This window comes from Leifsonia shinshuensis (assembly GCF_031456835.1).
GTDB lineage: Bacteria > Actinomycetota > Actinomycetes > Actinomycetales > Microbacteriaceae > Leifsonia > Leifsonia shinshuensis_C.
Genome location: NZ_JAVDVK010000001.1, coordinates 1,517,419 through 1,574,286, shown reverse-complemented (window position 1 = coordinate 1,574,286; position 56,868 = coordinate 1,517,419). Strand labels below are relative to the sequence as shown.

The 56,868-nt window shown below is 72.3% G+C and carries 47 protein-coding genes and 1 tRNA gene (2 of these 48 cut by a window edge); 22 read left to right on the top strand and 26 right to left on the bottom strand.

Annotated elements, in window-relative coordinates; genetic code table 11:
- Together J2W45_RS07645 and J2W45_RS07640 are read left to right on the top strand one after the other, a co-directional pair.
- Positions 1–418, top strand: the 3' portion of a protein-coding gene (locus J2W45_RS07645) for an amino acid ABC transporter ATP-binding protein (RefSeq protein ID WP_018191676.1). Its footprint begins 356 nt before the window's first position; only the last 418 of its 774 coding nucleotides appear in the window; the start codon falls outside the window, past its left edge; it ends in the stop codon at positions 416–418.
- 46 nt (positions 419–464) lie between these two features.
- On the top strand, positions 465–1,256 hold the full coding sequence (locus J2W45_RS07640; protein ID WP_310130439.1) for an SDR family oxidoreductase: 792 nt from the start codon (positions 465–467) through the stop codon (positions 1,254–1,256).
- 63 nt (positions 1,257–1,319) lie between these two features.
- On the opposite strand, the gene hrpA is transcribed toward J2W45_RS07640, so the two are convergent.
- A complete protein-coding gene (gene hrpA, locus J2W45_RS07635) occupies positions 1,320–5,201 on the bottom strand; it encodes an ATP-dependent RNA helicase HrpA (protein ID WP_310130437.1) in 3,882 nt (1,293 codons plus the stop codon).
- Positions 5,202–5,320: 119 nt separating this feature from the next.
- Here hrpA and J2W45_RS07630 point away from each other — a divergent pair, with 119 nt between their 5' ends.
- From J2W45_RS07630 to J2W45_RS07615, 4 genes are all read left to right on the top strand, one after another.
- Entirely contained in the window at positions 5,321–6,895 is a 1,575-nt protein-coding gene (locus J2W45_RS07630) for a long-chain-fatty-acid--CoA ligase (protein ID WP_310130434.1), read from the top strand.
- A gap of 28 nt (positions 6,896–6,923) precedes the next feature.
- Positions 6,924–7,757: an aldo/keto reductase gene (locus tag J2W45_RS07625; protein ID WP_310130431.1), complete on the top strand. Its 834-nt coding sequence runs from the start codon at positions 6,924–6,926 to the stop codon at positions 7,755–7,757.
- Positions 7,758–7,830: 73 nt separating this feature from the next.
- Complete coding sequence (locus tag J2W45_RS07620) at positions 7,831–8,241, top strand: hypothetical protein (protein ID WP_310130429.1); 411 nt, start codon at positions 7,831–7,833, stop codon at positions 8,239–8,241.
- Positions 8,242–8,282: 41 nt separating this feature from the next.
- The gene (locus J2W45_RS07615; RefSeq protein ID WP_310130427.1) at positions 8,283–10,202 is read left to right on the top strand and encodes a thioredoxin domain-containing protein; all 1,920 of its coding nucleotides are present in this window, start codon (positions 8,283–8,285) and stop codon (positions 10,200–10,202) included.
- Here J2W45_RS07615 and J2W45_RS07610 read toward each other — a convergent pair.
- The 4 genes from J2W45_RS07610 to J2W45_RS07595 all read right to left on the bottom strand — a co-directional run bounded on the left by J2W45_RS07610 (position 10,180) and on the right by J2W45_RS07595 (position 12,704).
- Positions 10,180–10,791, bottom strand: coding sequence for a dihydrofolate reductase family protein (locus J2W45_RS07610; protein ID WP_310130424.1), 612 nt, complete (start codon positions 10,789–10,791; stop codon positions 10,180–10,182). The genes J2W45_RS07615 and J2W45_RS07610 overlap by 23 nt on opposite strands.
- Positions 10,792–10,804: 13 nt before the next feature.
- A complete protein-coding gene (locus J2W45_RS07605) occupies positions 10,805–11,140 on the bottom strand; it encodes a hypothetical protein (protein ID WP_310130423.1) in 336 nt (111 codons plus the stop codon).
- Between the two features lie 168 nt (positions 11,141–11,308).
- Entirely contained in the window at positions 11,309–12,208 is a 900-nt protein-coding gene (locus J2W45_RS07600; protein WP_310130421.1) for an aminodeoxychorismate lyase, read from the bottom strand.
- A 220-nt stretch (positions 12,209–12,428) separates the two neighbouring features.
- A complete protein-coding gene (locus J2W45_RS07595) occupies positions 12,429–12,704 on the bottom strand; it encodes an acylphosphatase (RefSeq protein WP_310130419.1) in 276 nt (91 codons plus the stop codon).
- 179 nt (positions 12,705–12,883) lie between these two features.
- Here J2W45_RS07595 and J2W45_RS07590 point away from each other — a divergent pair, with 179 nt between their 5' ends.
- The gene (locus J2W45_RS07590; protein WP_310130416.1) at positions 12,884–14,419 is read left to right on the top strand and encodes a DUF7059 domain-containing protein; all 1,536 of its coding nucleotides are present in this window, start codon (positions 12,884–12,886) and stop codon (positions 14,417–14,419) included.
- Between the two features lie 146 nt (positions 14,420–14,565).
- On the opposite strand, the gene J2W45_RS07585 is transcribed toward J2W45_RS07590, so the two are convergent.
- Entirely contained in the window at positions 14,566–15,066 is a 501-nt protein-coding gene (locus J2W45_RS07585) for a metallophosphoesterase family protein (RefSeq protein WP_310130415.1), read from the bottom strand.
- 47 nt (positions 15,067–15,113) lie between these two features.
- Here J2W45_RS07585 and J2W45_RS07580 point away from each other — a divergent pair, with 47 nt between their 5' ends.
- On the top strand, positions 15,114–16,145 hold the full coding sequence (locus tag J2W45_RS07580; protein WP_310130413.1) for an aldo/keto reductase: 1,032 nt from the start codon (positions 15,114–15,116) through the stop codon (positions 16,143–16,145).
- 12 nt (positions 16,146–16,157) lie between these two features.
- Here the strand turns inward: J2W45_RS07580 and J2W45_RS07575 are convergent, their stop codons facing one another.
- Together J2W45_RS07575 and J2W45_RS07570 are read right to left on the bottom strand one after the other, a co-directional pair.
- Positions 16,158–16,613, bottom strand: a complete 456-nt coding sequence (locus J2W45_RS07575) for a WapI family immunity protein (protein WP_310130411.1) — start codon at positions 16,611–16,613, stop codon at positions 16,158–16,160.
- Positions 16,610–17,212 carry an NADPH-dependent FMN reductase gene (locus tag J2W45_RS07570; protein ID WP_310130408.1) on the bottom strand — a complete coding sequence of 201 codons (603 nt, stop codon included), beginning with the start codon at positions 17,210–17,212 and terminating at the stop codon, positions 16,610–16,612. The genes J2W45_RS07575 and J2W45_RS07570 overlap by 4 nt, the downstream gene beginning before the upstream one ends.
- 168 nt (positions 17,213–17,380) lie before the next feature.
- Here J2W45_RS07570 and J2W45_RS07565 point away from each other — a divergent pair, with 168 nt between their 5' ends.
- Together J2W45_RS07565 and J2W45_RS07560 are read left to right on the top strand one after the other, a co-directional pair.
- The gene (locus J2W45_RS07565) at positions 17,381–17,599 is read left to right on the top strand and encodes a hypothetical protein (RefSeq protein WP_310130406.1); all 219 of its coding nucleotides are present in this window, start codon (positions 17,381–17,383) and stop codon (positions 17,597–17,599) included.
- Between the two features lie 94 nt (positions 17,600–17,693).
- Entirely contained in the window at positions 17,694–20,630 is a 2,937-nt protein-coding gene (locus J2W45_RS07560) for a helix-turn-helix transcriptional regulator (protein WP_310130400.1), read from the top strand.
- A 43-nt stretch (positions 20,631–20,673) separates the two neighbouring features.
- On the opposite strand, the gene J2W45_RS07555 is transcribed toward J2W45_RS07560, so the two are convergent.
- Entirely contained in the window at positions 20,674–21,090 is a 417-nt protein-coding gene (locus tag J2W45_RS07555) for a TraR/DksA family transcriptional regulator (RefSeq protein WP_310130397.1), read from the bottom strand.
- A 99-nt stretch (positions 21,091–21,189) separates the two neighbouring features.
- Between J2W45_RS07555 and J2W45_RS07550 the strand changes: the two genes are divergently transcribed.
- The gene (locus tag J2W45_RS07550) at positions 21,190–21,480 is read left to right on the top strand and encodes a hypothetical protein (RefSeq protein WP_310130395.1); all 291 of its coding nucleotides are present in this window, start codon (positions 21,190–21,192) and stop codon (positions 21,478–21,480) included.
- A 30-nt stretch (positions 21,481–21,510) separates the two neighbouring features.
- Here the strand turns inward: J2W45_RS07550 and J2W45_RS07545 are convergent, their stop codons facing one another.
- The 7 genes from J2W45_RS07545 to J2W45_RS07515 all read right to left on the bottom strand — a co-directional run bounded on the left by J2W45_RS07545 (position 21,511) and on the right by J2W45_RS07515 (position 30,223).
- The gene (locus J2W45_RS07545; RefSeq protein WP_310130394.1) at positions 21,511–21,999 is read right to left on the bottom strand and encodes a glutathione peroxidase; all 489 of its coding nucleotides are present in this window, start codon (positions 21,997–21,999) and stop codon (positions 21,511–21,513) included.
- A gap of 71 nt (positions 22,000–22,070) precedes the next feature.
- On the bottom strand, positions 22,071–23,456 hold the full coding sequence (locus J2W45_RS07540) for an L-serine ammonia-lyase (protein ID WP_310130391.1): 1,386 nt from the start codon (positions 23,454–23,456) through the stop codon (positions 22,071–22,073).
- Positions 23,457–23,943: 487 nt separating this feature from the next.
- Positions 23,944–24,762, bottom strand: coding sequence for an ABC transporter permease (locus tag J2W45_RS07535; RefSeq protein WP_310130388.1), 819 nt, complete (start codon positions 24,760–24,762; stop codon positions 23,944–23,946).
- Positions 24,759–25,775: an ATP-binding cassette domain-containing protein gene (locus tag J2W45_RS07530; RefSeq protein WP_310130385.1), complete on the bottom strand. Its 1,017-nt coding sequence runs from the start codon at positions 25,773–25,775 to the stop codon at positions 24,759–24,761. Before J2W45_RS07530 ends, J2W45_RS07535 begins: the two co-directional genes overlap by 4 nt.
- A gap of 116 nt (positions 25,776–25,891) precedes the next feature.
- Positions 25,892–26,398 carry a Clp protease N-terminal domain-containing protein gene (locus J2W45_RS07525; protein ID WP_310130383.1) on the bottom strand — a complete coding sequence of 169 codons (507 nt, stop codon included), beginning with the start codon at positions 26,396–26,398 and terminating at the stop codon, positions 25,892–25,894.
- Positions 26,391–26,633: a helix-turn-helix domain-containing protein gene (locus tag J2W45_RS07520; protein ID WP_310130380.1), complete on the bottom strand. Its 243-nt coding sequence runs from the start codon at positions 26,631–26,633 to the stop codon at positions 26,391–26,393. The genes J2W45_RS07525 and J2W45_RS07520 overlap by 8 nt, the downstream gene beginning before the upstream one ends.
- Before the next feature lie 170 nt (positions 26,634–26,803).
- Positions 26,804–30,223: an AfsR/SARP family transcriptional regulator gene (locus J2W45_RS07515; protein WP_310130377.1), complete on the bottom strand. Its 3,420-nt coding sequence runs from the start codon at positions 30,221–30,223 to the stop codon at positions 26,804–26,806.
- A 51-nt stretch (positions 30,224–30,274) separates the two neighbouring features.
- On the opposite strand from J2W45_RS07515, the gene J2W45_RS07510 reads away from it, so the two are divergent.
- On the top strand, positions 30,275–30,856 hold the full coding sequence (locus J2W45_RS07510) for a class I SAM-dependent methyltransferase (protein ID WP_310130374.1): 582 nt from the start codon (positions 30,275–30,277) through the stop codon (positions 30,854–30,856).
- A 31-nt stretch (positions 30,857–30,887) separates the two neighbouring features.
- On the opposite strand, the gene J2W45_RS07505 is transcribed toward J2W45_RS07510, so the two are convergent.
- The 3 genes from J2W45_RS07505 to J2W45_RS07495 all read right to left on the bottom strand — a co-directional run bounded on the left by J2W45_RS07505 (position 30,888) and on the right by J2W45_RS07495 (position 35,264).
- The gene (locus tag J2W45_RS07505; RefSeq protein ID WP_310130371.1) at positions 30,888–31,913 is read right to left on the bottom strand and encodes a YeiH family protein; all 1,026 of its coding nucleotides are present in this window, start codon (positions 31,911–31,913) and stop codon (positions 30,888–30,890) included.
- A 91-nt stretch (positions 31,914–32,004) separates the two neighbouring features.
- Positions 32,005–33,597, bottom strand: a complete 1,593-nt coding sequence (locus J2W45_RS07500; protein ID WP_310130367.1) for a S53 family peptidase — start codon at positions 33,595–33,597, stop codon at positions 32,005–32,007.
- A 53-nt stretch (positions 33,598–33,650) separates the two neighbouring features.
- Positions 33,651–35,264: a dolichyl-phosphate-mannose--protein mannosyltransferase gene (locus J2W45_RS07495; RefSeq protein ID WP_310130364.1), complete on the bottom strand. Its 1,614-nt coding sequence runs from the start codon at positions 35,262–35,264 to the stop codon at positions 33,651–33,653.
- Positions 35,265–35,321: 57 nt separating this feature from the next.
- On the opposite strand from J2W45_RS07495, the gene rsmI reads away from it, so the two are divergent.
- Genes rsmI through J2W45_RS07470 form a run of 5 tightly spaced genes read left to right on the top strand, consistent with a single transcriptional unit; the run spans position 35,322 to position 40,557 of the window.
- Positions 35,322–36,152 (top strand): 16S rRNA (cytidine(1402)-2'-O)-methyltransferase, encoded by an 831-nt coding sequence (rsmI, locus tag J2W45_RS07490; RefSeq protein WP_310130362.1) that lies wholly within the window; start codon positions 35,322–35,324, stop codon positions 36,150–36,152.
- 41 nt (positions 36,153–36,193) lie between these two features.
- Positions 36,194–37,783 (top strand): methionine--tRNA ligase, encoded by a 1,590-nt coding sequence (metG, locus tag J2W45_RS07485; RefSeq protein WP_310130358.1) that lies wholly within the window; start codon positions 36,194–36,196, stop codon positions 37,781–37,783.
- Entirely contained in the window at positions 37,780–38,709 is a 930-nt protein-coding gene (locus J2W45_RS07480) for a TatD family hydrolase (RefSeq protein ID WP_310130354.1), read from the top strand. The genes metG and J2W45_RS07480 overlap by 4 nt, the downstream gene beginning before the upstream one ends.
- Positions 38,706–39,569, top strand: a complete 864-nt coding sequence (gene rsmA, locus J2W45_RS07475; protein WP_310130351.1) for a 16S rRNA (adenine(1518)-N(6)/adenine(1519)-N(6))-dimethyltransferase RsmA — start codon at positions 38,706–38,708, stop codon at positions 39,567–39,569. The genes J2W45_RS07480 and rsmA overlap by 4 nt, the downstream gene beginning before the upstream one ends.
- A 52-nt stretch (positions 39,570–39,621) precedes the next feature.
- Complete coding sequence (locus J2W45_RS07470) at positions 39,622–40,557, top strand: 4-(cytidine 5'-diphospho)-2-C-methyl-D-erythritol kinase (RefSeq protein ID WP_310130349.1); 936 nt, start codon at positions 39,622–39,624, stop codon at positions 40,555–40,557.
- 480 nt (positions 40,558–41,037) lie between these two features.
- On the opposite strand, the gene J2W45_RS07465 is transcribed toward J2W45_RS07470, so the two are convergent.
- A complete protein-coding gene (locus J2W45_RS07465) occupies positions 41,038–43,863 on the bottom strand; it encodes a helix-turn-helix transcriptional regulator (protein ID WP_310130347.1) in 2,826 nt (941 codons plus the stop codon).
- A gap of 137 nt (positions 43,864–44,000) precedes the next feature.
- Entirely contained in the window at positions 44,001–45,800 is a 1,800-nt protein-coding gene (locus tag J2W45_RS07460; protein ID WP_310130345.1) for an ABC-F family ATP-binding cassette domain-containing protein, read from the bottom strand.
- 195 nt (positions 45,801–45,995) lie between these two features.
- On the opposite strand from J2W45_RS07460, the gene J2W45_RS07455 reads away from it, so the two are divergent.
- The gene (locus J2W45_RS07455; protein WP_310130343.1) at positions 45,996–46,856 is read left to right on the top strand and encodes an Abi family protein; all 861 of its coding nucleotides are present in this window, start codon (positions 45,996–45,998) and stop codon (positions 46,854–46,856) included.
- Between the two features lie 40 nt (positions 46,857–46,896).
- Positions 46,897–48,543, top strand: coding sequence for an acyl-CoA dehydrogenase family protein (locus J2W45_RS07450; protein ID WP_310130341.1), 1,647 nt, complete (start codon positions 46,897–46,899; stop codon positions 48,541–48,543).
- Positions 48,544–48,644: 101 nt separating this feature from the next.
- Here the strand turns inward: J2W45_RS07450 and J2W45_RS07445 are convergent, their stop codons facing one another.
- Together J2W45_RS07445 and J2W45_RS07440 are read right to left on the bottom strand one after the other, a co-directional pair.
- Positions 48,645–51,134: a glycosyltransferase gene (locus tag J2W45_RS07445; RefSeq protein WP_310130338.1), complete on the bottom strand. Its 2,490-nt coding sequence runs from the start codon at positions 51,132–51,134 to the stop codon at positions 48,645–48,647.
- A 71-nt stretch (positions 51,135–51,205) separates the two neighbouring features.
- A complete protein-coding gene (locus tag J2W45_RS07440) occupies positions 51,206–51,709 on the bottom strand; it encodes a MarR family winged helix-turn-helix transcriptional regulator (RefSeq protein ID WP_310130335.1) in 504 nt (167 codons plus the stop codon).
- A gap of 66 nt (positions 51,710–51,775) precedes the next feature.
- Between J2W45_RS07440 and J2W45_RS07435 the strand changes: the two genes are divergently transcribed.
- The 3 genes from J2W45_RS07435 to J2W45_RS07425 all read left to right on the top strand — a co-directional run bounded on the left by J2W45_RS07435 (position 51,776) and on the right by J2W45_RS07425 (position 54,297).
- A tRNA-Gln gene (locus J2W45_RS07435) sits at positions 51,776–51,847 on the top strand.
- A gap of 29 nt (positions 51,848–51,876) precedes the next feature.
- A complete protein-coding gene (glmU, locus tag J2W45_RS07430) occupies positions 51,877–53,319 on the top strand; it encodes a bifunctional UDP-N-acetylglucosamine diphosphorylase/glucosamine-1-phosphate N-acetyltransferase GlmU (RefSeq protein WP_310130333.1) in 1,443 nt (480 codons plus the stop codon).
- Positions 53,320–54,297, top strand: a complete 978-nt coding sequence (locus J2W45_RS07425; RefSeq protein ID WP_310130330.1) for a ribose-phosphate diphosphokinase — start codon at positions 53,320–53,322, stop codon at positions 54,295–54,297.
- Positions 54,298–54,302: 5 nt separating this feature from the next.
- On the opposite strand, the gene J2W45_RS07420 is transcribed toward J2W45_RS07425, so the two are convergent.
- The 3 genes from J2W45_RS07420 to uxaC all read right to left on the bottom strand — a co-directional run.
- Positions 54,303–54,653: a hypothetical protein gene (locus tag J2W45_RS07420; protein ID WP_310130329.1), complete on the bottom strand. Its 351-nt coding sequence runs from the start codon at positions 54,651–54,653 to the stop codon at positions 54,303–54,305.
- A 108-nt stretch (positions 54,654–54,761) separates the two neighbouring features.
- Positions 54,762–56,171, bottom strand: a complete 1,410-nt coding sequence (gene gndA, locus J2W45_RS07415) for an NADP-dependent phosphogluconate dehydrogenase (protein ID WP_396427112.1) — start codon at positions 56,169–56,171, stop codon at positions 54,762–54,764.
- Between the two features lie 172 nt (positions 56,172–56,343).
- Positions 56,344–56,868: the 3' portion of a glucuronate isomerase gene (uxaC, locus tag J2W45_RS07410; RefSeq protein WP_310130323.1), read on the bottom strand. Its footprint extends 891 nt past the window's final position; the window shows 525 of its 1,416 coding nt (coding positions 892–1,416); its start codon lies beyond the right edge, outside the window; the stop codon is at positions 56,344–56,346.

Genomic DNA, 56,868 nt, shown 5'->3' with positions numbered 1-56,868 from the left:
CATCCGCGTGAAGGGGCTGTCGAAGGCGAAGGCCGTCGAGCGCGCGACCGAGCTGCTCGCCCGCGTTGGACTCTCGGACAAGGGCGACCACTACCCGTCGCAGCTGTCGGGCGGCCAGCAGCAGCGCGTCGCGATCGCCCGGGCGCTCGCGATGGACCCGAAGCTGATGCTGTTCGACGAGCCCACATCGGCGCTCGACCCGGAGCTCGTCGGCGAAGTGCTGGACGTGATGAAGGGCCTCGCTGCCAGCGGCATGACGATGGTCGTCGTCACCCACGAGATGGGCTTCGCCCGCGAGGTCGCGGACGAGCTGGTCTTCATGGACGGCGGCGTGGTCGTGGAGTCGGGCGACCCGCGCGAGGTGCTCAGCAACCCGCAGCACCAGCGGACGCAGGCGTTCCTCTCGAAGGTGCTCTAGCCGAATCGGACCGGAGCGGGCGTCGGCCGTCTGACAGAATCGTCGGATGGACAACGACGCCCGCTCCGCACGTCCGGTGGTGTTCGTGACGGGAGCCAGCCGTCCCGAGTCGATCGGTGCCGCTATCGCCCGCAACCAGGCAACCCTCGGCTGGGATGTCGCCTTCGCGTTCTGGGACGACTACGACGCCGGGATGCCGTGGGGAGCCCGCGAGCGCGCGCACGAGGTGCTGGCGGATGAGCTGCGCGCTCTGGGAGCGCGGGCGCTGCCCGTCGCGGTCGACCTGTCGCATCCGGAGTCTCCGGCACGCGCCGTGGAGCGGGTCCGCGCCGGCCTCGGGCCGATCCAGGCCCTGATCGCCAGCCACGCGCACTCGGTCGACAGCGGCCTGCTCGACACCAGCGTCGAGGCGTTCGACCAGCACTTCGCCGTGAACACGCGCGGAACCTGGCTGCTCATCAAGGCGTTCGCCGAGCAGTTCGCCGCGCACATCCCGGCCGACGCCGGACTCGGCCGCATCGTCGCGCTGACCAGCGACCACACCGCCCACAATCTGCCGTACGGCGCCAGCAAGGGCGCGCTCGACCGGATCGTGCAGGCCGCGGCCGTGGAGCTCGCGCACCTCGGCATCACGGCGAACCTCATCAACCCCGGCCCGATCGACACCGGCTGGATGACGCCCGAGCTCGCCGAGCAGCTCACATCGGAGACCGCTCTCGGCCGTCTCGGCACGCCCGCCGACACCGCCGACCTGGTCGCGTTCCTGCTCTCGCCTGCCGGCGGCTGGATCACCGGCCAGCTCCTCCACTCCAACGGCGGCTTCCACCTCCCCGTCTAGCAATCTGTTCCTCAGTTAATCCGCGTGAGAGCGCTCAAATCGCGGATTAAGTGAGGAACAGATTCAGGGGGAGGTGAGGACCTTGCGGATGCGGGGGAGGGAGACGGTTTCGGCGGTGCCGAGGGACTGGGCGAAGAGGGACACGCGGAACTCCTCGAGCATCCAGCGGGCGTGCACGATCGGGGGCGGCGAACCGGGCGCGAGGGGGATGCGGCCGCCGGCGTCCGTGTAGAGGGCGACCGCGGTCTCCACCTGCGTCTGCCAGGCGCGGTCGCGCCCGGGGTTGGTCGGCAGGGCCTGCATCCGCTGGGAGATCCCGGCGAGGTAGCGCGGCAGGTGCCGCAGCTGCTCCAGGCCGGTCGCCGAGACGAAACCCGGCCCTTTCGGATCGGCCCAGACGAGCCCGGCGAGCTGGCCCTTCGCGTCGTTGAGCGCCGGCAGGTAGGTGAGCGCCGTCACGCTCGAGATCGCCTTCTCGGCGGCCCGGGCGGCGGTGAGGATGCGCGTGACGAGCGCGACCGTCTCGAACATCGCATCCATCACGATGCCGGACACGCGGTCGCGCACCGCCTCGAACTCGGCGCGCATGAACACCTGGCCGTCGGGCTTCATCCGGTACAGCACCGAGTCCACCACGGCCAGGAGGCAGTCGTCGAAGAGCGCCTTGGTGTTCGGGTACGGGCTGGCCGCGAGGGTCAGCTTCTCGTTGGAGGTGAGGTGCTGCTGCACGTAGGCGACCGGTGAGGGGACGCTGGCGAGCAGCAGCCGCCGGACGCCTCCCGGCATGGCGCGCGCCTGCTCGGCCGGGGTGCCCATCAGTCGGATCGACACCGACGCGCCGTCGTCGACGAGCGCCGGGTAGGCGCGGATGACGTTCTTCGTGCCGCCCGGGCCGGTGTGGGTGGAGTCGACGAAGCGCGGGAGCTCATCGAAGTCCCAGGTGGTGAGGCCGGAGCGCTCGATGGCGTTGGGCGTCCGGGCCTCGGCGACGGCGGCGACCGAGTCGCGAGCGCGGGTGCGCAGGCGGTCCTGCAGCGCGGTCAGGTCCTTGCCGCTCGCGAGCGGGCGGCCGCGTTCCCCGATCACCTGGAACGTGGGGCGCAGGTGCGGCGGCAGCCGGTCGAGGTCGAAGTCCGTGCCGCTGACGCGCGACCCGGTCAGGCGGGAGATCGTCGCCGCGAGCGTGTCCACGAGGGATGCCGCGGGCCGCTCGCCCTCGTGCGCGCGCATCCCCGCGGTGCCGCTGAGCTCGCCGAGCAGGCGCTGGGCCCAGTCGGCGGCCGGCACCACCTGGCGCCGGATCGCCTTCGGCAGCGACTTGATGAGCGCGGTGACCAGCTCGTGCCGCAGGCCCGGCACCTGCCAGTCGAAGCCGTCCGGCAGCAGGCCGGCGAGCAGCGGCAGCGGCACCTGGACGGTCACGCCGTCGTCCTCGGCGCCCGGCTCGAACCGGTACCGCAGGGTGAGCCGCTGGTCGCCCTGCCGCCATACCGGCGGGAACGCCTCCTCGTCGACCTCGGCGGCCTCGTCGTCGAGCAGCGCCTCCGGGGTCATCGTCAGCAGGTCCGGCGTCTCCTGCCGCGCCTTCTTCCACCAGCCCTCGAAGGAGCGGGTGGAGACGACATCCGCCGGGATGCGCGCGTCGTAGAACTCGAACACCGCTTCGTCGTCGTTCAGGATGTCGCGCCGCCGGGTGCGCTCCTCCAGCTCGCGCAGCTCGGCGCGCAGCTTGCGGTTGGCGCGGTCGAACGCCTGGTGCGAGTCCCACTCGCCGTCGACGAGGGCGTGCCGGATGAACAGCTCGCGGGAGAGCGGTGCATCGATCCGCGCGTACTGCACCCGACGGCGCGGGATGATCGGCACGCCGAACAGGGTCACACGCTCGTAGGCGACGACCGCGCCCTGGTTCTTCTCCCAGTGCGGCTCGCTGTACTGCCGCTTGCACAGGTCGCCGGCGATCGGCTCGGCCCAGGCGGGGTCGATGGATGCGTTCATCCGCGCGAACAGCCGGGACGTCTCCACGAGTTCGGCGCTCATCAGGGCGTTCGGCTGCTTCTTGGCGAGCGTCGAGCCGGGGAAGATCACGAACCGCGTCTGGCGGGCGCCGAGGTACTCCGCCTGGCGGGGACCGCGAGCGCCGCCTTTCGCGCCGGAACCCGACTCCCGCACATCCTTCAGCCCGATGTGCGACAGCAGCCCGGCGAGCAGGGAGCGGTGGATGCCGTCCGGGTTCACCGACGGCTCGCCGATCGTCAGCCCGAGCGGCTTGGCGAGCTGGCGCAGCTGACGGTAGACGTCCTGCCACTCGCGCACCCGCAGGAAGTTGAGGTACTCGGCCTTGCACAGGCGCCGGAAGGCGCTCGACGAGAGCTCGCGCTGCTGCTCCTCCAGGTAGTTCCAGAGGTTGAGCAGGGTGAGGAAGTCGCTGGTCGGGTCGGCGAAGCGGGCGTGCTTCTCGTCGGCGCTGCCGCGCTTCTCGACGGGACGCTCGCGCGGGTCCTGGATGGTGAGTCCCGCCACGATCGCCATCACCTCGCGCGAGGTGCCGTGGCGCTTCGACTCGACCACCATGCGGGCGAACCGCGGGTCGATCGGGAGCTGTGCGAGCTGGCGGCCGACGGCGGTGAGCTTCGTGCCCTCCTTGGCGGGGGCGATGGCGCCGAGCTCGGTGAGCAGGTCGAGGCCGTCCTTGATGCCGCGCGAGTCGGGCGGCGTGAGGAACGGGAAGGCCGCGATGTCGCCGAGGCCGAGCGAGATCATCTGCAGGATGACGGCGGCGAGGTTGGTGCGGAGGATCTCCGGCTCGGTGAACTCCGGGCGCTTCTCGAAGTCCTCCTCCGAGTAGAGGCGGATGGCGATGCCGTCGCTCGTGCGCCCGGACCGGCCGGAGCGCTGGTTGGCGCTCGCCTGCGAGATCGCCTCGATCGGCAGGCGCTGCACCTTCGCGCGCGTGCTGTACCGGCTGATGCGCGCCGTTCCCGCATCCACCACGTACTTGATGCCGGGCACGGTGAGGCTCGTCTCGGCGACGTTCGTCGCGAGCACCACGCGGCGGCGCACGCCGGGCTGCGAGGACGGCTGGAAGACGCGGTGCTGCTCGGCGGCGGAGAGCCGGCCGTAGAGCGGGAGCACCTCGGTGCCGGGGAGGTTGCGGCCGCGGATCGCGTCGGCCGCATCGCGGATCTCGTTCTCGCCGGAGAGGAAGACCAGCACGTCCCCGCGGTCTTCGCGGGCCAGCTCGTCGAGCGCGTCGTTGATGCCCTGCAGGTAGTCGCGGTCGGCGGCGGGGATGGGGTCCGGATCGTCGTCGTCCTCCTCCATCGCCTCGGCGACGAGTGGACGGTAGCGGATCTCGACCGGGTAGGTGCGGCCGGAGACCTCGACGATCGGGGCGGGCGTGCCGTCGGCGGACGCGAAGTGCGCGGCGAAGCTCTCCGGGTCGATGGTCGCCGACGTGATGATCAGTTTGAGATCGGGCCGTTGGGGGAGCAGCTGCTTGAGGTAGCCGAGCAGGAAGTCGATGTTGAGGCTGCGCTCGTGCGCCTCGTCGATGATGATCGTGTCGTAGGCGCGGAGCAGCCGGTCGCGGCGCAGCTCGTTGAGCAGGATGCCGTCGGTCATCAGCTTGATGCGGGTCGCCTTCGACACCCGGTCGGTGAACCGCACCTGGTAGCCGACCAGCTCGCCGACGGACTGGCCGAGCTCCTCGGCGATGCGCTCGGCGATCGTGCGCGCGGCGATCCGGCGCGGCTGGGTGTGCCCGATGCTGGTGCGGCCCAGCTCCAGGGCGATCTTCGGGAGCTGCGTGGTCTTGCCGGAGCCGGTCGCGCCCGCGACGATCACGACCTGGTTGTCACGGATGGCGCGCGCGATGTCCTCCCGCTTGCGGCTGACGGGCAGCTCGGGCGGGAAGACGATGCGGGGGAGGGTCGCGGTCGAAGACATGAGCCCTCCAGTCTAGCCGCGTGACGCGCCCCGGGCGGGGGCGTTGCCCCGCGGCCCCGGGTGACGTAGGTTCGCCTCAACCCGATCGGGTCCTGTGTCGATGAGGACGAGGAGAACCCATGAGTCACGGCTATGCGACCATGTCCGTCGCGAGCATCCTGGCTGAGACGGCGCACCGGCTGCCGGACAACGTCGCGCTGATCTTCGCCGGGCAGGAGATCCGGTACCGCGAGCTGTGGGAGCAGACGCGCGCCTATGCGGGCGCCCTGCGCGATCTCGGCGTCGGGCCGGGCGACAAGGTCGCCCTGATGCTGCCCAACGTGCCCGACTTCCCGCGGTCGTACTACGCGGTGCTGGCCCTCGGCGCGGTCGTCGTGCCGATCCACGCGCTGCTCAAGGCCGAGGAGATCTCCTACGTGCTGCGCGACTCCGGGGCGTCGCTGCTCATCTGCGCGGCCCCGCTGCTCGGTGAGGGCGCGCGCGGTGCCGGGCTCGCGGGCATCCCGACGATCTCGGTGCTCGTGCCCGACGAGACGTACGAGCAGGCGCCGTTCCCGCGGCTGGAGGAGCTCGCCGCGGAGACCGAGCCGATCGACACCTACGTGCCGCGCGAACCGCTCGACACGGCGACGATCCTCTACACGAGCGGAACGACCGGCAAGCCGAAGGGCGCCGAGGGATGCCACTTCTCGCTCATCGAGCAGGTGAACGTGCTGCTCGCCGGCACCCTCGACCTCACGCCGGAGGACCGCATCCTGGGCTGCCTGCCGCTGTTCCACACGTTCGGCCAGACCTGCGTCATGAACATGGGCTTCCGCGCGGGCTCGGCGGTCGTGCTGGTGCCGAAGTTCGACGGGGCCACGGCGCTGCAGCTGCTGAACCAGCACGCGTGCACGATCATGACCGGTGTCCCGACGATGTACATCGCGCTGCTGGAGGCCGCCAAGGCCAACCCGGACCGTCCGCCGCTGCGCTACGGCATGAGCGGCGGCGCGGCCATCCCGGTCGCCGTGATCGAGCGGATGAAGGAGGTCTACGGGATCGACGTGCACGAAGGATACGGCCTCACCGAGACCTCGCCGGTCGCCTCCTTCAACCACCGCGGACGCCCGACGCGCGTCGGCACCGTCGGCACGCCGATCTGGGGCGTGGATGTGGAGATCGCCGACGCGGAGGTCGACGACCGGATCGAGCTGCTGCCGCGCGGCGAGCTCGGCGAGATCGTGGTGCGCGGCCACAACCTGATGAAGGGGTACCTGAACCTCCCGGAGGCGAACGCCGAGGCGGTCGTCGACGGCTGGTTCCGCACGGGCGACCTGGGCACCAAGAGCGACGACGACTACATCACGATCGTGGACCGGAAGAAGGACATGATCGTGCGCAACGGCTACAACGTGTACCCGCGCGAGGTCGAGGAGGTGCTGTCCACGCATCCCGCCGTCGCCATGGTGGCCGTCTTCGGTGTCGCCCACGAGACGCACGGCCAGGAGATCATGGCGGCGGTGACGCTGATGCCCGGAGGAGAGGCGGACCCGGACGAGCTGGTCGCCTTCGCCCAGGACAAGGTCGCCGCCTACAAGTACCCGCGGCGCGTCGAGATCCTCGAGGTGCTGCCGCTCGGCCCGAGCGGGAAGGTGCTCAAGCGGGAGCTCGTGGCGCGGTTCGAACAGGAGGGTGCGCACCCGGTCGGCTGACCGCATGCGGGCTGGTACCGTGGCGGATATGGTTGCACACGCAAATACTCCGCTTCTGACCCTGAACAACGGGACGACCATCCCGCAGCTCGGCTTCGGCGTCTTCAAGGTCGACCCGGCCGAGACGACCCGGATCGTCACGGACGCCCTCGAGGTCGGCTACCGCCACATCGACACCGCCGCCATCTACGGCAACGAGGAGGGCGTCGGCCAGGCCATCGCGTCCTCCGGCATCCCGCGCGACGAGCTGTTCGTCACCACCAAGCTGTGGAACGACCGCCAGACGGACGCTGAGAACGCCTTCGAGGAGTCGCTCGGCAAGCTGGGCCTCGACTACGTGGACCTGTACCTCATCCACTGGCCCACCCCGCAGAAGGACACCTTCGTGCAGGCCTGGAAGTCGCTCGAGAAGATCTACGCGTCCGGCCGCGCCAAGGCGATCGGCGTCTCGAACTTCCTCGTGCCGCACCTGCAGAAGCTGCTCGCCGAGACGGACATCGTCCCCGCGGTGAACCAGATCGAGCTGCACCCGGCGCACCAGCAGCCCGAGGTGACGGCGTTCTCGCACGAGAACGGCATCGAGATCGAGGCATGGGGTCCGCTCGGCCAGGGCAAGTACCCGCTCTTCGAGACCCCGGAGGTCGCTTCCGCCGCCGAGGCGCACGGCAAGACCCCGGCACAGGTCGTCATCCGCTGGCACCTGCAGACCGGCAACATCGTGTTCCCGAAGTCGAACTCGCGCAGCCGCATGGCCGAGAACTTCGACGTGTTCGGCTTCGAGCTGACCGCCGACGAGGTCGCCGCCATCAGCTCGCTGGAGCGCGAGGGCCGCGTCAGCGCACACCCGGACGAGGTCAACTGACCGGATCCGGACGGGAGGGCCCGGGGATGCGCGGCGCGGACGCGGTGTCGCATCCTCGGGCTAGGCTCGAAGGGTGAGGATCACGTCGGTCGCGGGGAAGATCAGCTACATCGTCGGCGCTTTCGCGCTCATCCTCGTCCTCAACGTGTTCCTCATCGCACGGCTGGTGAATCCGACCTTCGACGTGCTGATCGTCGCCGTGCTCAACGTCGCGTACGTCATCGTGGGCGTCCGCACCTTCCGGGGCGCCGGCGAGAACAAGACGGATCCGCGTCCGTGGTGGCGAGCGACCGCCCGCCCGGCTGCCGGGTTCTGGATCGGCGCGCTGCTGGTTGTGCTGGCCTTCATCTCCGGCGTCGGCGCGTTCGCGAGCGACCCCGAGGATGCGTTCATCCCGGCGCTCGCCTGCCTGACGTACGCGGTGCTCGCCGCCTTCTACCTCAACTCGTCGGTGCGGCTGCAGGGGATGGACACCGCCAGCTGACCGGGGCTTCCGTTCGCGTGCCGCGGTCGTAGGGTGAGCCCATGGCCAACCGACTCGCCGATGCGATCAGCCCCTACCTGCGTGCGCACGCGGACAATCCGGTGGACTGGTTCCCGTGGGGCGCCGACGCGTTCGCGGAGGCTCGCAGGCGGGACGTCCCCGTCATGGTCTCCATCGGCTACGCGACCTGTCACTGGTGCCACGTCATGGCGCGGGAGAGCTTCAGCGACCCGGCCGCCGCGGAGGAGCTGAACTCCCGGTTCGTGGCGATCAAGGTCGACCGGGAGGAGCATCCCGACGTCGACGCCGCCTACCTGTCCGCGGCCAGCGCGTTCACCGGCAACCTCGGCTGGCCCCTGACGGTGTTCGCGACGCCCGACGGCAAGGCGTTCTTCGCCGGAACCTACTTCCCGCCGCAGCCGGTCGCCGGGCGCGCGTCGTTCCGGCAGGTGCTGGACGCCGTCTGGGACGCCTGGACGGAGCGCCGCGCCCAGGTCGAGTCCGACGCGGGCACGGTCGTGACGGCGCTCGCCGCGGCGGCGGACGCCGCGACCGCCGTCGCGGACCTCCCCGACGACCGGCAGCTGGATGCGGCGGTCGCCCAGCTGGCGGAGGCGGAGGACCCGGAGTTCGGCGGCTTCGGCACGGCACCGAAGTTCCCCGTCGCGCCGGTGCTCGACTTCCTGCTGACACAGCCGTCCGGCCACGAGCTGGCGGCGCGCACCCTCGCTCGGATGGCGGCCTCGCCCCTGCGCGACCCGGTCGACGGCGGGTTCTTCCGCTACGCCACCCGGCGCGACTGGAGCGAGCCGCACTACGAGCGGATGCTCTACGACAACGCCCTGCTGCTCGACGCCTACGCGCGGGTATGGCGGCAGACCGGTGAGGAGTGGGCGGAGCGGACCGCCGACGGGGTGGCGGCCTTCCTGCTCGGCGTGCTGCGGCGTCCCTCCGGCGGCTTCGCCTCGGCGCAGGACTCCGAGAGCACGATCGACGGAGCCCGCGTCGAGGGCGCGTACTACACGGTGCCGCCGGAGGAACGGGCCCGGCTCGACCCGCCGCCGATCGACGCCAAGGTGCTGACCGGCTGGAACGGGTTCGCGATCGGTGCGCTCGCGCGGGCGGGGCGCATCCTGAACCGTCCGGCCTGGGTGGTGGCCGCGCGGGAGGCCGCGGACGCCGTGCTCGGCCGGCACCGCCGCGAGGACGGGACGCTGCTGCGCGCCTCCCTCGACGACCGGCGGAGCGAGGCGGGAGCGACCCTCGAGGACTACGGCGGACTCGCCGCGGGCCTGCTGGAGCTCGCGCTCGCGGCCGGGGACGCCTCGGCTGCCGTCGCCGCCCGCGACCTCGTCGACCTGTGCCTGGATGCTGCGGAGGGCGCGCCCGGTTCGGGCGACTGCCCGTTCGGCACGCCGGGGGGCGGCGACCCCGTGCTGCAGGCGACAGGGCTCGCGGTCAACGTCGACCCGTCCGAGGGGGCGTACCCGTCCGGGCTCGCCTCTCTGGCGCAGGCGTCGCACACGCTGTACCTCACGACCGGGGAGCGCCGGTACGAGCGGGCCGCCCGCGAGGGGATGCGGATGGTCGCCGCGCAGGCGGTGCGGGTGCCGAGCGCGTTCGGGACGTCGCTGGCCCTCATGTCGCGGCTGGCGGGGGAGGTGGAGCAGTTGGTCGTCGTGGTGCCGGATGCGGCGGGCGCCTCGGCGGCGGGGGCGCCGGGGGCTGGGGCGCCGGGCGTGGGCTCGGGCGATCTGCTCGCCGCGAGCCGGCGGCATCCCGCCCCGCTCGTCGCCGTGGCCACCGAGGCGCAGTCGGAGGAGCTCGCCGCCGACGGCTTCGAGCTGTTCGCGGCGCGCACCACGCGCGACGGACTGCCGACCGCCTACCTGTGCCGCGACTACGTCTGCCGGCTGCCGGTGACGGATGCGGCCGGGCTCAGCGCCGCACGCGATAGGTGAGGTGCGCGACCTCCGGCGTGACCCGCGACCGCACCAGCTCGAGGTCGAGTGCCGGGACCCGGTCGAACACCCGCTCGCCCGCGCCCAGGGTCACCGGGGTGACGTGCAGCCGCAGCTCGTCCACGATCCCGGCCCACAGCGCCTGGTTGAGCGTCTCGGCGCCGCCCGCGATCGCGACGTCGGCGTCGCCCGCCAGCTCGCGCGCCCGGTCCACCGCGGCGTGGATGCCGTCGGTCACGAACGTGAACGTGGTGCCGGTCAGCTCCAGCGGCTCGCGCTCGTAGTGCGTGAGGACGAAGACCGGCGCGTGATACGGCGGCTCGTCGCCCCACCAGCCGATCCAGTCGCCCAGCGGCTCATCCGGAGCGGGCCACTCGTGCCGGATCGGGCCGAACATGTTCCGGCCCATGACGTACGCGCCCGCTGCGGTGATGGCGTCGATCTCGGCCGCATGGGCGTCGCCGTACTCGAACATCCACGCGTGCAGCCGATTCTCGGCCCCCTCGCCCAGCGGCTGCTCCAGCGACTGGTTCGGGCCGGCCGCGAAGCCGTCGAGCGAGATGGCGATGTCAGCGGTGACGATACCCATGCGGGCAGCGTAGTCAGGCGCGCTCGACCTTGTCGAGCATCCCCCAGACGGCTTCGCTCAGCTCGGGATGCTCCAGGGCGATGCGACGGAGGACCGAGTACTCGAAGCGGGTGAACATCTCGCGGCCGGCCGCGGGATGATGCGCCCGGGACTGCTCCTCGGCGAGGTCGAACGCCTCGATGGCGCCCGCCCGGAGGGAGATGACGACCTGCTCGTCCACGCTGGGGAGCTCGGGGATGAACTGCCACGGGTCCTCGCCCGCACGGCAGCGGTGCTCGATGATCGCGGACAGCTCGTCGCGCGCCTGCTGGCGCAGCAGCTCGATGCTTCGGGGCACCTGCTCGCTCATCTCGCACCTCCCTTCCCCGGGGTCGTGGACGCTTCAGCGGCCGCCGCGCGGTCGCCGTCGGCCGCGCAGTGGCATCAGCCTAGGCGCTGCCGCCGACGCTCGCGAATCGGAGTGACACGGTGTGTCTACCGGGCACTCCGTCGGTCACTCCGTGCGTCACTCGGTCTGTCACTCCGTCCGTGCGAGGAGGTACGCGTTGAGCTCGGCGGTGAGCGCCGCATCCACCGGGTACTCGCGCCCGTCGAGGTGTGTGACGGGCGCTGCCTGCCGGACGCTGGAGACCAGCCAGATCGCGTCGGCCGAGACGACCTCGTCGAGGGTGAGCGGCGCGAACTCGGTGCGGAGGCCGCGGCTCTCGAAGAAGTCGAAGACGGCCGCCTGGGTCGTTCCGGCGAGGATGCCCTGGTCGGTGTTCGGGGTGCGGACGACGCCGTCGGTGAGCGTCACGACGTTCGAGGTGGGTCCCTCGAGCGCGTAGCCGTCGCTGCTCACGAACAGCACGTCGTCGGCGCCGCGGCGCGCGGCCTCGCGCTGGGCGGCGCGGTTCACCGCATACGACAGGGTCTTCGCCCCGGCGAGCAGCCACGGGGAGGTCTCGGCGACGTCGTGCCGGAGGCCGCGGTCGAGCACGACGACCTTGATGCCGAGCCGGGCCTGTCGGAAGTCCTCGCCGAGGTCGACGAACAGCCAGCCGCTCGGGGCGCCCGCGCCCTCCACGCCGCGCGTGTAGATGAGCTTCGCGAACAGCTCGTCCTCGGCGGGTCCGGCGCCGTTCCGGGTCAGGTAGTCGGCCACTCCGGCGCGGACGGCCTCCCGCCACACGTCCAGCGCGGGCTTCGGCAGGTCGAGCAGCTCGGCGGAGTGCGCGAGGCGCGCCAGGTGCGGCTCCAGCGCCTGCGGGTGCCCATTGATGACCGCAATGGTCTCGAACACGCCGTCGCCCCGGGTCACCGCGAGGTCGGTGATGCGCACCTGCGGCGCGTCGAAGTCGGCGACGACGAATCCCGGATCACCCGCCTCGGGCGTCCCGGTCGGCGAGGTGATGGTCAGCAGTGTGGCGCGCGTCATGCCCCCATTCTGCCCGCGCGCTGCCGCCGCGTCGCGTCCTGCGTGCGTCCCGGGTCCGTCCCGCGTCCGTGCCGGGTCCGTCCCGCGCTCTGGGCGCTCCGTCTGTCCCGCGGTCCGTCCCTCCGTCGAGTACACGAAAAGTGCACGTTTCGGCGGCGTGTCGCGTGCACTTTTCGTGTACTCGACGGAGGGGCGGCGGGGGCGCGGCGGGGCGCGGCGCTCAGGAGGTGGTGCGGATACGGAAGGCGTCGTCGTCCTGGGGCGGGACGTCGGTTACGGTGACGGAGTCGACGGAGGCGCCGGGCGGCCCGGTGCGCAGCCAGTCCAGCATCCGGTCGACCTGGTCCTGGTCGCCCTGCACCTCCGCCTCCACGGTGCCGTCGAGGCGGTTGCGCGCCCAGCCGGTCACCCCGATGCGCTGCGCGGCCTCCCGCGCGCTCCAGCGGAACCCGACGCCCTGGACGCCCCCGGTCACGATCGCTCGCCTGCGGATCATGGCCCCATTGTGCCCCCGGACCCGTTGCGGCGGTCGGGGCCGCGCCGCGCCGCGCCGCGCCGGGTGCGACTGCCACCGTTTGGAACGTGCGCGGCGGCGCGACGGGGCGCAGTCGTTCCCGGAGGGCGCAGTCGCGGCCAAGCGCCGCCGCGGCGCCGCGCATGGGTTTCAATGGAGGGATGACCGACTCCGCTCTTCCGGCCGCCGACCGCATCCCGGACCTCCGCTCCGACCTGCTCGCTGCGGGCCTCTCCGTCGACGCGTTGACGCGGCTGTGGGGCGAGGAGGCGGCCGAGGCGCTGCACCGGGGGCAGCGCGTCCCGGCCGAGCGGGCGCTGGCCCGCCGCGAGCCGTCCGCCCTCGCGACGCTGGCCCGCCTGTTCGTGCTCGGCCTGCCGGTCGCCGCCGACGCGGCCGCCGCCGCACTGCCGGCGTTCGGCGTCGACGGAGCGGTCGCGCTGGGGCTCGTCACCTCGGACGATGCGTCCGGCACGATCTCCGCAGCCGTCGACCTGCGCCCGTACGGCTTCGTGGATGCGGCCGGTCCCGCCGAGTGGTGGATCGTCTCCGACCTGGGCGAGCTGGCCCTCGGCCACGCCCTGCCCGAGGACCACGTGCTCGGCGTCGGCGGCGCCTCCCTGACCCTGAGCGGCCTCATGCTGCAGGCGCCGGTTGAGAGCGCACTCGACCTCGGCACGGGATGCGGCATCCAGGCGATGCACGCCGCCCGCCACGCCCGCCGGGTGGTCGCCACCGACATCTCGCCGCGGGCGCTCCGGATCGCCGCGCTCAACCTGGCGCTGAACGAGATCGGCGGGGTGGAGCTGCGCCTCGGCAGCATGTTCGAGCCGGTCGCGGGGGAGCGGTTCGACCACATCGTGTCCAACCCGCCGTTCGTCATCACGCCGCGAAGCGACGGCGTTCCCGCCTACGAGTACCGCGACGGCGGGATGGTCGGCGACGGGCTTGTGGCGTCGTTCGTGAGTGGATGCGCGGAGCACCTGACCCGCGGCGGAGTCGCGCAGCTGCTGGGCAACTGGGAGTACCGCGGAACGGGGGACGGGCTGCTGCGCGTCCGCGACTGGGTGGACGCGTCGCCGGAGCCGCTCGACGCGTGGGTGATCGAGCGCGACGTGGAGGATGCGGTGCGCTACGCCGAGACGTGGATCCGCGACGGCGGCACGCGTCCGGGATCGCCGGAGTTCGAGCGGCTGCTCGCCGCGTGGCTGGACGACTTCGACAGCCGGGACGTGCGGTCGGTCGGCTTCGGCTACCTGCTGCTGCGCCGGGTGGAGGGCACGCCGACGCTGCGCCGGTTCGAGCGGCTGCACGGGTCGCTCGGCGCCAACGAGGCCGGTCTCGGCGTGCACCTCGGGGAGGCGCTGGCCGCGCACGACCTGCAGGCGGCGCTCACGGACGACGAACTGCTGCGGCTGCGCCCGGTGGTCTCGGGCGACGTGACGGAGGAGCGTCACCTGTGGCCGGGCGCCGACGCGCCCACCGCGATCCTGCTGCGGCAGGGCGGCGGCTTCGGCCGCGCGGTCGCGGCCGACACGGGCCTGGCGGCCCTGGTCGGTGCGTCCGACGGTGAGCTGAGCGTCGGCGCGATCGTCGCCGCGCTGGCGCAGCTGCTCGAGGTGGACGAGGACGCCCTGCGCGCCGACCTCCTCCCCGCCGTGCGCGGCATGCTGGTCGACGGCTTCCTGCGCGCCTGAGCCGCGCATCCAGCCCGCAGCCCCCCGGCCGCGCTGCGCGCATCCGCCCCCACCACGTCCGCCCAGGCAACGAGGCGTCGCAACGCGCCGTTATCCCGGGCACATAACGGCGTGTTGCGACCCCTTCATGGCGCGCGCGGTCGCCGTCAGGCGCGCGGGACGGGCACGAGCGTGACGTCGCCGAGCCGGCCGTCGGTGAGCTCGACGGTCAGGTACGTGCCGACCGGCTGCCGGCGCCGGTCGGTCGGCGAGCCGGGGTTGAGCAGCCGCATCCCGCGCGGCGTCACGGTGTCCCAGGGGATGTGCGAGTGCCCGAACACGAGGACGTCCGTGTCCGGGAAGTCCCGGTCGCACCGCGCCTCGCGCCCCGTCGCCGGCCCCGTCTCGTGTACGACGGAGAAGCGGAGGCCGCCCAGCGACACATGCGCGACCTCCGGCAGCCGCCGCCGGAGCTCCGGTCCGTCGTTGTTGCCGTAGACGCCGACCAGCCGCTTCGACCGCTGCTCCAGCAGGTCGAGCGTGGCCGCATCCACCCAGTCGCCGGCGTGCACGACGACGTCCGCCGCATCCACCGCGGCCAGCACCTGGTCGGGCAGCGAGCGCGCGCGCTTCGGGATGTGCGTGTCGGAGATCAGGAGGAGCCTCACGAACGCACACAGTATGCGAAGCACGGATACGGGGCTAGGTTCGCGTCATGCAGCTACGGAATCTCGGAAACAGCGGAACGATCGTGTCGGAGTTCGCCCTCGGCACCATGACCTTCGGCGCGGAGGCCGACGAGCAGACCTCGCACGCCATCCTGGAGCGCTACCTGGACGGCGGGGGCAACTTCCTCGACACGGCCGACGTCTACACCGCCGGTGCGTCCGAGTCGATCATCGGACGCTGGCTGTCGCGCAACCCCGGCCGCCGCGACGGCGTCGTGATCGCGACCAAGGGCCGATTCCCGATGGGCGGCGGACCCAACGACCTCGGCCTCTCGCGGGCGCACCTGCGCACCGCGCTGGACGCGTCCCTCCGTCGTCTCGGTGTCGAGCACATCGACCTCTACCAGATGCACGCGTGGGATGCGCTCACGCCGATCGAGGAGACGCTGCGGTTCCTCGACGACGCGATCAGCGCGGGCAAGATCTCGTACTACGGCTTCTCGAACTACCTCGGCTGGCAGCTCACGAAGGCCGTGCACGTGGCCCGCGCCCACGGCTGGGCGCCGCCGGTGACGCTGCAGCCGCAGTACAGTCTGATCGTGCGCGGCATCGAGCACGAGGTGGTGCCGGCGGCGCTGGATGCGGGGATCGGCCTGCTGCCCTGGTCGCCGCTCGCGGGCGGCTGGCTGAGCGGCAAGTACCGCCGGGATGAGCCGCCGACGGGCGCGACCCGCCTGGGCGAGAACCCGACCCGGGGCATGGAGGCGTGGGAGGCGCGCAACGCCGACCCGCGCACGTGGGAGATCATCGACGCCGTCAACGCGGTCGCGGAGGAGACCGGCGCCTCGGCGTCGCAGGTGTCGCTGGCGTGGCTGAGCGGGCGTCCCGCCGTGACGTCCGTCATCCTGGGCGCCCGCACGGTCGAGCAGCTCGAGGACAACCTGGGAGCCGCCGACGTCCACCTGTCGGACGAGCAACGCGCCCGCCTCGACGACGCCAGCACGCCGCGGACCGACATCTACCCGTACGGGGAGCAGGCGGTGCAGCAGCGGCACCGCAAGCGGGAGGGCGGCCGGTAACCCGCCCGTTTCTCACACCTCCGCGCGCCGCTCCGCGAGCGCATCCACCTCGGCGATGAGCTCGCGGGCGGCCGCGATCACCGCCTCCTCGGACGTGCGCAGCCCGACGACGACGTCCGTCGTGCCGGTCCCTTCCGAGAGCATCCGCAGCACCGCGATGCGCAGGTCGACCGTGCCGCCCGGGATGCGGTGACCGCTCATCGAGACGGCGTTCGACGCGAAGGCGATGGCGGTCCACTCGTCGGCGTCGGCGGTGGTGTCCTCGGCGAGGCCGGCCAGCCAGGCGGCGAGGTCGCGCGCCTCCGCGGTGGTCAGGCAGGCTTCGGAGAGCGTCCAGCGGCGGGCGTCGTCGTGCACGACGGCGTCGACCACGATGCGGCGGCCATCGTCGTGCTCGCCACCGCCATCCTCCCGGGCCGCCGGGCGCAGCTCCACCGAGCGCGTGCCCCCCTCGTCCTGAAGCTTCACGATGCCGGCGGCACCACCGTCAGCACGCGCTCGATGTACTCGAAGAAGGCGTTCATGTAGCCGCGCAGGAACTCCTCGGTGCCCGGGTCGGTGACGGTGCCGTCCTCCTCGATGAGGCCGGGGCGCATCCAGATGTAGGCCTCCGGCGCGTTCATCTGCGGCGCCTGGAGGAAGCTCAGGATGCTGCGCAGGTGCTGCTGCCCGACCGCGGTGCCGATCTGTCCGGGCGAGGCTCCGATCACGGCGGTCGCCTTGCGGGCGATGACGTTCTCGCCGTACGGGCGGCTGGCCCAGTCGATCGCGTTCTTCAGGGCGCCCGGGATGGAGCGGTTGTACTCCGGCGTGATGAAGAGCAGCGCATCCTGCCGGGCGATCAGGGCCTTGAAGTCGCGCGCCTCGGGCGGGAAGTCCCCGTCGAGGTCGCGGTTGTATAGCGGCAGCCCGCCGATCGGGATCTCGGTGAAGGTGAGCTCGGAGGGCGCGAGCCGGAGGAGGGCGCGGGAGAGCGTCCGGTTGACCGACTGCGTGGACAGGCTGCCCACGAAGTAGCCGACCGCGTACGGGGGCTGGAGTTCGTTGATCGTCGCCATGGGCACCATGCTGCCCCCGCGCTCGCGGCCCGTGAAGCCCCTTAAGCGTCCTCGCGTCTTAGGTGCCCGGCGGGCGGCCGGAATAGGGCATCCTCCCGATGTCCGGGGGATGCCTTAGCGAGCAGTCTGAAGTCATCGCCGGGCAGAGTGCGCGGCGGATGCAGGAGGGGAGCGATCATGCTGCTGGAGGAGTTCGTGGACATGCGGGTGCGGGCCGGCGAGACGGCGCGCACCGAGACCGAACGGGGACGGCGTGCGCGCGCTGCGGAGCAGGCCGGGGGACGGGACGGCGCGCGGGTCCACCACCTGTGGGAGCGTGTGCGCCGGGCTCGTGTCGCGGCCGCGGACGCGTCGGCGGCCGCCCCGCAGAGGGAGCTCGCCCACGCCTCCCGCTGACCCGTCGCAGCCGGCCCGGTCCGGCCCGTCTGCCCCGAGCGAAGCGGGGCGCGGGGCTGGTCCGGATGTCGGTGGCTCGTGGCACGATGAAGCCATGCGAGCAGCGACGTCGAGCCTCACCCTGATCGGGCGCGAACCCGATCTGGAGGCTCTGCGCGCCGAGGCGGCGGCGGCCGCGGCGGGGGAGCCGCGCGCCGTCGTCATCGGCGGGGAGGCGGGCATCGGCAAGTCGCGCCTGCTCGAGGATTTCCTCGCCGGCCAGGAGTCCACCGCCACCGTGCTGCTCGGCCGGTGCGTCGACCTGGGCGCCGACGGAGCGCCGTACGCTCCGTTCGCGGCGGTGCTGCGGAGACTCGTCCAGGTGGCCGGGCTCGACCGCGTCCTCGAGATCGCCGGCTCCAGTGCGGGCGTCCTGCCCGCGCTGCTGCCCGAGCTGGCCGACGAGTCGGCGGTCCCGCCGCGCACCGGGGCCGAGCGGCTCTATGAGCTCGTGACCGAACTGCTGGAGAAACTGTCCGCCGAGCGCCTTGTCATCCTGGCGATCGAAGACCTCCAGTGGGCCGACCGGTCCACGCTCGAACTGCTGCGGTTCATCATCCGCATGGGCGAACGCGGTCGCCTCCTGGTCGTGCTGACCTATCGGAGCGAGGAGGTGCCGCGCGGGCACGTCCTCCGTTCGTGGCTTCCCGAGCTCGAACGCACCCGGCGGGTGACGCGCTGGGAACTGCCCCGTCTGGGCAGGGAGCAGGTCGCTCAGCTGGTCGAACAGCTGCTCGGCCGAACGCCCGACGACGGCTCGCTGGAGCGCGTGACCGAGCTGAGCGAGGGAGTGCCCTTCTTCGTGGAAGAGCTGGTGGGCATCGACGGCCTGCGCTCCGGAGACGACCTGCCTGAGACGCTGCGGGAGCTGGTGCTCGCGCGGTTCGAGCGCCTGAGCGAGCCTGCGCAGCGGCTGCTGCGGGTGCTCGCCGCAGGCGGCGTCTGCGTCACGCACGACCTGCTCGCCGCGGTGTTCGAGGGCACGCCCGAGCAGCTGGATGCCGCCGCACGCGAGGCGGTCACCGCGAACATCCTGGCGGCCGACTCCACCGAGTACTCCTTCCGTCACGCACTGGTGCGGGAGGCCATCCACGCCGACCTGCTTCCGGGCGAACGGACGCGGTTCCACACCCGTTACGCGGAGGCGCTGGAGGCGTCGCCGCAGTGCTCGGCGGTGCAGCTCTCCGCGCACTGGCTGGCCGCCCACGACGTTCGGCGCGCGTTCATCGCCTCGCTGGAGGCGATGGAGGAGGCGAAGCGCTCCTACGCCTACGCGACGGCGGCGGCGATGGGCGACCGCGTGCTCGAGCTGTGGGACAGCGTCCCGGATGCGGAGGAGCTGAGCGGCCGCGACCGCATCGCCGTCATCGCCCGCACGGCGTCGGCGCTGCGCAACGCGGGCAACAACGACCGCGCCCTGGCGCTCGTCGACGTCGCGCTCGCGGAGGCGGACGGGCTCGCGCCCTCGCGGCACGCGCGCCTGCTGCGCGACAAGGCGCAGTACCTGGCAAATCTCAACCGTCCCGGAGGCACGGAACTGCTGGAGCGTGCTCTCGCGCTGGTGCCGCCGCAGGCCGTGCCCTCGGGCGATCCGCTGAGGCCGCACCTGCTCACCGAGCTGGCGGCTCTGCGGATGCTAGCGGGCGACTTCGAGGCCGCGATCGAGACGGCGCGGGCTGCGCTCGCGGAGGCGGAGACCGCCGCGCCGCCGATGCGCTCGGTCGCGCACAACATCCTCGCGTCCTCTCTCGTCGCCTCGGACCGGCTCGACGAGGGGTTCGCGGAGTTCGAGCTCGCCGGATCTCTTGCCGCCGGGGACGCGGGGGCGACGCTGCGCTACGCCGTGAACGCGTCCGACGCGCTGAATTCGGTCGGCCGCTACGCCGACGCGGTGCGGCTGGCCCAGTCCGGCGTCGCCCGCGCACGTGAGCGCGGAGTGGAGCGCACCTCGGGCATCTGGCTCGCGGCGAACACGGCCGAGCCGCTCATCGCCCTCGGCGAGTTCGAGCGGGCAGAGGACCTGCTGCGCGTGGCGCTCGGCTTCGACGACCGCGCCGGGCTGTGCGCGCAACTGCAGCGCGCCCGCCTCTGGGTGTGGCACGGCGAGCCGGGGCGGGCGGACGAGCTGCTGCGCCGGTTCCGCACGCCGCTGCGGGCCCTGGCCGAGCTGGAGCAGCAGACCCGACTCTCCCTCGCGCGCGTGGCGGGGGAGACCGCGATCGCCCTCGGCGACTACGAGCGTGCGTGGGCCGAGACGCACGGGCTCGGGGAGCCGCCGTTCCGGCGTATGCCCGGCTACGACCTCCCGGTGCTCGTCAACGCCGCGCGGGCCCTGGCCGAGCTCGCGACCCAGGACGGAGGGAGCTCGGTCGTCGAGGTCGCCGGAGCCGCGCTCGACGTGGACTCCGAGGCGGATCGGCTGGAGGCCGTGCTGGACGACCTGCGCGGCTGGCCGACCGCGGACGCCTGGGCGCCGCTGGCCGACGCGGAGCTCGCGACCGCCCGGGCCGCCGTCTCCGGCGTGGCCGACCGCGGGGAGCGCTACGCCGATGCCGAGGAGGCGTGGCGGGTCGCGGCGGACGCGGGCGCTCTCGCGGTTGCACCCGTCCACGTTCGCCCGTACGCCCTGCTGCGGGGCGCCCGCGTCGCGCTCGCCGCCGGCGACCGTGAGCGCGCGGCGGGATTGATCGCCGAAGGCCGGGCTCTCGCCGAGGCTTCCGGAATCCGGCTGCTCGTGGAGGCCGCCGACGCGCTCGGCGCGCAGCCCGCGCTGCGGTCGGCGCCCGTCGCGGCCGCACACGGCGCACCACTGACCGAGCGCGAGGAGCAGGTGCTCGCCCTGATCGAGCAGGGACTCAGCAACAAGCAGATCGGCGAACGGCTCTACATCAGCGCCAAGACGGCGAGCGTGCACGTGTCCAGCATCCTGCGCAAGGTCGGCGCGTCCAGCCGGACGGAGGCGGTGTACCTGGCGGCGCGGTCGTCAAGCTGAGCGGACGCGTCGAGCTGTGCCGGCGCTCGGTCGCCCGGGCGGCTCAGCTCTCGACCGCGACGGCGCAGCGGATGCACAGCTCCGCGGTCGGTCGCGCACGAAGGCGGTCGACGCCGATGGAACGGCCGCACCGCAGGCAGGTGCCGTAGGTTCCGCGCCGGATGCGCTCGAGGGCCGCATCCACCGCCACGATGTCGTGCGCGGCATCCGACCGCAGCGCCTGCAGCCGGCTCCACTCCGACGACAGCGTCGGCCCTTCCGGGTCGTGCTCGTCGTCGGCGGTCGACTCCGACCGCGACGCCAGCAGAACCCCGAGCGACTCCGCCATCCGCTGCGCCTCGGCGACATCGCCGTCGCGCCGGTCCCGCAGCAGAGCCTTCAACTCCTGCAGCTCGGCGGCGGTCAGAGCGTCGTCGTCGACCCTCGTCACCTCGAGCTCCTCCGTCCTCGCATCGTTCACGAGCACACCCCTTCCGATCCCCCGATCGTGCCTTCCCGACCGGGTCAGCGTACGCCTCGCCGCCGGAAACCGGGGCAGCGACGCGCGTAGGCTCAGCGGGTGCCCTCCTTCCGCGTGATCGTCGCCGTCGGCCGTCTGCGACCGGGCGTCGACCCGCGTTCGGTGGAGCCGGCAGCGGCCGACGCGGCGCGCGAACTCGCCGTCGTGGAAGCCAGCAGCGTCGACGTCGTCGCCGGCGAGGCGCGCATCACCGTGCGGTTCACCGAGGACGGCGTACCCGGGGCGCTGCGCGTCGCCGAGCACACCGTGGCGCGGCTCGGCGCCGTGGCGGAGACAGGCGGCTGGCGGCTCACGGAGCGCGTCGGCGGACGGTGGTTCCGGCGCGCCTGAGCGCGCGTCCGCGGCGCGGTCTTCACCGCCTCAAGCGGCCGCGGGCAGCGACTCCTCGATCAGGTCGATGATGGCCGGGTCGTCCGGCTCCGTCTGCGGACGGAACCGGTACACGGCGCCGTCGGGCGTGATGACGAACTTCTCGAAGTTCCACTTCACGCGGCCCGCCTTGCCGTCCTCGTCCGGCGTCTTCGTGAGCTCCTGGTAGAGCGGATGCGCGTTGCGCCCGTTCAGCCGCACCTTCTCCATCATCGGGAACGTGACGCCCCACGTGGTGGAGCAGTACTCCTTGATGGCGTCGGTCGAGCTCAACTCCTGCAGGAACTGGTTGCTGGGGAAGCCCACGACCGTGAACCCGCGGTCACCGTACTCCTTCTGCAGCTGCTCGAGCTTCTCGTACTGCGGGGCGAGCCCGCAGCGGGAGGCGACATTGACGACGAGGATCACCTTGCCCGCGAATGCGGACAGGCTGGTCGGCGCGCCATCGATGGTTTGGAAGGGGATGTCCATCACGGTCATGATCGCGAGCGTATTGCGGAAGGCTCCGAACCGGCTCGGAGTCCGGCGCGGCGGCAGGGGGCGTCGCTCCCTCAGCACTCGATGACGTTGACCGCGAGGCCGCCTTCGCTCGTCTCCTTGTACTTGGTGGACATGTCGATGCCGGTCTGACGCATCGTCTCGATCACCGTGTCCAGCGACACCAGGTGCCGGCCGTCGCCGTGCAACGCCAGCCGGGCGGCGGAGACAGCGGTGGACGAGGCGATCGCGTTCCGCTCGATGCACGGGATCTGCACCAGGCCGCCGACCGGGTCGCACGTCAGTCCGAGGTGGTGCTCCATCGCGATCTCGGCGGCGTTCTCCACTTGTCGCGGCGTCCCGCCGAGCACCGCGCAGAGGGCGCCCGCAGCCATCGCGCAGGCCGAGCCGACCTCCGCTTGGCAGCCTCCCTCGGCGCCCGAGATGGACGCGTTCGCCTTGAAGAGCGAGCCGATGGCTGTCGCGGTGAGCAGGTACTGGCGGATGCCCTCGGCCGACGCCCCGGGGACGAAGCGCAGGTAGTAGTGGGCGACGGCCGGCACGATGCCCGCCGCGCCGTTCGTGGGTGCCGTGACCACACGGCCGCCCGAGGCGTTCTCCTCGTTGACCGCGAGCGCGAAGGCGTGAAGCCACTCCAGGGCGGTCGCGCGGCCCGGGTCGTCCTGCACCGACTCCAGGTGCTCGCGCATCGCGGCGGCACGCCGACGGACACCGAGTCCGCCGGGCAAGGTCCCGTCACCCGCGAGTCCCCGGGCGACGCACTCGGCCATCGCCTCCCAGATCAGGTCCAGCCGCTCTCGGGTCGCGTCGGCGCCGTGCAGCGCGATCTCGTTGCGGCGCGCGACCTCGCAGATCGGGATGCCGTCCCGCTCGCAGATCGCCAGGAGCTCCTCGGCGGTGCCGTACGGGAGCGGGTGCGACTTGCGCGCGGCGAGCGCGGCCTCCTCACCGTCGCGGCGGATGAACCCGCCGCCGATGGAGTAGTACGTCTCCTCGAGCAGGGGGAGCGGCGACCGCTCGCCCGACTCCGACCGGCCCCACGCGCGCAGGGTCAGCGCGTTCGGGTGGCCGGGCAGGCGGGTCCGCGGCTCGAAGGCGATGTCGTCCTTTGCCAGCGGGATGCTGCGAGCGCCGGCCAGCAGCAGGGTCGCGCCCGGCTGCAGGTCGGACCAGGCGCCGCGGACGTCGTCCGGGCGGCAGCTCTCGGGCTGCAGCCCGCGCAGGCCGGCGATGACGGCGTCCGGGGTCCCGTGGCCGATGCCGGTGGAGCCGAGCGACCCGTACAGCGTGCAGGTGACCTGGTCGACGCGGTCGAGCATCCCCTCGTCCTGCAGGCGGGAGGCGAACGCCGCGGCGGCCCGGAGCGGTCCGACGGTGTGCGAACTCGAGGGACCGATGCCGATCGAGAACAGGTCGAAGGCCGAGACGTACGCTGTCACTTCTCCAGTGTATGTCGCCCGGAGCGACGCTTTCCCGCGTCCCCGCGCGCATCCGCGCACGGATCGTGCGCGGGCGTCGCCCGTGGTGCGCGCGTCCGTCCCGGGGGCGGGGCGCGATTCGTGCAGTGTGCTCGCTTTCGTGTCGGGGGTGTTGCGCGATTCGTGCAGCGTGCCCGTTTTCGTGTCGGGGGTGCTGCGACATTCGTGCCGAATGTCGCTTCTGAGGCGCGCGGAGGCGACATTCGGCACGAATGTCGGCCCGCGAAACCTCGCCCCGGCGCGTGGCGGGCGCGCGATTTGTGCCAAATCGCGGTTATGGGGCGGCCACAACCGAGATTTGGCACAATTCTCGGCCCCGCGTCCCGGCGCCGCGCGACGCGCATCGCGCGCCGCGACGGGCGACCGCGCGACCCGCCGCCCACGCGGAAGCGGCCGCCGCATCCCTCCGCAGGATGCGACGGCCGCCGTCGGGGGACCGGCGCGCCGGTCAGGCCTTCCGCATGTAGGCGCGCACGGTGAGCGGGGCGAACACCGCGACGATCACGGCGGCGCCGGCGAGGGCGATCCAGCCGTCCGAGCCGAACGTTCCGTTGTTCGCGAGGTCGCGGACCGCGGTGACGAGGTGCGACACCGGGTTGACGTTCACGAACCACTGCAGCCAGCTCGGGAGGGTGTCCACCGGCACGAAGGCGTTCGAGAAGAACGTCAGCGGGAACAGCACGAGGAACGAGATCCCCTGCACCGACCCGGCCGTGCGGGCGATGACGCCGAAGAAGGCGAAGATCCAGCTGATCGCCCAGGCGCAGGCGATGACGAGCAGCCCGGCCAGCACGACGAACCCGAGACCGGCCGCCGGGTGGTAGCCCATCAGGAAGCCGACCACGAAGGTGATCGTCGTCGCGATCGTGTAGCGCAGGGTGTCCGCGAGCAGGGCGCCCGACAGCGGCGCGATGCGGGCGATGGGCAGCGACTTGAAGCGGTCGAACACGCCCTTGTCCATGTCCTCCCGCAGCTGGACGCCGGTCACGACCGAGGTCGTGATGACGGTCTGCACGAGGATGCCCGGGATCAGCGCGGGCAGGTACGACTGGACGTCCCCGGCGATCGCGCCGCCGAACAGGTACGCGAACATGACGGTGAAGATGATCGGCTGGAGCGTCACATCCATCAGCTGCTCGGGCGTCCGCTTGATCTTCAGCAGCCCGCGGTGGGCCATGGTGACCGTGTTGGCGAGCGTCTGCCGGAGGCTGACGTGGTTCTTCAGGTTGCGCTCGGACGGCGCGGTGATGGTGGCGATGGCGGTCATGCGCGGATCCCTTCGACGGCGGCGCCGTCCTCTTCCTCGGCGGGCTGCTCGTCCGGCTGCTCCTCCTCGACACCGTGACCGGTGAGGGTGAGGAAGACCTCGTCGAGCGTGGGCTTCTGCACGGACATCTCCTGCAGGTGGATGCCGGCCTCGCGGAACGTGACGAAGAGGTCGGTGACGGCGTCCGCATCCCGCATCGGGGCGGTGATGCGGGAGCCTTCGGGCGACACCACCGCATCCACGCCGAGGACGGTCTGGATGGCGCGGCGCGCGTCCTCGATGTCGGCCGGGTCGGTGAGGCGCAGCTGCAGCGAGGACTCGCCCACCGACGCCTTGAGCTCGTCGGCGGTGCCCTCAGCCACGACGCGGCCGCGGTCGATGACCGCGATGCGGTCGGCGAGCTGGTCGGCCTCGTCGAGGTACTGCGTGGTGAGCAGCACGGTGGAGCCGGTGGAGACGAGGCGGCGGATGGTGTCCCACATCTGGGAGCGGGTGCGCGGGTCGAGCCCGGTGGTGGGCTCGTCGAGGAAGATCAGCGGCGGCTGGGCGATCAGGCTGGCCGCGAGGTCGAGCCGACGGCGCATGCCGCCGGAGAACTTCTTCAGCGGACGCTTCGCCGCCTCGGTCAGCCCGAACTCCTCGAGCAGCTCGGCGGTCTTCCGCTTGGCCTCGCGGCCGCTCAGGCCGAGCAGGCGGGAGAAGATGATGAGGTTCTCGTTCGCCGAGAGGGTCTCGTCGACGGACGCGAACTGGGCGGTCACGCCGATCAGCTGGCGCACGACCTGCTGCTCCCGGCGGATGTCGTGGCCGAAGATGAACGCGTCGCCCGCGTCCGGCTTCAGCAGGGTGGCGAGCATGGAGATCGTGGTGGTCTTGCCGGCGCCGTTCGGTCCGAGGACGCCGTAGACGGTCCCGGCGCGGACGGTGAGGTCGACGCCGTCGACCGCGCGGTTGTCGCCGAAGACCTTGACGAGCCCGTGGGCTTCGACGGCCCATTCGGAACTGCGAGTCATGGTGATCCTTTCCTGGTGGGAATGGTGATGCTCCGATGGTGCCGACCCGCGCTTACACCGCCCTCACGTGCCGCTTACAGCGGGGGAGGGCGGATGTAAGCGGATGTGAGCGGGCGTCAGGCGGCGCGTAGTGCGCGGGCGAGCACGGCATCCCGGTCGACGCCCGCGAGCCTCAGGGCGCGAGGGACGGTGCCCAGCTCCAGGCCGAAGAGGGCGGCCAGGAGGTCCACCTCGGCCGCGCGCTGACGGCGGCGGGCGACGGTGACGCGATGCGCGCGCACCAGGGCCTCCTTGGCGGAGGCGCCCCAGCGGGGTCGCGCGACGCGGGGTGCCGCGGCGAGACGTTCCTCGCTCGGCGGCGTCACGCCGGCGACCCGCAGGCTGGCGGCGCGTTCGGCGGCGAGCACGGCGACCAGCCCCTCGTGGTCGAGTCCCGCCTCGGCGAGGGCGGCGCGGACCTGCGTCCCGCCGTCGGCGGACAGCGCGAGCAGCAGGTGCTCCGCCTCCACGAGTGGGGCGCCTCGGCGCTGCGCCTCGGCGACGGCGCTCAGGACGACCGGGCGGAGCGCCCGCGACACGAGCTGGCCGGGGAGGTCGGCGGCGGGATGCGACTGCTCAGACATTTCGTCTCCTCAGGTCGACGCCGGCCGCGGCCACCCGGCGCAGATGCTTCTTGTGGACCGCCTGCCGCGTGATGCCGAGCGCGTCGGCGATCTGGGTCCAGCTCCAGCCCTCGCGGAGGGCGCGTTCGACCTCGGCGTCTTCGAGGCGGTCGGCGAGCTCGCGCAGGGCGACCACCGCGGCGAGCCCGTCGGCGACGCCTCCGACCGGGTCGGGGAACGGTGCTTTCGGAGTCATGGAAGCAACCTTAGTTGCTTATCGTGAGTTGTCAACCCGAGTTGCTTGAACGAAGGGCGCAACACGCCGTTATCGGCGGCGGATAACGGCGTGTTGCGCCCCTCGATGGCGGGGCGGGCGGGCGGGCCGGGCCGCGCGCATACCGGGCGCCAGCCGCGCGGCGCCGGCCGCTACGGCCGCAGGTCGGACAGCAGCCGGAGCCCGCGCGCCACGGCGTCGGCGGGAGACAGCGTCTCCACGGCGGCGGTCGCCGCCGCCAGACGGTCGCGGCCCCAGGTCGCGTCGATCCGGTCGGCGAGCGCGTCGCGGTGCAGGCTCGCGACGTCCTGGCGGGCGTTCGCCCGGCCGGCGAGCGCGAACAGCGTCAGGCCGTCGTCGACCCAGGAGGTGGATGCGGCGTGCCGCTCCGCCGTGCGCGCGTCGAGCATCCACACGGAGAAGCCCGACATCCCGGAGCCGATCACCGGACGGTCGAGCGCCGGCGGGTTGAGCCGCGCGCTCACCAGGATGCGCCGGCGGAGGGCGACCGCCGCCGCATCCGTCTCGTCCCGGTCGACCACGTCGGGGTCGGTGCCGATCACGTGCAGCCGCGCGACCAGCGCCGCGGCGGCGAGCATGATCGTCCACGGGTTGAGGGTCCGCTCCGCCGCGGTCGGGGCGTCGCCGAAGGCGCCGAGCGCCTCGTCGTACAGCCGGACCGCCTCCGCCGGGTCGTCCTCGGCCAGCGCGATCTCTGCCATCCCGGCGTAGCCGATCGCGTAGTAGTCGGCGTAGTCGAATCCCGCGCGGTCCGGCTCGGCGGCCAGGTACCGCTCCAGCAGCAGCCGGCCGCGGGCGGTGTCGCCGCTCGAGATCGCGTTCATCGCGATCAGCCAGTCGAGCTGGCGGAGGTCGCCGTCCGCCTGCAGCTGGGCGAGCTGGTCGTACGCCCGCTGCCCCCACTCCAGGGCCTCGGCGGGATGCGCGAGCTGGCTGTGGCACTGGGCGATCGACTGCGCGGCCGACGCGAGCGACCACGCGTCTCCCGCCTCGTTCGCCCTCTCCCAGGCGCGGGTCGCGGAGGCGAGCGCCGCATCCAGCTCCCCGGAGTTCTCGCGCAGCTGGGCCAGCAGCAGGTTGCCGATCGTCGCGCGCTCCGGGTCGGGCGAGACGGCGTACGTCTCCAGCAGCTCGAGCCCCTCCTTCACCTTGCCCGCGTTGAGCACGAGGGCCGCCATCGCATCGAGCCGCGAGTCGGCGAACGGCTTCGTGCGGCGGAGGTGCCGGAGGCCGGAGATCGCGCGGGCGGATGTGCGCACGTCGATGAAGAGGAAGGTGCCGCCCAGGACGGTGTAGCACGCGGCCGCCGCCTCGCGGAACTCGCCCTCGGGCTCCCAGCGCGCGAGGGCGTCCATCACGGCGCCCCCGAAGCCGATGACCTCCGAGTGCGCGCTGCGCAGCGACCAGTAGTACGACAGGGTGGCGAACACGGCGGCGACGGTCTCGCGACGGCCGCCCTCGAGCGCCGAACGAAGTACCGTCACGAGGTTGTCCTGTTCGGCGGTGACCCGCTGGAACGTCGCCACCTGCTGCCGACCGTGCATCACGGAGAGCGCATCCCGGCAGAATGCGACGGCCCACGCGTCCATCCCGTCGCGGACCTCGTCCTCCTCGCCCGCGGCGACGAGCGCGTTGTCGCCGAACTCGCGGACCGTCTCGAGCATCCGGTACCGCAGCAGCCCGGTGCTGCCGTCCTCGGTGACGGTCACGAGGGACTGCGCGACGAGCGCGTCCAGGTCGTCGAGCACGGTGGATGCGCGGCTGCCGGCCACGGCCTCCGCCGCCTCGGCGCTGAAACCGTCGGGGAAGCGCGAGAGCCGCCGCAGCAGGGCCTGCTCGGACGTGCCGAGGAGGTTCCAGCTCCACTCGATCACGGCGAACAGCGTGCGGTGCCGCTCGGGCGCGGTGCGCTCGCCGCCGGTGAGCAGGGCGAAGCGGTTGCCGAGGCGGCGCTCGATCTCGTCCACGGAGAGGGAGCGGGTGCGCGCGGCGGCGAGCTCGATGGCGAGGGGGAGGCCGTCGAGCCGGTCGCAGAGGCGCGCGACCACGTCGAGCGGGAGGACGGCCGCAGGTCGCGCGGCGCGGGCGCGTTCCACGAAGAGGGCGACCGCCGGTCCGTAGCCGTCGGCGGCCGTCGCGGACGATCCGCGAGCAGCGTCCGCACCCGCCGAGTTCGGGCCGGCCGCGCGCTTCCCGCCGGCGCCGTCCGCGCCCGCCGCGCGCTTCCCGCCGGTGCCGTCCGCACCCGCCGCAGGCTTCCCGCCGACCCCGTCCGTGCTCTTCAGCGAGTCCAGCGGGTACACGCGCTCCGCGCCGATCGCCAGCGGCGCCCGGCTCGTCGCCAGCACTCGCACGGTGCTCGTCGAGTCGAGGATGTCCTGCACGTACGCGGCCACCGCGTCCACGATGTGCTCGCAGTTGTCGACGATGAGCAGGGTCTCGCGCTCCGACAGCAGGCCCAGGATGCGGGAGCGCAGGTCGAGCTGCGAGCCCGGGTCGGTCGGACGCACGGCCCGTGCCTCCCGGATGCCGAGGGTGGAGGCGAACGCGAGCTCCACATCCTCGCCCGACCGCACGCTGGCCAGCTCGACGACGATCACCGCCGGCGTGTGGACGGCGCGGTTGCCGACCTCCTGCGCGAGCCGGGTCTTGCCGAGGCCGCCGGGCCCGAGGATGGTCGTCAGACGCGAGGTCGCGACGAGATCCTCGACCGCCTCCAGGTCGTACTCGCGTCCGACCAGCGCGTTCGGGGCGCTCCGCAGCCCGATGCGCACCCGGCGGGGAGCGGACGGCCGCTCGTCCTCGTCGGCGGCGAGCAGCTCTGCGTTGAGCGCGACCAGCTCGGGGCCGGGACGCGTCCCGAGCCGGTCGAGCAGCGCCTCCTTCAGCTCGGCGAAGGCGAGCAGGGCCTCGCTGCGCCGGCCGGCGGCGGCGAGCGTGCGCAGCTGTTCGAGGCGCAGCGTCTCGTCGAGCGGCCGCGCCTCGAGCAGCGGATGCAGATCGGCGAGCGCACCGGAGTGGTCGCCGGTCGCCCGGCGGGCGCGGGCCCGGATCAGCAGCAGGTCGTCGCGCAGCTCGGCGGCGGTCCGCTGCAGTTCGTCCGCGAGGGCGGTCGCGCCGAGTTCGGCCCCCGGCTGGCCGCGCCACAGCGAGAGGGCAGCGGTGGACTCGGCGACCGCCGCGGCCGCATCCCCGGCACGGAGTGCCGCCGTCGCCCGGTCGGCCGCGGCGCGGGCGCGTCCGAGGTCGGTCTGCTCCGGGGCGACGGCCAGTGCGTAGCCGCCGGGGGTGGACTCGAGCAGGCCGTCGGCGCTCGTCGTGCGCACCCGCGACACGAGCGTCTGCAGGGCGGCGCGCTCCTGGCGGGGCGGGCGGTCGTCCCAGAGGTCCTCGACCAGCGACGGGACGCTCGCCGCACCCCGGGCGAGCACCAGCGCGACGATCAGGCTCTTGCCGAGTGCGCCGGAGGGTTCCGTCAACGTGCCGCGCCGGTCCTCCACGAGCACCGGGCCGAGGACGGCGACGCGGGGTGGCGGTGGCGCGGTCTGCACCCGCCCGATCATAGCCAGTGCGCCCGACACCGCGCGGGTAGGCTCGGCCCCATGGCGTTCGACTGGTCCCAGTTCTACGAGAAGCAGGGCGGCCGCGGTGTGCGTCCCACCTTCCAGAGCGCCCTCGCCGCCTGGGACGGACCGCCCGGCGAGGCGATCGACCTCGGCTGCGGCGACGGCGTGGAGACGCGTCACCTGGCGGAGCATGGCTGGCGGGTGCTGGCGGTGGATGCGGACCCCGGCGTCGAACAGCGGGTGCGCGCGGGGCTGTCCGCCGAGGCAGGCGAGCGCGTGACCGTCCGGCGGTCGACCTTCGAGCAGCTCGGCGAGCTTCCGCCCGCCGACCTCGTCTACGCGGGCTTCGCGCTGCCTTTCTGCGACGAGAGCCACTTCCCGTACCTCTGGGCGGACATCCGCGAGGCGCTGCGGCCTGGCGGGCTCTTCGCCGGCGAGCTGTTCGGCCCGAACGACGAGTGGGCGGGCCGCCCCGGCATGAGCTTCCACGAGCGACGCCAGGTGGAGGGGATGCTCGCCGGGATGGACGTGCTGCAGCTGGCCGAGGACGACCGTCGCGGCATGTCGTTCGACGGCCCGAAGCACTGGCACGTCTTCCACATCGTGGCGCGCGCCTGACCCCTCGATGCCGGCGCCGGCCGCGCCTGCGTCAGGCGGCCGTGCTCACCCAGACGGCGACCAGCGCGAGCGCGGCGATCAGCGCCCAGGAGGCGAGCGCGGTGACGAGCGCGCGCCAGCCGGTCCCGAGCAGGGTCCGCAGCCGCACCGCCGTGCCGAGCCCGAACAGCGCCATCGCGAGCAGGACCGTCTGCGCCGTATCCGCACCGTCCGTCACGGCGGCCGGGAGCGGCACGAAGGTGCGGATCAGCACCGCGAGCAGGAACCCCGCCACGAACAGCGGGACGATCGGCGGGCGCTTCACCGACGGGTCGCCGGCCACGTGGCGACGGCGCTCGACGACGGCCGCGATCGCGACCATCGGCGCCAGCATCAGCACGCGGGTCAGCTTGACCACCACGGCGACCGCGAGGGCGGCCGCGCCGGCGAGCTGCGCCGTGGCGACGACCTGGCCGACATCGTGCACGCCCGCGCCGACCCAGTGGCCGAACTGCTGCGCATCCAGGCCGAGGGGATGCCACAGCAGGGGCAGCACGAAGATCGCGAGCGTGCCGCACAGGGTCACCAGGGCGACCGGGGTCGCCGCCTCCTCGTCCTTCGGCTTCACGACGCTGCTCATCGCCCCGATCGCGGAGGCTCCGCAGATCGAGAAACCGGTGGCGATGAGCAGCGGCTGGTGACCGGGCAGCCGGAGCAGGCGCCCGATCCAGAAGGTGCCCGCGAAGCTGAGCAGGACGACCGCGACCGTGGTGAGGATGGCGACCCAGCCGAGGTGGGCGATGTCGCCGAGGCTCAGCTTGAGTCCGAGCAGGACCACGCCGATCCGCATCAGCCGCTTTGCGCTCAGCGAGAGCCCGGGCGCCAGCCGGCCCGTCACCGCCGGGCGCGCGACCGGCAGCTGGCCGACGACGATGCCGAGCACGACGGCGGCCGTCAGCAACGGTACGGCGGGCACGAGCCAGTGCACGCCCCACGCGACGGCCGCCGCGGCGGCGCACGCGACGAGGCCCGGGAGCCAGGGCGCGACGGGCCGGGCGACGGGGGAAGCGGAGCTCACCGGTCCATTCTGCCGAGAGAACGGACCGGCGCCCGACCGTCCTCGCCGCGGCGCCGGCCCTCGTCGCCGTGCCGCGCCGCCGGGCGCCCGCTCAGAGCGCCGACAGCAGCGACGTGCCGTTCGGCACGCCGAGGCCGGTGCACGCATCCCATCCCGGAGCCGCCCGGTACGCGCCGTTGTCGCCCGTGGTGATGTCGCGGAAGCCGTCGGCGACCGTCCCCGCCGGCACAGCGTCGTAGAGCGCGGGCTGCGCGAGCCCCAGCGGCTTCCCGGTCGACTGGACGATCCGCGCGACGAGTGCCGCCCAGAGCGGCGCGACGGCGCTGGTGCCGCCGATCACCGTGTCCTGGCCGTCGACGCGCACCTGGTAGCCGGTCTGCGGGTCGGCGACGGCGGAGACGTCGGGAACGCCGCGTCCGCCCGGTCCGTTGGCGGTCCCTCCCGCGTCGGTGCCGTCCGCGCCGGACGGCACGCCGACGCCCTTCTGCCACGACGGCAGCGGGAAGACGGCGCTGACGCCGCCGCCGGTCGCGCCGCCGCCCGTCCCGTTGTTCCAGACCGTCTCCGAGTGCACGGTACCGGTGTCGCCGTCCGCCTCCAGGCGCGTCCCGCCGCAGGCCAGGGCGTGCGGGGAGGAGGCCGGGAAGTCGACGTGGGGCCGGCCGTCGCCGACCCGGTCGCTGCTGCCGTCGTCGCCGGCCGCGGCCGTCGTCGTCACGCCGAGTGCGGCCGCATCCTGCAGCGCCTGGTCGAAGGCGGTGCGGGCCTGGGCCGTCCACTGGTCCTCCGACTGGCCCCAGCTGATGCTGATGGCGGCCGGGGTCGGGTCGGCGTGCGCGGCGGTCGACACCGCGTCGAGGAACCCGGCGTCGGTGTTCGGCGCGAAGTACACGACGATGTTCGCGCCCGGGGCGAGCGCGCCCGCCACCTCGATATCGAGCATCACCTCGCCGTCCGCGCCGTTGGGGTTGCCCTCCGGCGCGTTGGACCCGCCGTCGACGCCGACCGCGGTGACGGACGGTGTCGGGATGCCGAGCCCGGCGAAGTACGTGTCGAGATCGGACTGCACGTACCCGCCGCCGAGCTCGATGATCGCGATGGTCTGGCCGCTGCCGTCCGTCCCCTCGGGGAACTCGTAGACGCGGCCGAGCTCCGGCGGCGTGTAGCTGGTGTTGACCGCCGCTGCCGGGACGTACCGGAACTGCGCCCGCGCCTGGGGCCGGTCGTCGAGGCCGAGCACGGCGGTGACCACCCCGTCCAGCGCGGCCGGGATGCTCAGCCCGCCCGTGCGCTGCCGGTAGGTCGGTGCGTCGTCGCCGGCGTCGTCGCGGGTCGACTGAGCCAGATCGGTGCCGAAGACGCGCGCCATGATCTGCACCGGGCCGGACACCCGCACCCGGCGGGCGCCCGCATCCACTTCGTCGATCGTGAGGCCGAGACCCTGGAGCGTGTCGCGCACCAGCGAGACGTCGTCGGGCGCCGCGCCGTACCGCTCGGCCAGCTCCTCGCGGCTCAGCGGCTGAGCGAAGGCGCTCTCCGGCAGCGGCTCCCTGCGCCGCAGGACGAGGGTCGCGTCGACGCGCGAGTCCGGCGCGAGGCCGCCGTGGGCCTGGAATCCGGGTCGGTCGGGGCGCTCGCTCCCGGGCAGCGGGACGAGATCGAGGGGCTGTTCGGCATCCGTCATACCACTCGGTCTACCACCGCCCTCCGACACCGCCAGTGCGTCCGGCCGCCGGGTCAGACCCAGCTGGGCAGCCACATATGGATCTGCCAGAACCAGAACGGCACCTGCTGGCCGGTCCAGATCGGCCAGAAGAACACGCTGACCAGGGCACACGCGACGAGGTACACGCCGATCCAGAGGATGCCGCGCCTCCGCCTCCGCTCCGGATCGTCGCGGCTGCCCAGGATCAACGCGATGACGGCAGTCAGCGCCAGGATCAGGTACGGCTCGAACGCGATCGAGTAGAAGGTGAAGATCGTGCGGCCCATGTACAGCCACCACGGCAGGTAGCCCGCCGCGAGCCCGGTCAGGATGAGGCCGATGCGCCAATCCCGCGTGCGGACGAGCCAGTACAGCAGGAACAGGATCGCCGCGGTTCCCGCCCACCAGATCAGCGGGTTGCCGAGCGACGTGATCGCCGCCGAGCACGCCGAGGACGCGCATCCGTTCTGTCCCTGCGTGGAACCGACGTAGTACATGCTCGTGGGCCGCAGCATCAGCGTCCACGTCAGCGGGTTCGACTGGTACGGATGCGGCGTGTGCAGGTTGATGCTGTAGTTGTACATCTCGGTCTGGTAATGCCAGAGGTTCTGCACCCAGAGCGGCACCCAGGAGAGCCCGCCGGTCCACTGCATGTGCACCGACTCCGCCCAGTGCCGGTAGTAGCCGTTCCCCGTGAAGATCCAGCCGGCCCAGGTGGCCACGTAGGCGACGAAGGCGAGCGGGACCATCAGCACGAAGGTCGCGGGTGCCTGCTTGAGCAGTGAACCGCTGATGTAGAAGGGCAGTCCCTCGCGGCGTCGGGCCAGCGCATCCACCAGCACCGTGTAGACGGCGAAGAACGCGAGGAAGTAGAAGCCCGTCCACTTCACGCCCGCGCACAGCCCGCACAGGATTCCCGCGGCGATCAGCCACGGACGCCACCACAGCACCGGCCCCCACGCCGGGTCGCGGCCATTCGCGCGCTCCGCGGCCACGCGCGCCGCCAGCCGGTCCGCCGCCCACTTGCGGTCGAGCAGGATGCAGCAGAACGCGAGCAGCGCGAAGAACATCACGAACCCGTCGAGCAGCGCCACCCGGCTCATCACGATCGCGTGGCCGTCGATCGCGAACAGGAAACCCGCGATCGTGGCGATCATCGTCGACCGGAACAGCATCCGGGCGATGAGGAAGACGAGCAGCACCGCGAGCGTCCCGGCGATCGCCGTGGAGACGCGCCAGCCGAACGAGTTGTCCGGGCCGGTGGCGGCCATCCCGAGGCCGATGAGCCACTTGCCGAGCGGTGGATGCGCGACGAACGACGGATCGGAGTCGAAGATCTGCGTCTGGCCGGCCGCGAACCGCGCGTCCGCCTTGTCGGGCCAGCTGCCCTCGTAGCCGAGGTTCCAGATGGTCCAGGAGTCCTTCACGTAGAAGGTCTCGTCGAACACGAGCGAGTGCGGCTGACCGAGGTTCCACAGCCGGAGCACGGCGGCCAGCAGGGTCACGCCGATCGGCGCGCCCCAGTACCAGACCCGCAGCCGCGCGGGGGTGCGGAGGACGCGCGCCCACCAGTCGTCCAGGCGGGTGCCGGTGCGCTCCGGGGCGCGGTGCACGGCAGCGACGTCGGTGGCAGGAGCGGAAGTCACCCAGCCATGCTAGGGGCGCAGCCTCCGTGTCGCCTTTCGGCTGACAGACTAAGAGCCATGATCATCCTCGCGGCGACCCCGATCGGCAATCTGGGCGACGCCTCCCGGAGGCTCGTGGAGGTGCTCGGCTCGGCCACGGTCGTCGCCGCGGAGGACACCCGCGTCGCGCAGCGCCTGCTCGCCGGCCTCGGCGTCGAGAACCGGCCGCGGCTCATCGCGCTGCACGACCACAACGAGCGCGACCGGGCCGCGGAGCTCGTCGAGCTGGCGCGCGATCAGGATGTGGTGCTGCTCTCCGACGCCGGGATGCCGACCGTCTCCGACCCGGGCTTCCACCTGGTGGAGGCGGCCGCCGCCGCGGGCGTCGGCGTCACGGCGCTCCCCGGTCCGTCGGCGGTGCTGACGGCGCTCGCCGTCGCGGGGCTCCCCACCGACCGCTTCACGTTCGAGGGCTTCCTGCCGCGCAAGCACGGGGAGCGGCTGTCGGCGCTGCGGGCGCTCGCCGCCGAACCGCGCACGATGGTCTTCTTCGAGTCGCCGAACCGGCTGGCGAGCTCGCTCGCCGACCTCGCCGCGGTGTTCGGCGACGACCGCCGCGTGGCCGTCTGCCGGGAGCTGACGAAGCTCTACGAGGAGGTCAGGCGCGGGACCGCGGCCGAGCTGGCGGCGTGGGCGGCGGAAGGCGTGCGCGGCGAGATCGTCATCGTGGTCGGCGGAGCGCCGGCCCGCGCGGCCGACCCGGAGACCGCGGTCGCGCAGGTGCTCGCGCTGGTGGCGGCCGGGACGAGGCTCAAGGACGCGGCCGCTGAGGTCGCCGACGCGACCGGACTGGGCAAGCGCGACCTCTATCAGGCGGCCCTGGCGGCGCGTTCTCCACAGGCGGAGTAACACGCGGGATCGCGCGCCCGCGCGCCCGTAGGATAGTCACCATGTCCGACGGCTCCTCCTTCTACATCACCACGCCGATCTTCTACGTGAATGATGTCCCGCACATCGGGCATGCCTACACGGAGGTCGCGGCCGACGTGCTGGCCCGCTGGCACCGCCAGGCCGGCGACGACACCTGGCTGCTCACCGGCACCGACGAGCACGGCCAGAAGATCCTGCGCACGGCGACCGCGAACGGAACGACGCCCAAGGCGTGGGCCGACAAGCTCGTCACCGAGGAGTGGCTCCCGCTGCTCGAGACCATCGACATCGCCAACGACGACTTCATCCGCACCACCGACGAGCGGCACGAGGTCAACGTCCAGAAGTTCCTGCAGAAGCTGTACGACGACGGCTACATCTACGCCGGCGAATACGAGGCGCTCTACTGCGTGGGCTGCGAGGAGTTCAAGCCGCAGAGCGAGATCGTCGACGGCACCGGCGAGTACGAGGGCCAGAAGGTGTGCGCCATCCACTCGAAGCCGCTGGAGCTGCTGCAGGAGAAGAACTACTTCTTCCGGATGAGCCAGTTCGCGGACCGTCTGCTGGCGCTCTACGAGGAGCGTCCGGACTTCGTGCAGCCGGAGTCGGCGCGCAACGAGGTGGTCAGCTTCGTGCGTCAGGGACTCAGCGACCTGTCCATCTCGCGGTCGAGCTTCGACTGGGGCATCAAGGTGCCGTGGGACGAGTCGCACGTCGTCTACGTCTGGTTCGACGCGCTGCTCAACTACATCACCGCGGTCGGCTACGGGCAGGACGACGAGGAGTTCGCACGCCGCTGGCCGGCGAACCACCTGGTGGGCAAAGACATCCTGCGCTTCCACGCGGTCATCTGGCCGGCCATGCTGATGGCCGCGGGCCTCGAGGTGCCGAAGCGGGTGTTCGGCCACGGCTGGCTGCTCGTGGGCGGCGAGAAGATGTCCAAGTCCAAGCTGACCGGCATCGCGCCGACGCAGATCACCGACACGTTCGGGTCCGACGCGTTCCGCTACTACTTCATGCGCGCCATCAACTTCGGCCAGGACGGCTCCTTCAGCTGGGAGGACCTGGCGGCGCGCTACCAGGCGGAGCTCGCCAACGGCTTCGGCAACCTCGCATCGCGTGTCATCGCCATGGTCACCCGGTACTTCGAGGGCATCGTGCCCCCGGCGGCCGAGTACCAGGAGGTCGACCGGCACGTGCAGGAGGTCGTCCGGACGGCGGCAGCCGACGCGGACGCCGCGATCTCGCGCCTGGCGATCCACGACGCCCTCACGGCGATCTGGCGGATCGTCGACGAGCTCAACGGGTACATCACCGAGCAGGAGCCGTGGACGCTGGCGAAGGACGAGACGCAGCGCGAGCGGCTGGGCACCGTGCTGTACACGGCCGCCGAGGGGCTGCGCGCGCTCGCCGTCCTGCTGTCGCCGGTCATCCCGGGCGCCACGGCGAAGCTGTGGGAGTCGCTGGGCGTCGAGGGCGAACTGGGTGCGCTCACGGCGCAGCCGCTGCGCACCGCGGGGGACTGGGGGCGCCTGCCGGCCGGCACCGAGGTCAACGGGCTGGCCGCGCTGTTCCCGCGGATCGATGCGGAGGCGGTCGCCGCGGTATGACGGACCCGTCGTTCGTCCGCCAGCGGCACGTCACCGACGGCCGGGATCTGGCCTACCCTCCGCTGCCGGAGGCGCTGACGGTCCCCGTCTACGACAACCACACGCACCTCGAGATGGCCGACGGCGTCGAGCCGCTCGACTACCGCGAGCAGCTGGACCGCGCGTCCAGCGTCGGTGTGCGCGGCGTGGTGCAGGTCGGGAACGACGTGGAGACGTCCCGCTGGTCGGCGGAGATGGCCGCGATCGAGCCGCGCATGCTGGCTGCGGTCGCGCTGCACCCGAACGACGCGCCCGACTATGACGAGCGCGGCGAGCTGGATGACGCCCTGGCCGTCATCGCCGAGCTCGCCGGCCGTCCCCGGGTGCGCGCCGTGGGGGAGACGGGACTCGACTTCTTCCGGACCGAGGAGGGGCCGCGGCGGGATGCGCAGTTCCGCTCGTTCGAGGCGCACATCGAGATCGCCAAGCAGAACGACCTCGCCCTGCAGATCCACGACCGGGACGCGCACGCGGCCGTCGTCGCGACTCTCAAGCGAGTCGGAGCCCCGGCGCGGACGGTCTTCCACTGCTTCTCGGGCGACGTCGAGCTCGCCCGCATCTGCGCCGAGAACGGTTGGTACATGTCGTTCGCGGGCACCGTCACGTTCAAGAACGCGCCGAATCTGCGGGAGGCGCTGGCTGCCGCGCCCCGCCACCTGATCATGGTCGAGACGGATGCGCCGTTCCTCACGCCGACCCCGTTCCGCGGCCGGCCGAACGCGCCCTACCTCATCCCGCACACCCTCCGCGCCATGGCCGAGGTGCTCGGCACGGACGCCTCCACGCTCGCCGCCCAGATCAACTCCAACACCGAGCTCGTCTACGGTCGCTGGGACAGCGAGCCGGTCGGACCGCCGCCCACCGAGCCCATCGGGATCATCGCGTGAGCGAGCTGCGGCTGCTCGGCCCGGCCGAGATCCGCGACCTCGCCGAACTGCTCGACGTCACCCCCACCAAGAAGCTCGGCCAGAACTTCGTCATCGACGCGAACACCGTGCGCCGCATCGTCCGCGTCGCCGAGGTGCAGCCGGGCGACCGGGTCGTCGAGATCGGCCCCGGCCTCGGCTCCCTCACCCTCGGCCTGCTCGAAGCGGACGCCGACGTGGTGGCCGTGGAGATCGACGGCCGGCTGGCCGAGCAGCTCCCGAAGACCGTGCAGCAGCTCGCCCCGGACGCCGCGGACCGCCTGACCGTCGTGCACCGCGACGCCCTGCAGATCACCGAGCTGCCGGCCGACCCCGTGCGTCTGGTCGCGAACCTCCCGTACAACGTGTCCGTCCCCGTGCTGCTGCACTTCCTCGAGCACTTCCCGAGCTTGCGGTCGGGCGTCGTGATGGTCCAGGCCGAGGTCGGCCACCGCATCGCGGCGGCGCCCGGCTCCAAGGTCTACGGCGCACCGAGCGTGAAGGCCGCCTGGTACGGCGCGTGGCGCACCGCGGGCGCGGTCAGCCGGCAGGTGTTCTGGCCGGTCCCGAACGTCGACTCGGTGCTCGTGGCCTTCGAACGGCACGACGAGCAGCCGGGCGACGAAGCGTTGCGCCTGCGCACGTTCGCCCTCGTGGACGCCGCCTTCCAGCAGCGCAGGAAGACCCTCCGCCAAGCGCTGGCGCCCGTCTTCGGCGACCCGACCTCGGCGGCCACGGCCCTGCAGGCGGCGGGCCTCGACCCGAGCCTCCGGGGCGAGCAGCTCGCCCTCGCGGACTTCGCACGCCTCGCATCCGTCCCTGTCTCGCCGGACGCCGCGTAAGGCACTCGGCGCGCGCCCAGCAGCCGGGCCGCCGGGTGTGTAGGTTGGAAGCATGGTGGACGGGTGGGACGTTGACAGCGTGCACGTTCGCGCTCCCGGCAAGATCAACGTCTTCATGCGCGTCGGCGCCGTCATGGAAGACGGCTACCACGACGTCGCCACCGCCTACCAGGCGGTCTCGCTCTACGAGGACGTCCGCGCGTACCCGGCGGACGGCTTCTCGGTGGTCTTCGGCGGCAGCATCGACACGAGCGGCCTTCCGCTCGACGACTCCAACCTGGCGATCAAGGCGGCCCGGCTGCTGGCAAAGCGCACCGGCTTCACCGGCGGCGTGCACCTCGAGATCGACAAGCACGTGCCTGTCGCGGGCGGCATGGGCGGAGGGTCCGCGGATGCGGCCGCCGCTCTCGTCGCGTGCGACGCTCTGTGGGGCACCGACGTCGGCCGCGAGGAACTGCTCGCGCTGGCGGCCCGGCTCGGCGCCGACGTGCCTTTCGCGCTGGTCGGCGGCACCGCCATCGGCACGGGCCGCGGCGACCGGCTGAGCCCGGCCCTCGCGACCGGCCAGTTCCACTGGGTGCTCGCGCTGCCGGAGGGCCAGCTGAGCACCCCTCTGGTCTACAGCGAGCTCGACCGCCACCGGGAACGCCACGCGCGCGACATCGCCCCGGCGCAGCTCACCCCGAGCGTCGACTCCGCGGTGCTGCAGGCCCTGCGCGCCGGCGACCCGGCGATGCTCGCTGAGGCGCTCACCAACGACCTGCAGGCGCCGGCCATCCACCTCGTACCCGAGATCGCCGACGTGATCGAGCTGGGCGAGATGAACGGCGCACTGGCCGGAATCGTGTCCGGATCGGGGCCGACGGTCGCGTTCCTGGCGGCCGACCTCGACTCCGCCCTCGACCTGCAGATCGCCCTCAGCGCGGCGCGGGTGCGCGCGGTGCGCGCCACCGGACCGGTGCACGGGGCGCGCATCCTGAACGACTGAGCGAGGGTCGGCGGAGATCGGGGCCGTACCGTATTGGCGCGCGGCGTCGGTGCGGGGATGTGCGCTGGGGTGGGAGTCTGCGGTTGAGCGGGTGAGAGCCATGCGGCCAGCCTTCCAGCGGAGGAAGGGGCGCGGCCGGGACCCGGCGAATCTGTGGAAAGCCAGCGGACAGGCACGCCTGTGGAACGGAGGAAAAGGGTCGTCAGATCTCCGACGGAACGCTCTGTGGAAGGAGTTCTGGGCTCTGGATCGGCCGGATCTCCGACGCAAGCAGCCAGATCTCCGACACAAGCGCCAAGCCGGCAAGCGCCAAGCCGGGACCCCCGCACGCCTCCCCCTGAGGATGCCCGGCCGCACAGACGTCGGGTTGAGACGATTCGTCGATGTCGGGAAGCGTTTCCGCCTGCTGGGCCGGGCATCCCGGGTGTCTTCACACTATCGAGGGCCCTCGCGACACTCCCCACTCGGGGGACGAAACCGTCAAGACTTGACGGGTCTCCTCCGGGCCAGCGTCCGCAGGTCGCGCCGCGACCGCAGGCCCAGCTTGGAGAGGATGTTGCGCACGTGGAAGTTGACCGTCGTCACCGAGACGTACAGGCGTTCCGCGATCTCCTTGTTGGTCATGCCGGCGGCGAGCGCGTGCGCCACCTGGCGCTCCCGGGTGGTGAGGCTGGCGAGCGGGTCCACGGCCGACGACTCGACCGCCGCCTCCTCGAGCAGGTGGAGGCAGCGCGCCAGGTACCCGGAGGCGCCGAGCGCCCGGAACGTGGCCGCGGCCGACTCCAGCAGCGCCCGCCCCGCAGCCCTCTCTCCGCGGGAGATGGCGAGCCGTCCCGCGTCCAGCGCGGCGACCGCGCGGGGGAACGGGAAGCGGTCCGCCCCCGGCTCCGCGACGGCGGCGCGGTACGCGGCGAGTGCCTCCGGCGCGCGTCCCTCGGCTTCGAGCGTCCGTCCCTCCAGCCAGCGCAGCGATCCGTAGTAGGGACGCCACGGGCCCGGCGCGGCGCACCGCTCGTAGGCCGCGCGCGCCTCCTCGGCCCTGCCGAGCGCGGCGAGCGCATCCACCCGGTAGGTCAGCCAGCCGAGCGTCGAGCTGCGGGATGCGGCGGCCTCGGCCTGCTCTGCGGCGGCGAGCTGCTCGGCCGGCCGGCCGAGCGCGCGGGCGAGTTCCGCGCGCGCCAGGTAGGGCAGGTCGCCGTCGTACGATCCGGTGATCCGCGGGTCGGCCTGCGCCGCGGCGCGGAGCCGCTCGTCCACCGCCTCCGCCTCGCCGCGTCCGGCCCGCACCAGCGCCGACGTCCACAGGGCGATCGGCCAGCAGGAGAGGTCCGTCTCGTCCAGGGCGAGCGCGACGGCGGTGTCCGCCAGGGTGACGGACTCCTCCCACTCGCCGACCAGGTACAGGATGTGCGCGTACATCGTGCGCGCGAAGCCGGCCGTCCAGCTGGTCGGGAAGCGGCGCACCAGGTCGTTCGCCCGCGACAGGTCGGCGCGTGCGCGGTCGATGTCGCCGCTGAGGATGAAGACGCGGGAGCGGCTGACCAGCGCATCCACCGCCGCCGGGGACTCGTGGCCGACGACCAGCTCGTCGAGTTCCGCCGCCAGGGGCACGAACAGGTCGGGACGGCGGGCGTGCGCCGCCGAGATCACCGCCCAGCCCAGCAGCCGCGTCAGGTCGTCGAGCGGCGCCGCAAGCCAGCGCAGGGCGGGGTCCGCCACCTCGGCGGGGTCCGGGCTGTCCGCGATGTGCCGTCGCGCCGTGTCGAGGTGGTCGAGCACCGCCGGGAAGTCGCCGGTCGCCATGAGCACCTTGGGCAGCGCCTCCGCCACGTGCGCGCGGATCGCCCGCTCGTCGGGCGTCTCGGCGGGGCGCGCCTCGAACTCGAGCGCGAGGGCGAGGGCGCCGGGCAGGTCCTGCGAGAGCGTCCGCAGTTCGACCAGCACGGCATCCCGCGCCGGTGACGGCGGCATCGCCTCGAAGGCGGGCCTCAGCTCCAGGATGCGCTCGTGCATCCGGAACCGCATGGCGATGAGCCCGAGCTCGCGGAGCGCCCGCTCGGCCTCGGCGCCGGACGCGAGATCCACCGCGGACCGGGCGTAGCTGAGCGCCTGCTCGGCCTGGCCGAGGTCGGACACCGCGAGGGCGGCGGTGAGCAGCTCGTCAACCAGCGTGGGGTCGGTGCGGTCGGCGGCCTCCACCCGGTGGCGCAGCGCGCGGTGCCCGGAGAGCACCTCCGCGGCGACGCGGTGGATGGCGACCCGGCGGTGCAGCGGCACCCCCGCCGCGAGGGCGTCGGCCAGGATGGCGTGGGTCGGCTCGACGCGGACCACGCCGTCCCGGGTCTCCGCCAGAACGAGGCCGCGCGCGACGGCGCCGTGGACGTCGATGTCGAGTCCCAGGCGGTCGGCGATGGTGCCGACGACCGGCAGCGGGAGGGGGTCGCGCAGCACGGCGACGAGCTCCGCCGCCACGCGGACGGACGGGGGAGCGCCCTCCAGCGACGCGGAGATCGCGGTCGAGAGCGGCGTGATGGCGGTGGCGGGCAGATCCCACCCGGCGGGATGGAGCGCCTGCGCGAACGTCTCCCGCAGCTGGCCCAGCAGCACGCTGAGCAGCAGCGGCGAGCCCTGCGTCGCCTCGGTGAGGCGCGTCGCCGTGCGGCGCGAGACCGGGTGGCCGAGGATGTGGCGGGCGAGCTCCTGCGTGTCACCCACGGTCAGCGGGGTGAGCTCCACCCGGGCGTGGTTCGTCGTGGTGGATGCGAGGTCGTCGAAGAGCGCGGTGATCCGGTTGGGCTGGGGGCGTGTGGCCGCCGTGAACAGGAAGCGCTGGTCGACGAGGCGCCGGGCCAGGAACCGCAGCGCGCGGGCCGACGGCTCGTCCACCCACTGGGCGTCGTCGATGATCAGGCAGACCGGCCCGTCGATCCCGTCGATCGCGTCGAGCAGGAAGCGCCCGACGGTCAGCGGGTCGTCCCCGGGCTCGGGCGGACGGATGGCGGTGGATGCGGCGCCCGCGCGTGCTCCCGAGCCGCGCATCCCGTTGAGCCCGCGGACCAGGGTCTCGACCGTGGCGTACGCGAGGTCGGACTCGAAGGAGTCGGCGTGGACGCGCAGCACCGTCCAGCCCTCCAGCCGCTGCGCCACATCCGCCAGCAGAGCCGTCTTGCCGAGGCCCGCCTCTCCGGCGACCAGCAGAGCACCCCCGTGCTCGCGGGCCTGGTGCGCGACCAGGAGCATCGTCTCCCTGGCGCGGTCCCTGCCGAACAGGGGCCGCTGGTCCGCGGCCCGCTTCTGGTCACTCACGTGCCGCTCCGTCCCCATCGGCCGCGTCGGGTCGGGTGAGCGACCGATGCTCTGGATCATCGCACAGCGACCGGCCCGCTATCGTTCCCCAGTCCGGGGGTGCGAGCGCACCGGGCGCGGCCGGGTGCGGTGCGGGGTCAGCCCTCCAGTTGCTCGGAGAGCTCCAGCCACCGCGTCTCGAGGTCGGCGATCTCGCCCTCCAGGGTGCGCAGCTCCTCGGTCAGCCGGCCGAGGCCGACGTAGTCGCTCTGGTCGTGCCGCGCCAGCTCCTCGTGCTTCGCCGCCACCTGGTCGGTGACCCTGGCGAGCCGCCGGTCGAGGGCGGACAGCTCCTTCTCGGCCGAGCGAAGGGCCGCGCCCGACAAGGCGGGTGCTGCGGGTGTGCCGGCCGACGGCGAGGCACCGGCCGCGTCGCTGGACGCCTCCTGCGCGCTCTGCGCCCGCCGCAGCCGCAGGTACTCGTCGACGCCGCCGGGCAGGTGCCGCAGCCGCCCATCCATCACCGCGTACTGCTGGTCGGTGACCCGCTCGAGCAGGTACCGGTCGTGCGAGACGACCAGCAGGGTGCCCGGCCAGGAGTCGAGCAGGTCCTCCATCGCCGCCAGCATGTCGGTGTCGAGGTCGTTCGTCGGCTCGTCCAGGATGAGCACGTTCGGCTCGTCGAGCAGGATGAGGAGCAGCTGGAGGCGGCGCTTCTGACCGCCCGACAGGTCCTTCACCGGGGTCGAGAGCTGCGCGTTCGAGAAGCCCAGGCGCTCCAGCAGCTGCCCGGGCGACACCTCCTTGCCGCCGGCCAGGTAGGTGGACTTCTTGCCCGCCACGACGGCGCTCACGCGCTCGTCGGCGATGTCGTCCAGCTCGCTGAGCTGCTGCGTCAGCGTGGCGATGCGGACCGTCTTGCCGCGCTTCACCCGGCCGGAGTCCGGCTCGACGGTTCCGGCGACGAGGCCCAGCAGGGTGGACTTTCCGGCGCCGTTCACGCCCAGGATGCCGGTGCGCTCGCCGGGGGCGATCCGCCACTCCACATCGCGCAGCACGGTCTTGGGCGGGTAGGAGACGGACACGTCGAGCAGGTCCACCACGTCCTTTCCGAGCCGGGAGGTGGCGAGCGTGGTCAGCTCGACCGTGTCGCGCGGCGGCGGCTCGTCGGCGATCAGCACGGCCGCCGCATCCATCCGGAACTTCGGCTTGGAGGTGCGGGCGGGCGCGCCCCGGCGCAGCCAGGCGAGCTCCTTCCGCATCAGGTTCTGCCGCTTCGTCTCGGCGACCGACGCCATCCGGTCGCGCTCCACCCGCTGCAGCACGTACGCGGCGTAGCCGCCCTCGAACGGTTCGACGATGCCGTCGTGCACCTCCCACGTGGCCGTCGACACCTCGTCGAGGAACCACCGGTCGTGCGTCACCACGACGAGCGCGCCCGAGCCGGTGGGCCAGCGGCCCTTGAGGTGCTGGGCGAGCCAGGCGACGCCCTCCAGGTCGAGGTGGTTGGTGGGCTCGTCGAGAAACAGGATGTCGTGGTCGTGCACCAGCAGCGCGGCCAGGGCGACCCGGCGGCGCTGGCCACCGGAGAGCTCGCCGATCGTCGCATCCCACCGGATGTCCGACACGAGCCCGGCCAGCACGTCGCGCACCCGGGGGTCGCCGGCCCACAGGTACTCCTCCCGGTCGCCGACGATGGCGTGGCCCACGGTCAGCTGCGGCGGCAGCTCGTCGCGCTGGTCGAGCATCCCGACCGTGACGCCGCGGCGCCGGGTGACGCGGCCGGAATCGGGCTCCAGCCGGCCCGCCAGCAGCTGCAGGAGGGTCGACTTGCCGTCGCCGTTGCGGCCGACGACGCCGATGCGGTCGCCCTCCGAGATGCCGAGGGTGACGGAGTCGAACACGGTGCGCGTCGGATACTCCAGGTGCAGCGCTTCCGCGCCGAGCAGGTGAGCCATGAGACCATCCAGCCTACCGGGCACCGCCTAGGGGGTTCCTCCGCGCGCTCGCTCGACCTGGTAGAGTCCTTGTATCAGCGCCCCCCCAAGGCTCGAGCCATCCGGCTTCCTCAAATGCGGGGGGTCTTTCTTTGTGACCGCCGCGTCCTTGTCCGGATTCTCGGGGTCACAACCCGATTCTCATAACATCGACGGATGCACAAGCCGTTCCTCTCGCTCGACGCCCAGGTGACGCTCCTCGCCGAGCGTGGCCTCGAGGTCGGCGAACGCGACCGTGCCACGTCGGAATTGCATCGCCTCAACTACTACCGCGTGAGCGGATACGGGCGTGAGTTCCAGCGCGCGCCCTCGCGCGGGGACGACAGCTACCACCCAGGGGTGTCGCTCGGCCGGATCGTCGAGCTCATGGAGCGCGACGCACGTCTGCGCCGGCTGCTGACAGAGGCCCTGACCGAGATCGAGCTCGGTGTGCGGTCACGGTTCGCCTACGAGGCTGGCCGGGAGCTCGGGTCGCGAGCCTTCTACCTCGACCCGGCCGCGTACCTGGAGATCACGCCGGACGTCGCAAGCCACATCGCGAAGATCGAGCGCGAACTCCTTCGGCCGAAGCTCCGCACCGTGGCGCGCTATCGGGTGGGCGACGACCTGTCGTCCGTCCCGATCTGGGTCGCCATCGAAGTCGTCTCGTTCGGCGCGCTCGCCAAGATGCTCTGGTACCTCCGCACGCCGCTGCCCGCCCAGCGGACGGCTGACGCCCTCGGCGTCCAGCGCACAGGTTTCGCGTCCGCGGTCCATAGCTTCGCGGTGCTGCGGAATGTGTGCGCGCATCACGGACAGCTCTGGCATCGGCCGTTGGACGTGATGTTCGGGACGCTGCCGAAGGAGAAGAAGCGAGAGCCTCGCCACGAACCGTCGAGCGTCTACAGCGGCATCGTCGTTGCGAAGCGATTCCTGAGGGGGATGAATCGCCTCGCCGACTGGGATGAGAGGGTCTCTGCGCTCCTCGACGAAGACGCGGAATTCCGGTCGGGCATCCTGCGACCCGAGCCGCGCTGAGACATCCACCGACCGGGCACCGCCGCACTAGACTCCCGCCATGGTCACCCACACCGTCGTGAACCAGGCGCCGCCGCGCGTCGACGTGGACGAGTTCGCGGCGAATCCCGCCCTCCGCGAGGGGGTCGAGCGTTACGACGCCGGGTGGGCCGCGGCGTCGCTCGGCGAGGTGGGGCGGCTGGTGGGGTCGGAGTCGTTCCAGAGGGATGCGGAGCTCGCGAACATCCACGAGCCGCAGTTACGCGCCTTCGACCGGTGGGGCGAGCGGATCGACGAGGTCGAGTACGACGACGGGTACCACCGCGTCATCGCGGCGGCCGTCGCAGCCGGAGCCCACACCTCGGCCTGGGCGGATCCGCGCCCCGGCGCGAACGTCGCGCGCGCCGCCGCGTTCATGCTGTTCGCGCAGGTCGAGCCGGGGCACGCGTGCCCGGTGTCGATGACGCACGCCGCCGTCCCCGCGCTCGCCCTCTCGGAAGGGCTCGCCACCGAGTGGATGCCACGCCTGCTCAGTCGGGAGTACGACGGCCGGCTGCGGGCGGGCAAGACCTCCGCGCTGTTCGGGATGGCGATGACCGAGAAGCAGGGCGGGTCGGATGTGCGCGCCAACACGACCCGCGCGCTCGCCGACGGCGACGGTCGCTGGCTGCTCACCGGGCACAAGTGGTTCTGCTCGGCTCCGATGTCGGACGCGTTCCTCGTGCTCGCGCAGACCGCGAGCGGTCTGTCGTGCTTCCTGGTCCCTCGCGTGCTGGAGGACGGCGACCGGAACGTGTTCCTCATCCAGCGCCTCAAGGACAAGCTCGGCAACCGGTCCAACGCCTCCAGCGAGGTGGAGTTCGACGGGACCGTCGGGTACCTGCTGGGGGAGGAGGGACGCGGTGTGCGCACCATCCTCGAGATGGTCAACCGCACGCGGCTCGACTGCATCCTGGGCAGCGCGGCGGGGATGCGTCAGGCCGTCGCCGAGGCCGCGTGGCACGTGCGGCACCGTTCGGCGTTCGGCGCCCGGCTGATCGATCAGCCGGCGATGAGGGCGGTGCTCGCCGACCTCGCGCTGGAGTCCGAGGGGGCGACCGAGGTGGCCCTCCGTCTGGCGCGCGCCCACGACGCGGACGCGCCGGCGACGGATGCCGCCTTCCGGCGCCTGGCGACCGCGGTCACCAAGTACTGGGTCTGCAAGCGCGGGCCGGGCCACGCCTACGAGGCGCTGGAGTGCCTCGGCGGGAACGGCTACACCGAGGCGTTCCCGCTGGCCCGGCGGTACCGGGAGCAGCCGGTGATGGCGATCTGGGAGGGCTCGGGCAACGTGATCGCCCTGGATGTGCTGCGCGCGCTCCGCCGCGAGCCGGCGGCTTGGGACGCCTTCGACGCCGAGCTGGCACACGCCCGCGGGCGGTACCGCACCTTCGACGCGCACCACGACCGGCTGCGCGCGCGGGTGGCGTCATGCGTGGCGGGCGGCGCCGCCGACGGCGCGGCCGACTCGTCCGCCGCCGCCGAGGCCTCGGTGCGCCCGCTGGTCGCGGCGATGGCCGTCGCGCTGCAGGCGTCCCTGCTGATCCGTCACGCGTCGGACGCCGTCGCCGACGCCTTCGTCGCCGCACGCATCGGCCCCGAGCGCGGCTCCCTCTACGGCGAGCTCCCACCCGGCCTCGACCTCGGGGCTCTCCTCACCCGCGCCTGACCCCCACCGTCGAGTACACGAATAGTGCACGCGACACGCCGCGAAGGCGTGCACTTTTCGTGTACTCGACGGAGGGGGAGGGACCGGAGGGGAGACGGGGCTCAGGCGCCGATGGCGGCGTAGAACTGGGCGACGGCCTTGCGGTTGTAGGCGTGGTAGTCGAAGTGGCTGTCGGGGACGTCGCCGCGCAAGAACGCGCGCATGCCGTCGGCGACGCCGTCGACCGTCTGCGGCACGACCATCCCGCTTCCCGCGGGCAGTGCGTTCTTCGCGGAGGCGAACTCGACCGTGATGATGGGCAGCTGCAGCACCAGCGCCTCCAGGAGCACCATCGGCTGGCCCTCGTAGTCGCTGGAGAGCACGAAGCAGTCCGCCTTGGCCATGATCGCGTGCGGGTTGCGCTGCATCCCGGTGAGGAAGACGGACCCCTGCAGCCCCAGCTCGGCCACCAGCGCCTCCAGGCCGCCGGCCAGCGGGCCCGAGCCGACGACGACCAGCCGGGTGCGCGGGTTCTCGGCGTGCACGGCCGCGAACGCCCGGATGAGCCGGGTCTGGTTCTTCTCCGGCGAGAGCCGGCCGACGTTGACGAACGTCGTGACGTCGTCGTCGGCGAGCAGCAGCTCCGCCCAGTCCGGGATGCTGCCGGTCTCCTCGTCGAAGGTGAGCTCGTGCAGGTCGGCGGCCGCGTTCTCCAGGATGTGCTCGGCGTCGACCGTGTTGAGGGCCGACACGAACTTCTCCGGCGGCGCGTACTCCGCCAGGGCGTCGCGGTTGATCTCCGACAGGGTGGGCGACACGGAGACCAGGTGGTCGTACTGCCGGTACAGCGTGAAGATCTGCGTGAGGCTGTGCAGCATCCGCTTCTCGCCGTTCACCTCGCGGTGCGCGTCCGCCGCCAGGTCGTTGTGCAGCCAGATCGCCCGCTGCGCGTCGGGGGAGTGGAGCAGCAGCGTCGCCCAGAAGGGTCCGTAGCCGGAGAAGTCGACCACGTAGTCGAAGCGGCTCTCCCCGAAGCAGCGGTACCACTCGTCATCCCACAGCCGGTTCTGCGCCGGGATGTCGGCGTGCTGGGCGATGCGCCCGCGCCGGAAGTCGAGGTGGCGGGCCAGGTGCACGAGCTTGGCGCCGTTCATCCCGCCGACCCGCGGGAACTGGCGGACCGAGGGATGGATCTGGCGCTGCTTCCCGATGATGACCTGCGACCGGCTCTGGGCGAAGAACGCCGACACGTCGAAGCGGTCGTGGTCGATGTTGTTGAGCAGGTTCAGCGCGGAGGTCGTGATGCCATTGGGGCGCATGCCGCCCAGGTAGAGCAGGATCTTCTGCCGGCCGTCGTCGGCGAGGTCGCTGCGCAGGCGGTAGCCGTCCCGGTTGCCCCGGAACACGATGTCGACGATGCGGGCGGATGCCGACCCGTCCTCGTAGGGCGTGAACCGCTCCTGCATCGACCGGTAGCGGTCGGCCGAATCGGCCGGCAGTGCGCCACCGGCCTCGGCGATCGCGTGCAGGGCGTCGCCCACCTCGCGGGCCGACATGAGCACGGGACCGGGCCACTCGTCCGGCTCGAAGTACAGACCGCGGGTGCCCGCGTAGTCGGCCAGATCGGGCGTGAAGAACACGATCGGCCGGCCGGTCTGGAGGAAGTCGAAGAAGATGCTCGAGTAGTCCGAGATCAGCATGTCCGTCGCGCCGAGCACGAGGTTCGTCGGGATCTCGTTCGGCACGAGCATCCGCGCGAGCTCCGGGCGGTGCGCCGCGAGCGCGTGCACGGACTGGTGCGTCTTCAGCAGCACGGCGTAGCGGCTGGTGTCGATGCGCTCCTCGATCTGGCCGATGTGCGCGAGCAGCGCATCCAGGTCGTCCTCGGGCCGGCCGAAGACCTGGCCCTTCCAGGTGGGCGCGTACAGGATGACCTGGCGGTCGCCGAGCGGGATGCCCGCGGCGACGAGCCGGCGGCGCACCTCCTCGCGCCCGCGGTCGTCGAGGAACTGCCGGTCGATGCGCGGGTAGCCCTCCTCGACGAGGGTGCCGCGGTAGACGCCGGTGAGCTTGTAGCCGGTCTCGTACATCTGCTCCGACATGAACGGGTTCGCGGAGAGCAGGTAGTCCGCCTGGACGAAGTTCCGGATGATGTTGGCCGTGCCGAGCGCGCCGTCGGCGATGTCGTACCCCATCCGCTTCAGCGGGGTGCCGTGCCAGGTGTTGAGGTACACCTGCCCCGGGCGCTTCGAGAAGTCGGGCGGGAACGTCGCATTGTTGACGAGGTACTGGCTGGTCGCGAGGGCGCGGTAGTAAGCCGAGGAGCCGTAGCGCACGAAGCTCACGCGGTCGTCGCCGGCGAACTCCTCGACCGCTGCCCGGTACTGGCGCAGGTCGGACAGCGCCCAGATGTGGGTGAGGTGACCGAGGTCGGGGGAGGCGAGCAGCTCGCGGAAGACCGCCTCCGGGTTGTCCAGCATGCCGTTGCCCGAGAACGACTCGTACAGCACGGCGCCCCGCACGATCGGCTGCCGCCGCCAGTGCGCGTGGATCTCGTAACGCGCGGCACGCTTGGCCCGGGACGGCAGTCGCTTCAGTCGGGAGAGTCTCATCGCCCTCGATTTTATGAGAGCGGCATAACGGCCACCTGGGAGCGCGGTATGCGGTTCGCGAACGCCCGCCCTCAACCCTCCGCGTCGAACCCCAGGCTCAGCTTGCGCAGCAGGCCGGCGAGGCGCTCGGCGTCGGCGGCGGAGAGGCCGTCGAGCAGCTCGGCCTCGGCGTCCACGAGGCGGGTGATCGCCGCATCCACCCGGGTCAGTCCCTGCGCCGTCATCTGCACCAGGATGCCGCGGCCGTCGTTGGGGTCGGTGCGGCGCTCGACCAGGCCGCGGGCGACCAGCCGGTCGATGCGGTTCGTCATCGTGCCGGAGGAGACGAGGGTCTGCTGCAGCAGCGACTTGGGGCTGAGCTGGTACGGCGTGCCCGCCCGGCGCAATGCGGCCAGTACGTCGAACTCCCACGACTCCAGGTCGGACCGGTCGAACGCGCCGCGCCGGGCGCGGTCGAGGTGCCGGGAGAGGCGGTCGACCCGCGAAAGCACCTGCAGCGGGGCGAAGTCGAGGTCGGGACGCTCGCGCAGCCAGGCGTCCACGATGCGGTCCACCTCGTCGCGTGCGTCGGCCATCCCCCCATGCTATTGGGGGATGGCCGGAGCGCGTCTGGCAGACTGTCATCTGCGCGACGCGCGTGTTCCGCCTTGGTGTAATGGCAGCACGACAGCCTTTGGAGCTGTTAGGTCCAGGTTCGAGTCCTGGAGGCGGAGCGTACGAACTGCACGATCCCTGGAGGGACATGACCGACCAGAATCTCGCCATCGTCGTCCTCGCGGCGGGGCAGGGCACGCGGATGAAGTCCGCGACCCCCAAGCTGCTCCACCCGCTGGGCGGCATCCCGATCGTGTCCCACGTGCTGGCGACCGCGCGCGAGCTGGATGCTGCGCACGTGATCGCGGTCGTGCGTCACGAGCGCGACCGGCTGGCCGAGGTCATCGGCGCCGACATGCCGGAGGCCGTCATCGTCGACCAGGACGAGGTCCCCGGCACCGGCCGTGCGGTCGAGCAGGCCGTCGCGGCGCTCCCCGACGGCTTCACCGGAGACGTGCTGGTGGTCAACGGCGACGTCCCGCTGCTCGACGCGGGCACGCTGCGCGAGCTCGTGGAGCGCCACCGCTCCGGCGAGGCCGCGGCGACCATCCTGTCGTCGTTCCCGGCCGACGCCACCGGCTACGGCCGCATCGTACGCACCCCGGAGGGCCACCTCGACCGCATCGTCGAGCACAAGGACGCCACCGCGGAGGAGCGCGCGATCGGCGAGATCAACGCGGGCATCTACCTGTTCGGTCTGGCCGCGCTGCGCGACAAGCTGGCCCTCGTGTCAACGGACAACGCGCAGGGCGAGAAGTACCTGACGGATGTGATCGGCCTGCTCCGCGAGGCCGGATTCGACGTGGATGCGCTCCCGGTCGCCGAGTCGTGGCTGGTCGAGGGCATCAACGACCGCGCCCAGTTGAGCGACGCCGCGGCGAAGCTGAACGCGCTCATCGTCCGCACCTGGCAGGTCGCCGGCGTGACCGTGCAGGACCCGGCGACGACGTGGATCGACGTGAAGGCGAAGCTCGCGCCCGACGTCACCGTCCTCCCGGGCACCCAGCTGCGCGGCGCGACGGTCGTCGAGACCGGCGCGACCATCGGCCCGGACACCACGCTCACCGACACCGAGGTCGGCGAGGGCGCGACCGTCACCCGCACCGACGCGACGCTCGCCGTGATCGGCGCCGGCGCGACGGTGGGACCGTTCGCCTACCTGCGGCCCGGCACCGTGCTCGGCGCGCGCGGCAAGATCGGCACGTTCACCGAGACGAAGAACGCGGTCATCGGCGAGGGCACCAAGCTCGCCCACTTCAACTACGTCGGCGACGCCGAGGTGGGGGAGAAGGGCAACCTGGGCGCCGGCGTCATCACGGCGAACTACGACGGGGTGAACAAGCACCGCACGGTGATCGGCTCCCACGTCCGCATCAGCACGAACACCGTGCTCGTCGCGCCCGTTAGGATGGGGGACGGAGCGTACACGGGGGCGGGCACGGTCGTCCGCAAGGACGTCCCCGCCGGAGCCCTCGCGATCACCGTCGCTCCTCAACGCAATATCGAAGGCTGGGTCGCGGAGAAGCGGCCGGGCACGGACGCCGACAGAGCGGCTCGCGAAAGCGACGCGTCGGAAGAGAGCGGAGCGTAAGTGTCAGGGATCACCGCGACCGGCCAGAAAAGACTCGTCCTCATCTCCGGTCGCGCGCATCCTCAGCTCGCCCAGGAGATCGCCGAGTGCCTCGGGAGCGAACTGATCCCGACCGACGCACGCACCTTCGCCAACGGCGAGATCTACGCCCGCTTCGACGAGAGCGTCCGCGGCTCGGATGCGTTCGTCATCCAGTCGCACACCTCCCCGATCAACGAGTGGCTCATGGAGCAGCTCATCATGGTGGATGCGCTCAAGCGCGCCTCCGCGAAGCGCATCACGGTCGTCGCCCCCTTCTACCCGTACGCCCGCCAGGACAAGAAGGGCCGCGGCCGCGAGCCGATCTCGGCGCGCCTCGTCGCCGATCTCTTCAAGGCCGCGGGCGCCGACCGCATCATGTCGGTCGACCTGCACGCCGCGCAGATCCAGGGCTTCTTCGACGGCCCGGTCGACCACCTGTTCGCGATGCCCGTGCTGCTCGACCACATGCGCCGTGAGCTGGACCCCTCGACGCTGACCGTCGTGTCGCCCGACATGGGCCGCGTGCGCGTCGCCGACATCTGGAGCGACAAGCTGGGCGCGCCGCTGGCGATCATCCACAAGCGACGGGATCCGCTCGTCCCGAACCAGGTGTCGGTGCACGAGATCGTCGGCGAGGTCGACGGCCGCGTCTGCCTGCTCGTGGACGACCTGATCGACACCGGCCGCACCATCGTCAAGGCTGCCGAGGCGCTCAAGGCCGCCGGGGCCACCGGCGTCGTCGTCGCCGCGACGCACGCGGTGTTCAGCGACCCGGCCGTCGAGCTGCTGCAGAGCGACGCGATCGACTCGGTCGTGGTGACCGACACCCTCCCGCTGCCCGAGCACAAGCGCTGGGAGGGCCTGACGGTCCTGCCGATCGCGCCGCTGCTGGCGAACGCGATCCGCGAGGTGTTCACCGACGGTTCGGTGACGTCGATGTTCGACGGGGCCGCCTGACCGCTTTACGGCAACTGGTGCGGTGCCGACGGGATGAGCCCCAGCGGCGCCACCCAGGTGGCGTCCCCTTCGGTGTTGAGCGCGTAGCACTGCCATCCCGGCCCGACCGGACCGGTCAGTTCGAACCGTGCGGATGAGCTGAGCGCGTCCGGCTGGTACTGCCGCGCGTAGACGGAGCACGTGTAGTCGGCCGTCTGCGTCTGGATGCTGATGGTGAGCAGGATGCCCGGCAGCAGCAGTGCGCTGAGCGCGACGACCACGAAGACGCGGCTGGCGACCGTCATCGTCCGCCCGCGGAGCGGTCGCTCCCCGAGGGGCTCGTACTCCGCGAGCTCCGGGTGGTCCTCGTACGTCACCCTCCCATCCTCCCTCCTCCCCGCCGTCGAGTACACAAAAACTGCACGCAGATCGCAGGATCCGCGTGCAGTTTTCGTGTACTCGACGGTGGGGCGTGCCCCGAGGGGTCAGTGGGTGGAGGGCTCGGTCTCGATCTCGGTGCGGTCGCCGGACCACAGGGTGTGGAAGACGCCGTCCTTGTCGACGCGCTTGTAGGTGTGCGCGCCGAAGAAGTCGCGCTGGCCCTGCACGAGGGCGGCGGGGAGGCGCTTCGAGGCGAGCGAGTCGTAGTACGAGAGCGCCGAGCCGAAGCCGGGCACCGGCACGCCGGAGAGGGCGGCGGTGGCGACGATGCGGCGCCAGGCGGCCTCGCCCTCGCGGACGGCGTCGGCGAAGTACGGCGCCTCGAGCAGCGTCGCGATGTCCGGGTTCTCGTCGTACGCGTCGGCGATGCGGTTCAGGAACTGGGCACGGATGATGCAGCCGCCGCGCCAGATCTTCGCGATCTTGTCCTTGTGGATGTCCCAGCCGTACTTCTCGGCGCCCGCGATGATCGCGTCGAAGCCCTGCGCGTAGGCGACGACCTTCGAGGCGTAGAGCGCCTTCGACACGTCGTCGGCGAACGCCTGCACGTCGTCGGCCTTCTGCACGTCGGGCCGCGACTGGATGGTCGCCTGCACGGCCGCGCGCTGCGCCGGCTTCGACGACACGGCGCGGGCGAACACGGCCTCCGCGATGCCGCCGACCGGCACGCCCAGGTCGAGCGCGTTCTGCACGGTCCAGACGCCGGTGCCCTTGGAGCCCGCCTGGTCGAGGACGATGTCGATGAACGGCTTGCCGGTCTCCGCATCCACCTGGCGCAGCACCTCGGCGGTGATCTCGATCAGGTACGACTCGAGGTAGCCCTTGTTCCACTCGGCGAACACGTCCGCGATCTGCGCGGGCTCGAGGCCGCCGATGGTGCGCAGCAGGTCGTACGCCTCGGCGATGAGCTGCATGTCGGCGTACTCGATGCCGTTGTGGATCATCTTGACGAAGTGGCCGGCGCCGTCGGTGCCGACGTGCGTCACGCACGGCTCGCCCTCGGCGACCGCGGCGATCGACTCCAGGATGGGGCCCAGCGTCTTGTACGACTCCACCGAACCGCCGGGCATGATCGACGGGCCGTTCAGCGCACCCTCCTCGCCGCCGGAGATGCCGGCGCCGACGAAGTGGATGCCCGTGGGCGCGATCCGCTTCTCCCGCTCGATGGTGTCGTGGAAGTTCGCGTTGCCGCCGTCGACGATGATGTCGCCCGGCTCGAACCGCTCCACCAGCTGGTCGATCACGGCGTCGGTTCCCTTGCCGGCCTGCACCATGATGATCGCGGTGCGCGGCTTGGACAGCGAGGCGACGAAGTCGTCCATCTGCTCGGCCGACACGAACCCGGCCTCCGGGTGCGCGTTCACCAGCTCCTCGGTGCGGGCGTACGTGCGGTTGAACACGGCGACCTTGTTGCCCTCGCGGGAGGCGAGGTTGCGGGCCAGGTTCGAGCCCATCACCGCCAGACCGACGACTCCGATGTTGGCGGTTGCTTCCTGTGACACGTAGTGCTCCTTCGTGAAGCCGCGACGGACGAGGGCCGTCCGCCACGACGGGATGTAGTCGGGGGTCAGCTCTCCCGCGGGTGGCAAGAATCGAGCAGTCCCTTCAGCGTAGCGCGCGGCTCGGTCAACCGAGGCGGAAGGTCGCGCGGGGGATGTCGTCGACCAGGCGCCGGGCGAGGGTGAACGCGTCCTCCTCGTCCAGCCGGTGCTCGGCGACCAGGCCGGCGAGGTAGGAGGCGTCCACGCGCCGGGACATGTCGTGGCGCGCCGGGATGCTGCAGAACGCGCGCGTGTCGTCGATGAACCCGCTGGTCTTGGTGAAGCCGGCGCTGTCGGTGACCGCCCGGCGGTAGCGCAGGATGGCGTCGGGCGTGTCGATGAACCACCACGGCGCCCCCGCGTACACCGACGGGTAGAACCCGGCGAGCGGGCCGATCTCGCGCGAGAACGTCGTCTCGTCCACGGTGAACAGCACCAGCCGGAACACGGGGTCCGTGCCGAAGTCGCGCAGGATGGGCGTGAGCGGCGCGGTGAAGGCGCCGACCGCGGGCAGGTCGTGCCCGGTGTCCGGGCCGTACGCGTCGAAGGTGGGCCGGTGGTGGTTGCGCAGCACGCCGGGGTGCAGCTGCATGACCAGGCCGTCCTCCGC

What these genes read in the sequence shown, in the direction of transcription:
- J2W45_RS07640 (WP_310130439.1), top strand. Translation starts at nt 465, where the DNA reads ATGGACAACGACGCCCGCTCCGCACGTCCGGTGGTGTTCGTGACGGGA.
- hrpA (WP_310130437.1), bottom strand. Translation starts at nt 5,201, where the DNA reads ATGTCTTCGACCGCGACCCTCCCCCGCATCGTCTTCCCGCCCGAGCTG.
- J2W45_RS07630 (WP_310130434.1), top strand. Translation starts at nt 5,321, where the DNA reads ATGAGTCACGGCTATGCGACCATGTCCGTCGCGAGCATCCTGGCTGAG.
- J2W45_RS07625 (WP_310130431.1), top strand. Translation starts at nt 6,924, where the DNA reads ATGGTTGCACACGCAAATACTCCGCTTCTGACCCTGAACAACGGGACG.
- J2W45_RS07615 (WP_310130427.1), top strand. Translation starts at nt 8,283, where the DNA reads ATGGCCAACCGACTCGCCGATGCGATCAGCCCCTACCTGCGTGCGCAC.
- J2W45_RS07610 (WP_310130424.1), bottom strand. Translation starts at nt 10,791, where the DNA reads ATGGGTATCGTCACCGCTGACATCGCCATCTCGCTCGACGGCTTCGCG.
- J2W45_RS07605 (WP_310130423.1), bottom strand. Translation starts at nt 11,140, where the DNA reads ATGAGCGAGCAGGTGCCCCGAAGCATCGAGCTGCTGCGCCAGCAGGCG.
- J2W45_RS07600 (WP_310130421.1), bottom strand. Translation starts at nt 12,208, where the DNA reads ATGACGCGCGCCACACTGCTGACCATCACCTCGCCGACCGGGACGCCC.
- J2W45_RS07595 (WP_310130419.1), bottom strand. Translation starts at nt 12,704, where the DNA reads ATGATCCGCAGGCGAGCGATCGTGACCGGGGGCGTCCAGGGCGTCGGG.
- J2W45_RS07590 (WP_310130416.1), top strand. Translation starts at nt 12,884, where the DNA reads ATGACCGACTCCGCTCTTCCGGCCGCCGACCGCATCCCGGACCTCCGC.
- J2W45_RS07580 (WP_310130413.1), top strand. Translation starts at nt 15,114, where the DNA reads ATGCAGCTACGGAATCTCGGAAACAGCGGAACGATCGTGTCGGAGTTC.
- J2W45_RS07570 (WP_310130408.1), bottom strand. Translation starts at nt 17,212, where the DNA reads ATGGTGCCCATGGCGACGATCAACGAACTCCAGCCCCCGTACGCGGTC.
- J2W45_RS07565 (WP_310130406.1), top strand. Translation starts at nt 17,381, where the DNA reads ATGCTGCTGGAGGAGTTCGTGGACATGCGGGTGCGGGCCGGCGAGACG.
- J2W45_RS07560 (WP_310130400.1), top strand. Translation starts at nt 17,694, where the DNA reads ATGCGAGCAGCGACGTCGAGCCTCACCCTGATCGGGCGCGAACCCGAT.
- J2W45_RS07545 (WP_310130394.1), bottom strand. Translation starts at nt 21,999, where the DNA reads ATGACCGTGATGGACATCCCCTTCCAAACCATCGATGGCGCGCCGACC.
- J2W45_RS07535 (WP_310130388.1), bottom strand. Translation starts at nt 24,762, where the DNA reads ATGACCGCCATCGCCACCATCACCGCGCCGTCCGAGCGCAACCTGAAG.
- J2W45_RS07530 (WP_310130385.1), bottom strand. Translation starts at nt 25,775, where the DNA reads ATGACTCGCAGTTCCGAATGGGCCGTCGAAGCCCACGGGCTCGTCAAG.
- J2W45_RS07525 (WP_310130383.1), bottom strand. Translation starts at nt 26,398, where the DNA reads ATGTCTGAGCAGTCGCATCCCGCCGCCGACCTCCCCGGCCAGCTCGTG.
- J2W45_RS07520 (WP_310130380.1), bottom strand. Translation starts at nt 26,633, where the DNA reads ATGACTCCGAAAGCACCGTTCCCCGACCCGGTCGGAGGCGTCGCCGAC.
- J2W45_RS07510 (WP_310130374.1), top strand. Translation starts at nt 30,275, where the DNA reads ATGGCGTTCGACTGGTCCCAGTTCTACGAGAAGCAGGGCGGCCGCGGT.
- J2W45_RS07500 (WP_310130367.1), bottom strand. Translation starts at nt 33,597, where the DNA reads ATGACGGATGCCGAACAGCCCCTCGATCTCGTCCCGCTGCCCGGGAGC.
- rsmI (WP_310130362.1), top strand. Translation starts at nt 35,322, where the DNA reads ATGATCATCCTCGCGGCGACCCCGATCGGCAATCTGGGCGACGCCTCC.
- metG (WP_310130358.1), top strand. Translation starts at nt 36,194, where the DNA reads ATGTCCGACGGCTCCTCCTTCTACATCACCACGCCGATCTTCTACGTG.
- J2W45_RS07480 (WP_310130354.1), top strand. Translation starts at nt 37,780, where the DNA reads ATGACGGACCCGTCGTTCGTCCGCCAGCGGCACGTCACCGACGGCCGG.
- J2W45_RS07470 (WP_310130349.1), top strand. Translation starts at nt 39,622, where the DNA reads ATGGTGGACGGGTGGGACGTTGACAGCGTGCACGTTCGCGCTCCCGGC.
- J2W45_RS07460 (WP_310130345.1), bottom strand. Translation starts at nt 45,800, where the DNA reads ATGGCTCACCTGCTCGGCGCGGAAGCGCTGCACCTGGAGTATCCGACG.
- J2W45_RS07455 (WP_310130343.1), top strand. Translation starts at nt 45,996, where the DNA reads ATGCACAAGCCGTTCCTCTCGCTCGACGCCCAGGTGACGCTCCTCGCC.
- J2W45_RS07450 (WP_310130341.1), top strand. Translation starts at nt 46,897, where the DNA reads ATGGTCACCCACACCGTCGTGAACCAGGCGCCGCCGCGCGTCGACGTG.
- J2W45_RS07445 (WP_310130338.1), bottom strand. Translation starts at nt 51,134, where the DNA reads ATGAGACTCTCCCGACTGAAGCGACTGCCGTCCCGGGCCAAGCGTGCC.
- J2W45_RS07440 (WP_310130335.1), bottom strand. Translation starts at nt 51,709, where the DNA reads ATGGCCGACGCACGCGACGAGGTGGACCGCATCGTGGACGCCTGGCTG.
- glmU (WP_310130333.1), top strand. Translation starts at nt 51,877, where the DNA reads ATGACCGACCAGAATCTCGCCATCGTCGTCCTCGCGGCGGGGCAGGGC.
- gndA (WP_396427112.1), bottom strand. Translation starts at nt 56,171, where the DNA reads ATGGGCTCGAACCTGGCCCGCAACCTCGCCTCCCGCGAGGGCAACAAG.